The 51,099-nt window shown below is 70.0% G+C and carries 45 protein-coding genes (1 of these 45 only partly in view); 36 read left to right on the forward strand and 9 right to left on the reverse strand.

Features of this window, described 5'->3' with window-relative positions:
• From OV207_RS35460 to OV207_RS35480, 5 genes are all read left to right on the forward strand, one after another.
• Positions 1-1,190, forward strand: the 3' portion of a protein-coding gene (locus OV207_RS35460; RefSeq protein ID WP_267559586.1) for an efflux RND transporter periplasmic adaptor subunit. The gene continues 121 nt to the left of window position 1, outside the view; 1,190 of the gene's 1,311 nt are visible here — the last part of the coding sequence; its start codon lies off the left edge, out of view; its stop codon occupies positions 1,188-1,190.
• A 38-nt stretch (positions 1,191-1,228) separates the two neighbouring features.
• Complete coding sequence (locus tag OV207_RS35465; protein ID WP_193349921.1) at positions 1,229-1,975, forward strand: ABC transporter ATP-binding protein; 747 nt, start codon at positions 1,229-1,231, stop codon at positions 1,973-1,975.
• Positions 1,972-3,204 carry an ABC transporter permease gene (locus OV207_RS35470; RefSeq protein WP_193349920.1) on the forward strand — a complete coding sequence of 411 codons (1,233 nt, stop codon included), beginning with the start codon at positions 1,972-1,974 and terminating at the stop codon, positions 3,202-3,204. The genes OV207_RS35465 and OV207_RS35470 overlap by 4 nt, the downstream gene beginning before the upstream one ends.
• Entirely contained in the window at positions 3,204-4,619 is a 1,416-nt protein-coding gene (locus tag OV207_RS35475; protein ID WP_193349919.1) for a TolC family protein, read from the forward strand. The genes OV207_RS35470 and OV207_RS35475 overlap by 1 nt, the downstream gene beginning before the upstream one ends.
• Before the next feature lie 324 nt (positions 4,620-4,943).
• On the forward strand, positions 4,944-5,309 hold the full coding sequence (locus OV207_RS35480; protein WP_193349918.1) for a helix-turn-helix transcriptional regulator: 366 nt from the start codon (positions 4,944-4,946) through the stop codon (positions 5,307-5,309).
• A 57-nt stretch (positions 5,310-5,366) separates the two neighbouring features.
• Here OV207_RS35480 and OV207_RS35485 read toward each other — a convergent pair whose 3' ends face one another.
• From OV207_RS35485 to OV207_RS35500, 4 genes are read right to left on the reverse strand one after another with little or no spacing between them, the layout of a single operon-like run.
• On the reverse strand, positions 5,367-6,914 hold the full coding sequence (locus tag OV207_RS35485; RefSeq protein WP_420715288.1) for a response regulator: 1,548 nt from the start codon (positions 6,912-6,914) through the stop codon (positions 5,367-5,369).
• Positions 6,907-8,955, reverse strand: a complete 2,049-nt coding sequence (locus tag OV207_RS35490) for a hybrid sensor histidine kinase/response regulator (protein ID WP_267559541.1) — start codon at positions 8,953-8,955, stop codon at positions 6,907-6,909. The genes OV207_RS35485 and OV207_RS35490 overlap by 8 nt, the downstream gene beginning before the upstream one ends.
• A complete protein-coding gene (locus OV207_RS35495; protein ID WP_267559542.1) occupies positions 8,952-9,656 on the reverse strand; it encodes a hypothetical protein in 705 nt (234 codons plus the stop codon). The genes OV207_RS35490 and OV207_RS35495 overlap by 4 nt, the downstream gene beginning before the upstream one ends.
• A 5-nt stretch (positions 9,657-9,661) precedes the next feature.
• On the reverse strand, positions 9,662-10,321 hold the full coding sequence (locus tag OV207_RS35500; RefSeq protein WP_267559543.1) for a cobalamin B12-binding domain-containing protein: 660 nt from the start codon (positions 10,319-10,321) through the stop codon (positions 9,662-9,664).
• 403 nt (positions 10,322-10,724) lie between these two features.
• Between OV207_RS35500 and OV207_RS35505 the strand changes: the two genes are divergently transcribed.
• From OV207_RS35505 to OV207_RS35525, 5 genes are all read left to right on the forward strand, one after another.
• Positions 10,725-11,243: a hypothetical protein gene (locus tag OV207_RS35505; RefSeq protein WP_267559544.1), complete on the forward strand. Its 519-nt coding sequence runs from the start codon at positions 10,725-10,727 to the stop codon at positions 11,241-11,243.
• A gap of 9 nt (positions 11,244-11,252) precedes the next feature.
• Positions 11,253-11,861, forward strand: coding sequence for a hypothetical protein (locus tag OV207_RS35510; RefSeq protein WP_267559545.1), 609 nt, complete (start codon positions 11,253-11,255; stop codon positions 11,859-11,861).
• A 196-nt stretch (positions 11,862-12,057) separates the two neighbouring features.
• Positions 12,058-12,537 carry an RNA polymerase sigma factor gene (locus tag OV207_RS35515; protein WP_193350045.1) on the forward strand — a complete coding sequence of 160 codons (480 nt, stop codon included), beginning with the start codon at positions 12,058-12,060 and terminating at the stop codon, positions 12,535-12,537.
• Positions 12,534-13,397: an ActD-like protein gene (locus OV207_RS35520; RefSeq protein ID WP_267559547.1), complete on the forward strand. Its 864-nt coding sequence runs from the start codon at positions 12,534-12,536 to the stop codon at positions 13,395-13,397. Before OV207_RS35515 ends, OV207_RS35520 begins: the two co-directional genes overlap by 4 nt.
• A complete protein-coding gene (locus tag OV207_RS35525; protein ID WP_267559549.1) occupies positions 13,394-15,673 on the forward strand; it encodes a caspase family protein in 2,280 nt (759 codons plus the stop codon). The genes OV207_RS35520 and OV207_RS35525 overlap by 4 nt, the downstream gene beginning before the upstream one ends.
• Positions 15,674-15,752: 79 nt before the next feature.
• Here the strand turns inward: OV207_RS35525 and OV207_RS35530 are convergent, their stop codons facing one another.
• Positions 15,753-16,253, reverse strand: a complete 501-nt coding sequence (locus OV207_RS35530; RefSeq protein ID WP_267559551.1) for a hypothetical protein — start codon at positions 16,251-16,253, stop codon at positions 15,753-15,755.
• Between the two features lie 317 nt (positions 16,254-16,570).
• Here OV207_RS35530 and dnaN point away from each other — a divergent pair, with 317 nt between their 5' ends.
• From dnaN to OV207_RS37845, 14 genes are all read left to right on the forward strand, one after another.
• The gene (dnaN, locus tag OV207_RS35535; RefSeq protein ID WP_120537956.1) at positions 16,571-17,677 is read left to right on the forward strand and encodes a DNA polymerase III subunit beta; all 1,107 of its coding nucleotides are present in this window, start codon (positions 16,571-16,573) and stop codon (positions 17,675-17,677) included.
• A gap of 111 nt (positions 17,678-17,788) precedes the next feature.
• Positions 17,789-18,979, forward strand: coding sequence for a hypothetical protein (locus OV207_RS35540; protein WP_267559553.1), 1,191 nt, complete (start codon positions 17,789-17,791; stop codon positions 18,977-18,979).
• Positions 18,980-19,045: 66 nt separating this feature from the next.
• On the forward strand, positions 19,046-19,780 hold the full coding sequence (locus OV207_RS35545; protein WP_267559554.1) for a hypothetical protein: 735 nt from the start codon (positions 19,046-19,048) through the stop codon (positions 19,778-19,780).
• Positions 19,773-20,837 carry a site-2 protease family protein gene (locus OV207_RS35550; RefSeq protein WP_267559555.1) on the forward strand — a complete coding sequence of 355 codons (1,065 nt, stop codon included), beginning with the start codon at positions 19,773-19,775 and terminating at the stop codon, positions 20,835-20,837. Before OV207_RS35545 ends, OV207_RS35550 begins: the two co-directional genes overlap by 8 nt.
• 150 nt (positions 20,838-20,987) lie before the next feature.
• Complete coding sequence (locus OV207_RS35555; protein WP_267559556.1) at positions 20,988-24,419, forward strand: serine/threonine-protein kinase; 3,432 nt, start codon at positions 20,988-20,990, stop codon at positions 24,417-24,419.
• A complete protein-coding gene (locus OV207_RS35560; protein WP_267559557.1) occupies positions 24,416-25,228 on the forward strand; it encodes an RNA polymerase sigma factor in 813 nt (270 codons plus the stop codon). The genes OV207_RS35555 and OV207_RS35560 overlap by 4 nt, the downstream gene beginning before the upstream one ends.
• Positions 25,183-26,067 carry a serine/threonine-protein kinase gene (locus OV207_RS35565; RefSeq protein WP_420715289.1) on the forward strand — a complete coding sequence of 295 codons (885 nt, stop codon included), beginning with the start codon at positions 25,183-25,185 and terminating at the stop codon, positions 26,065-26,067. The genes OV207_RS35560 and OV207_RS35565 overlap by 46 nt, the downstream gene beginning before the upstream one ends.
• Positions 26,068-26,164: 97 nt before the next feature.
• Positions 26,165-27,046 (forward strand): nucleotidyltransferase, encoded by an 882-nt coding sequence (locus OV207_RS35570; RefSeq protein WP_267559560.1) that lies wholly within the window; start codon positions 26,165-26,167, stop codon positions 27,044-27,046.
• A 48-nt stretch (positions 27,047-27,094) separates the two neighbouring features.
• A complete protein-coding gene (locus OV207_RS35575) occupies positions 27,095-28,897 on the forward strand; it encodes an SAVED domain-containing protein (RefSeq protein WP_267559561.1) in 1,803 nt (600 codons plus the stop codon).
• Positions 28,898-28,908: 11 nt separating this feature from the next.
• The gene (locus tag OV207_RS35580; protein ID WP_267559563.1) at positions 28,909-30,378 is read left to right on the forward strand and encodes an SAVED domain-containing protein; all 1,470 of its coding nucleotides are present in this window, start codon (positions 28,909-28,911) and stop codon (positions 30,376-30,378) included.
• Between the two features lie 20 nt (positions 30,379-30,398).
• Entirely contained in the window at positions 30,399-30,593 is a 195-nt protein-coding gene (locus tag OV207_RS35585) for a hypothetical protein (RefSeq protein WP_267559565.1), read from the forward strand.
• Positions 30,594-30,726: 133 nt separating this feature from the next.
• The gene (locus OV207_RS35590; protein ID WP_267559566.1) at positions 30,727-31,821 is read left to right on the forward strand and encodes an SMODS domain-containing nucleotidyltransferase; all 1,095 of its coding nucleotides are present in this window, start codon (positions 30,727-30,729) and stop codon (positions 31,819-31,821) included.
• A gap of 68 nt (positions 31,822-31,889) precedes the next feature.
• Entirely contained in the window at positions 31,890-33,650 is a 1,761-nt protein-coding gene (locus tag OV207_RS35595) for a HesA/MoeB/ThiF family protein (protein ID WP_267559567.1), read from the forward strand.
• Positions 33,637-34,122 carry a Mov34/MPN/PAD-1 family protein gene (locus tag OV207_RS37845; protein ID WP_420715290.1) on the forward strand — a complete coding sequence of 162 codons (486 nt, stop codon included), beginning with the start codon at positions 33,637-33,639 and terminating at the stop codon, positions 34,120-34,122. Before OV207_RS35595 ends, OV207_RS37845 begins: the two co-directional genes overlap by 14 nt.
• Before the next feature lie 128 nt (positions 34,123-34,250).
• Here OV207_RS37845 and OV207_RS35600 read toward each other — a convergent pair whose 3' ends face one another.
• Entirely contained in the window at positions 34,251-34,694 is a 444-nt protein-coding gene (locus OV207_RS35600) for a hypothetical protein (RefSeq protein ID WP_267559568.1), read from the reverse strand.
• 22 nt (positions 34,695-34,716) lie between these two features.
• The gene (locus OV207_RS35605; protein WP_267559570.1) at positions 34,717-36,006 is read right to left on the reverse strand and encodes a hypothetical protein; all 1,290 of its coding nucleotides are present in this window, start codon (positions 36,004-36,006) and stop codon (positions 34,717-34,719) included.
• Between the two features lie 135 nt (positions 36,007-36,141).
• Here OV207_RS35605 and recF point away from each other — a divergent pair, with 135 nt between their 5' ends.
• Positions 36,142-37,269, forward strand: coding sequence for a DNA replication/repair protein RecF (gene recF / locus OV207_RS35610; protein WP_193349903.1), 1,128 nt, complete (start codon positions 36,142-36,144; stop codon positions 37,267-37,269).
• On the opposite strand, the gene OV207_RS35615 is transcribed toward recF, so the two are convergent.
• Complete coding sequence (locus OV207_RS35615; protein ID WP_267559572.1) at positions 37,266-37,649, reverse strand: hypothetical protein; 384 nt, start codon at positions 37,647-37,649, stop codon at positions 37,266-37,268. The genes recF and OV207_RS35615 overlap by 4 nt on opposite strands.
• 348 nt (positions 37,650-37,997) lie before the next feature.
• On the opposite strand from OV207_RS35615, the gene OV207_RS35620 reads away from it, so the two are divergent.
• The 11 genes from OV207_RS35620 (at position 37,998) to OV207_RS35670 (ending at position 50,156) form a co-directional block, all read left to right on the forward strand.
• Positions 37,998-38,504, forward strand: coding sequence for a hypothetical protein (locus OV207_RS35620; RefSeq protein ID WP_267559574.1), 507 nt, complete (start codon positions 37,998-38,000; stop codon positions 38,502-38,504).
• The gene (locus OV207_RS35625) at positions 38,501-39,313 is read left to right on the forward strand and encodes an MlaE family ABC transporter permease (protein ID WP_267559575.1); all 813 of its coding nucleotides are present in this window, start codon (positions 38,501-38,503) and stop codon (positions 39,311-39,313) included. The genes OV207_RS35620 and OV207_RS35625 overlap by 4 nt, the downstream gene beginning before the upstream one ends.
• A 13-nt stretch (positions 39,314-39,326) precedes the next feature.
• Positions 39,327-40,157, forward strand: a complete 831-nt coding sequence (locus tag OV207_RS35630; protein ID WP_193349899.1) for an ABC transporter ATP-binding protein — start codon at positions 39,327-39,329, stop codon at positions 40,155-40,157.
• The gene (locus OV207_RS35635; RefSeq protein WP_267559576.1) at positions 40,154-41,350 is read left to right on the forward strand and encodes an MlaD family protein; all 1,197 of its coding nucleotides are present in this window, start codon (positions 40,154-40,156) and stop codon (positions 41,348-41,350) included. Before OV207_RS35630 ends, OV207_RS35635 begins: the two co-directional genes overlap by 4 nt.
• A 238-nt stretch (positions 41,351-41,588) precedes the next feature.
• The gene (locus OV207_RS35640; protein WP_267559577.1) at positions 41,589-42,485 is read left to right on the forward strand and encodes a zinc metalloprotease; all 897 of its coding nucleotides are present in this window, start codon (positions 41,589-41,591) and stop codon (positions 42,483-42,485) included.
• A 188-nt stretch (positions 42,486-42,673) separates the two neighbouring features.
• Positions 42,674-43,834, forward strand: coding sequence for a pyridoxal-phosphate-dependent aminotransferase family protein (locus OV207_RS35645; RefSeq protein ID WP_267559578.1), 1,161 nt, complete (start codon positions 42,674-42,676; stop codon positions 43,832-43,834).
• 260 nt (positions 43,835-44,094) lie between these two features.
• Positions 44,095-44,724: a TIGR02265 family protein gene (locus OV207_RS35650; RefSeq protein WP_193349896.1), complete on the forward strand. Its 630-nt coding sequence runs from the start codon at positions 44,095-44,097 to the stop codon at positions 44,722-44,724.
• A gap of 326 nt (positions 44,725-45,050) precedes the next feature.
• The gene (locus OV207_RS35655; RefSeq protein ID WP_267559579.1) at positions 45,051-46,682 is read left to right on the forward strand and encodes a hybrid sensor histidine kinase/response regulator; all 1,632 of its coding nucleotides are present in this window, start codon (positions 45,051-45,053) and stop codon (positions 46,680-46,682) included.
• Positions 46,679-47,047, forward strand: a complete 369-nt coding sequence (locus OV207_RS35660; RefSeq protein ID WP_193349894.1) for a response regulator — start codon at positions 46,679-46,681, stop codon at positions 47,045-47,047. The genes OV207_RS35655 and OV207_RS35660 overlap by 4 nt, the downstream gene beginning before the upstream one ends.
• A 117-nt stretch (positions 47,048-47,164) precedes the next feature.
• Positions 47,165-49,333, forward strand: coding sequence for a cation:proton antiporter (locus tag OV207_RS35665; RefSeq protein WP_267559580.1), 2,169 nt, complete (start codon positions 47,165-47,167; stop codon positions 49,331-49,333).
• Positions 49,334-49,337: 4 nt separating this feature from the next.
• Complete coding sequence (locus OV207_RS35670) at positions 49,338-50,156, forward strand: helix-turn-helix domain-containing protein (RefSeq protein ID WP_267559581.1); 819 nt, start codon at positions 49,338-49,340, stop codon at positions 50,154-50,156.
• A gap of 4 nt (positions 50,157-50,160) precedes the next feature.
• On the opposite strand, the gene OV207_RS35675 is transcribed toward OV207_RS35670, so the two are convergent.
• The gene (locus OV207_RS35675; protein ID WP_267559582.1) at positions 50,161-50,931 is read right to left on the reverse strand and encodes a GNAT family N-acetyltransferase; all 771 of its coding nucleotides are present in this window, start codon (positions 50,929-50,931) and stop codon (positions 50,161-50,163) included.
• Between the last annotated feature and the right edge of the window lie 168 nt (positions 50,932-51,099).

The raw sequence follows: 51,099 nt of genomic DNA on the forward strand, positions 1-51,099 counted from the left end.
TCTGGCGCGTGCGGGCCGCGCGCCAGGCGGACGTCATCACCTATGAGACGGCGACCGCGGAGCCCCGGAAGCTCATGTCCAAGGTGACGGCCACCGGCACCGTGGCGGCGCTGGTGACGGTGCAGGTGGGCAGCCAGGTGTCCGGGCGCGTCCAGGAGCTGTTCGTCGACTACAACTCCGAGGTGAAGAAGGGGCAGGTCATCGCCCGCATCGACCCGCAGCTGGTGCAGGCCGCGCTGGACCGGGCGAAGGCGAACATGACGGCCGCGCGCGCGAACCTCCAGAAGGCGCGCGTCAACGCGGACGTGACGAAGAAGCAGGCCGCGCGCTCGAAGGAGCTGCGCGCCCAGCAGTTCATCTCCCAGTCGGAGCTGGAGACGGCCGAGTCCGCCGCCGCCAGCGGACAGGCGGAGGTGACGGCCGCGGAGGGCTCCGTGGCCCAGGCACAGGCCGCGCTCAACGAGGCGGAGGTGAACCTCAAGTACACGGCCATCGTGTCGCCCACCGACGGCATCGTCATCTCGCGCAGCGTGGACGTGGGCCAGACGGTGGCCGCGTCCCTCCAGGCCCCCGTGCTCTTCACCATCGCGGAGGACCTGCGCAAGATGCAGATCAACACCAGCGTGTCCGAAGCGGACGTGGGCAAGCTCCAGCCCGGCATGAAGGCGACCTTCAACGTGGACGCCTTCCCCGGCGAAGCCTTCCAGGGCGTCATCCGGCAGATCCGCAACGAAGCCATCACGGTGCAGAACGTCGTCACGTACCTGGCCGTGCTCGACGTGCCCAACCCGGAGCTGAAGCTCAAGCCGGGCATGACGGCCAACGTCACCATCATCACGCAACAGAAGGACCAGGCGCTCTCCGTGCCCAACACGGCGCTGCGCTACCGGCCCGCGTCCGCGCAGGGGGCCCCCGCGCAGGCCGGGCAGCCGGCGGGCGCCAAGGGCTCCCGCACCCTCTACGTGCTGCGCCGCCAGGAGGGACAGCCGCCCCAGCCCGCCGCCGTGAGCGTGCGCACCGGGATGACGGACGGCACGTACACGGAGGTGGTGAAGGGCGAGCTGAAGGACGGCGACCGCGTCATCACCGCGGAGAATGTTCCGGCCGGTACGGCGTCTCCGACTCCCGCGGGGGCGAGCCCCATGGGCGGTGGTGGCCGGGGCGGTGGCATGCGCCGCGGGCCGTTCTAGTCACTCGCAACCTGGATCCGGGGAAGGAGGAGAGGCACATGGACGCGGAGACAAGACAGCAACCCCCCGTCGTGCAGCTCCGGGGCGTGAGCAAGGTGTACCGCACGGGTGACGTGGAGGTGCGGGCCCTGCGGGGCGTGGACTTCACGGTGGAGTCGGGAGAGTTCGTCTCCATCATGGGCTCCAGCGGTTCGGGCAAGTCCACGCTGATGAACATCCTGGGGTGCCTGGACCGGCCCACGGGCGGGGAGTACCTGCTCAACGGCAGGGACGTGGCGCGGCTGGACCGGGACGGCCTGGCGCGCGTGCGCAACCGCACCCTGGGCTTCGTCTTCCAGAGCTTCAACCTGCTGGCGCGCACCACGGCGCTGGAGAACGTGGAGCTGCCCATGCTGTACGCGGGCGTGCCCTCCAAGGAGCGGCGCGCGCGGGCGAAGGAGGCGCTGGAGCGCGTGGGCCTGGGCGCGCGCCTGGACCACCACCCCAAGCAGCTCTCCGGCGGGCAGCAGCAGCGCGTGGCCATCGCGCGCGCGCTGGTGGGCCGGCCGCGCGTCATCCTGGCGGACGAGCCCACGGGCAACCTGGACTCGCGCACCACGGTGGAGGTGATGGCGCTGTTCCAGCAGCTCCAGAAGGAAGGCATGACGCTGGTGCTGGTGACGCACGAGCCGGACGTGGCCGAGTACACGCAGCGGGTGGTGGTGGTGAAGGACGGGCGCATCGTGAAGGACCAGCGCCAGTCGCCGCAGCCGGCGGTGGTCCCGGTGGAAGAGGTGGGGACATGAACCTGCTGGAGACGCTCGTCCTGGCGCTCAGGGCCCTGTTGCGCTCCAAGACGCGCTCGGTGCTCACCGCGCTGGGCATCATCATCGGCGTGGGCGCCGTCATCGCCATGGTGGCCATTGGCGACGGGGCGAAGGCCAACGTGCAGAAGGTCTTCGACTCCATGGGCACCAACATGCTCATCGTCATGTCGGGGTCGTCCCGCTCCGGCGGCGCGCGCGGCGGCTTCGGCAGCCAGCCCACGCTGACGTGGGACGACCTGGAGGCCATCCGCACGCAGCTGCCCAGCGTGCGCGGCGCCGCGCCGGAGATGCGCTCCAACGCGCAGGTGTTCTCCGAGGACCAGAACTGGAACACCAGCATCATCGGCACGACGACGGACTACTTCAGCGTGCGCAGCTGGAGCATCGCGCAGGGCGTGCGCTTCACGGACGCGGACAACGAGGCGGGCGCGAAGGTGGCGGTGCTGGGCCAGACGGTGGTGGACAACCTGTATGGCAAGGGCTTCAACCCGGTAGGGCAGGTCGTCCGCATCAACAAGACGCCCTTCACCGTGGTGGGCGTGACGAAGCCCAAGGGCCAGTCCCCGGTGGGCCAGGACTTCGACAACACGGTGTTCGTGCCGGCCACGTCGTTCCGCCGGCAGGTGCAGGCGCAGAGCCTGGGCGCGTTCATCACCGGCGCGGTGTTCGTGCAGGCGGTCTCCGCGGACATGACGTCGCGAGCGCAGGCGGAGGTGACGCAGCTGTTGCGCGACCGTCACCGGCTGGGCGAGGACGACGCGAACGACTTCGACGTGCGCAACCTGGCGGAGGTGGCCAGCGGGCAGCAGCAGAGCACGGAGACGCTGAGCCTGCTGCTGGCGGCCATCGCGGCGGTGTCGCTGGTGGTGGGCGGCATCGGCATCATGAACATCATGCTGGTGAGCGTCACCGAGCGGACGCGCGAGATTGGCGTGCGCGTGGCGGTGGGCGCCCGGCCGCGCGACATCCTGGCGCAGTTCCTCATCGAGGCGCTGACGCTGTCGGTGCTGGGAGGAATCATCGGCGCGGCGGTGGGCCTGGGCGTGGCGAAGCTGCTCGCGGCGCAGTTCGGCTGGCCCATGCTGGTGCGCCCGGACGTGGCGCTGCTGGCCATCGGGTTCAGCGGTTTGGTCGGTGTCGTCTTCGGGCTGTACCCGGCGCGCAAGGCGAGCCTGTTGGATCCCATTGATGCCCTGAGGTACGAGTGATGCGCGCGCTTCCGTTGACGCTCTCGTTGTGGGTCCTGCCCGTGGTCGCGGGGGCCCAGGCTCCGGCCCCGCAGGCTCCGGCCGCCCAGCCCGGGGCGGCGCCCACCACGCCGGCTCCGGTCCAGCAGTCCCTGTCGATGGCGGCCTCCGAGGGGCGCGTCATCTCCCTGGCGGAGGCGGAGGCCGCGGCGCGCGAGCACCAGCCGACGCTGCGCTCGGCGCAGGCGGGGACGGATGCGGCGCGGGCCCGGGTGGACCAGTCCTTCTCCAGCTTCCTGCCGCAGGTGAGCGCGAACGCCAACTACACGCTGGGCACCAGCAACCGCGCCGTCATCCAGAACGTGCCTGGCAGCGACACCGCCGTGGTGTCCAACTCCACGCGGCGCTTCAGCGGCGGCATCTCCGCCAACCAGCTCATCTACGACTTCGGCCGCACCTCCGGGCGCTACAACATCTCCAAGGAGAACGCGGGCGCGCAGGAGGAGTCGCGGCAGCAGGTGCTCCAGGACGTGCTGCGCAACGTGCGCACCGCGTACTTCAACGTCCTCACGCAGAAGGCCCTGCTGGGCGTGGCGCGGGAGACGCTCCAGAGCGAGGAGGCCCGCCTCAACCAGGTGAACGCCTCCGTGCAGGTGGGCACCCGGCCCGAAATAGACCTGCTCCAGCAGCGCACGGCGAGGGCCAACGCGCAGGTGCAGCTCATCCGCGCGCAGAACGCCTACGCCACCGCGAAGGCGCAGCTCAACCAGACCATGGGGGTGGAGAGCTCCACCGACTACACCGTGCAGGACGTGACGGTGGCGGCCATCCCGGGGGAGGACGAGCTGCTGGACGCGCTGGTGCTGCGCGCGCTGGAGTCCCGTCCGGACGTCGCCGCGCGCGAGCGGCAGGTGCGGGCGCAGGAGCTCCAGGTGAAGGTGACGAAGGGGGGCCACTGGCCCAGCCTCAGCGCCACGGGCAACGCGTCGGACGTGGGGGAGAACCCCTTCAACGGCTCCACGCTGAGCGTGTCGGGAGGGCTGTCGCTGAGCTGGGCCCTGTTCCAGGGCGGGCTCGTCAACGCGCAGACGCGCGAGGCCAACGCCAACCTGCGCGACATCCAGGCGCAGAAGGACGCGCTGCGCCAGCAGGTGCGGCTGCAGGTGGAGCAGGCCCGGCTGAACGTGGTGGCCACCCGCGAGGCGCTCACCGCCGCGGACGAGGCGCAGGTGAACGCGCGCGAGAGGCTGCGGCTGGCCGAGGGGCGCTACCGCGCGGGCGTGGGCAACATCATCGAGGTGAGCGACGCCCAGGTGGCCTTCACTAACGCCGCCGCCCAGCAGGTGCAGGCCACCTACGACCTGGCCACCTCGCGCGCGGAGCTGGCGCGCGCGCTGGGCACCGTGGAGCTGAGCACGGTGGCGTCCGCCCGGTAGCCTGGCTGAAAACACGAGCCAACCCGGAAGGGAGGCAGTGGCGGCAGGACGCCGGAACACCGTAGGAAACGCCAGCTCCAACGTGATGGGTCACCTCCATTCAAGCCCGAAAAAGCGTGTGGATGGACCCGAACCGGGGCATTCTCCGAGGGCGCCCCGTCTCAGAAGAGCCCCGGGTGTCGGGGTTGCCCGGACTCCGAAAGTCCACCTCCCGCGCAGCGACCCTATGGGTGAACAATGGGAGGCTGACCCGGCAAGTTCTGTCTGTCTGCCTCTATACGTCCTATGCCGTCGGCCAAACGTTTCGGGTCGGCAAGCAAAGGCATGGACAAGAAACTCGCAACCACCATCGGCGCATCCGCACGGGTCGCCCGGGGCCGCATGGAGCTTACGCAGGCCGACGTGGCCGAGCGGATCGACGTGGCCACGGAAGTGTATGGCCGCCTGGAACGAGGCGGCATGCTCCCCAGCGTCCAGACCCTGTTGAAGTTGTGCCACGAGCTGCATGTCTCGGCGGATGAGCTGCTCGGACTGGCAGCGCAGGGCGTCACGCCTTCGCGCGCCAGCGAGGCGCCTCCGCCCACGCCCGAGCGCCCGGAAGTGCGCCGGCTGCTGCGCAGTGTCCGGCAGCTCGATCCCGCCCAGGTGAAGCTGCTGGGCCTGGTGGCCAACGCGCTGACGCGGCGGTAGCCCGCGCCGCGCGCGTTCGCCATCCCCGCGCCCGGCGGCCGCGGGGCCCCGGCGACCTCAGGGCCCTGAGCTGCCCTGGAGATTCGACAGGATGCGCTCCAGGTCGGCCGGCCGCACCGGCTTGGTGACGTGCAGGTCGAAGCCCGCCTTCAGGGCCAGGGCGTGGGCTTCCAGCTCGCCATAGCCCGTCAGCGCCACCAGGCGGATGTTGTTGCCCACGCGCGCGCGCAGCGCCTGCGCCACCTGGTAGCCGTCCACCCCCGGCAGCCCAATGTCCACCAGCGCCACGTCCGGCGCGTGCGCGAGCGCCAGCTCCACGCCCTGCACGCCATCCGGCGCCACCGCCACCTGGTGGCCCCACAGCTCCAGCAGCTCGCGCATGGATTGGCGCGCGTCCGAGTTGTCCTCCACCAGGAGGATGCGCCGCGCCTGGCGCGCCTCCACGACGTTGGCCCCGCTCAGCACCGGGATGCGCTCCGGGGGGAGCAGGGGCAGCCTCACCACGAACTCGCTGCCCTCGCCGTAGCCGCCGCTGGTGGCCTCCACGCTGCCGCCGTGCATCCGCACCAGCGTGCGCACCAGGGTGAGGCCGATGCCCAGGCCCCCTCGGGAGCGCTCCAGGGACGTGTCCACCTGGGAGAACAGGTCGAACACGCCGGGCAGCTTCTCCGGCGGGATGCCGACGCCGGTGTCGCGCACCTTCAGCACCGCCTGCGCGGTGCCGTCCACGCCCTCCTGGAGCAGCTCCACGAACACGGTGCCCTGGTCCGTGTACTTGGCCGCGTTGTCGAGCAGGTTGGTGAAGATCTGCTCCAGCCGCGTGGCGTCGCCCTCCAGCCACAGGGGCGCCCGGGGCAGCCGGACCTCCAGCTTCAGGCCGCGCCCCTCCACCCGGGGCCGCAGGATGGAGAGCACCTGCTGGAAGCTCTCCGCCAGGTCCAGCGGCTCCTTGCGCAGCTCCACCTTGCCGCGGGTGATGCGGCTGACGTCCAGCAGGTCATCCACCAGCCGGGCCAGGTGGTGCGTCTGGCGCTGGATGATGCCGTGCATCCGCGCCTCCTTGGTGTCCACCGGGCCCTTGCGCTCCAGGATGCCGATGGCCGTCATGATGGCGGCCAGCGGGTTGCGCAGCTCGTGGCCCAGCATGGCCAGGAACTCGTCCTTGCGCCGGTCCATCTCGATGAGCTGATCCGTGCGCAGGCGGGCCTGCTGCTCCGCGTGGCGCAGGCGCAGCAGCGAGCGCACCGTGGCGATGAGCTCCGAAGGTTCGTAGGGCTGGGTGAGGTACGCGTCCGCGCCGCCCTCCAGGCCCTGCACCTTCTTGTCCGGCGTGATGAACGTCGCGGACGTGTGCATCACCGCGATGGCGGACGTGGCGGCGTTGGCGCGCAGCCGGGCGCACACCTCATAGCCGCTGATGTCCGGCAGCTTCACGTCCAGGACGATGACGTCCGGGCGGTGCTTCTCCGCCATGAGGAGCGCCGCCATGCCGGTGGCGGCCTCCAGCACATGGTAGCCGGACATCTCCAGGATGCGGTTGACGAGGTACCGGTTGGCCTCGTCGTCGTTGACGTTGAGGACCGTGGCCATTCGCTGTTCAGCCACGGGGGTTGGTCTCCCTCAGGTCCCGGGTGCCCAGGCCCGCCTTGGTCAGCGCGTCGCGGATGCGCGTGATGGCGACCTCGCGGCTCAGCGTGTGCTTGGCCAGGATGGCGGACGTCTCCCGCGACAGCCGCAGGCGCTCCGTCTCCTGCAACTGGTGGGACGTGTGCAGGATGATGGGGATGTCGCGCGTGCGCGGATCCGCCTTCAGCTCGTCCAGCACGTCGAAGGCGGTGATGTCCGGGAGGATGAAGTCCAGGAAGATGAGGTGCGGGGCCTGCTCGCGGGCCAGGCGCACGCCGTCACGGCCACCGGCGGCCTCCATGAGCTGGTAGGGCGTGTCCTTGAGCAGTTGCTTGAGCAGGTAGCGGTGCACGTCGTCGTCGTCGATGATGAGCAGCCGCTCCACCGGACCGACACGCGCCAGGGCGGACAGCTTCTTCTGCAGGCGCACCTCGTCCACCGGCTTGAGCCAGAACTCGTCGGCGCCCAGGGCGCGGGCCTTCTGTTCGCGGTCCGTCACGGTGACGACGAGGATGGGGATGTCGCGCGTCTGCTCGCCGTTCTTCATCTCCGCGAGGAAGTTCCAGCTCGTCTCGCCCTCCAGCATCACGTCCAGCACCATGGCGGCGGGGCGCACCCGCTGCATCATCTTGCGCGCGTCCTCCACCGTGCGCACCGGCAGCACCTGGAAGCCGGAGCGCGCCAGGTACTTCTCGTAGAGGAACAGCGTCTGGCGGTCGTCCTCCAGCACCAGCACCGGCGCCCGCGAGGGGTCCAGGCTCTGGCTGCGCAGCGCCAGCCCCGTCATCTCCGACACCTCCACGTGGACGCGCGGCAGGACGACGGTGAAGGTGGCGCCTTCGCCCAGCGTGCTCTTCACGCCCAGCGAGCCACCCAGCAGCTCCGTCAGCTTGCGCGCCAGCGGCAGGCCCAGGCCGGTGCCCTTCACCTGACGCTGGAGCGGGCTGTCCACCTGGATGAACTCCTCGAAGACGCGCTCGTGGTTCGCCGGCGCGATGCCGATGCCGGTGTCCTTCACGGTGATCTCCACCGTGTCGTGCGGGCCGGGGGCGACGGCCACGGTGATGGAGCCGGATTCGGTGAACTTCACCGCGTTGGAGATGAGGTTGCGCACCACCTGGCTGAGCTTGGCCTCGTCCGTCTCCATCTCCAGGCCGTCCGGCGGCGACTCGAAGTTGAGGGCCACCTGCGAGTCGGGCGGCAGCAGCGGCCGGGTCATGCCGCGCAGCGCGCTCATGAAGTCGGACACCGCGAAGTGGCTGTGGCGCAGCGTCGTCTTGCCCGACTCCACCTTGGACAGGTCGAGCAGGTCGTTGACCAGCTCGAACAGCGATTCGGCGGAGCTGCGGATGAACTGGACCTGCTTCTCCTGCTCCGGCGCGAGATTGCCGTTGAGCGGGTTGAGCAGCACCTTGGACAGTCCCAGGATGGAGTGCAGCGGCGTGCGGAACTCGTGGCTGACGTTGGCCACCACGCGGCTCTTGATTTCAGAGGCGCGCTGGAGGCTCTCCGCCTTCTCGTCCAGGGCGGCGTGCAGGCTGCGCACGCCCTTGTTGGACTCCTCCAGCTCCTTGTTGAGGCGGGACAGCTCCTCCGCGCGCAGCTTGAGTTCGTACTGCTGGCGGGCCGTCTCACGGTGCAGCGCGGTCAGCTCCCCCAGCGTGGTGCTCACCTGGGTGAGCGCGGCGCCGTAGTCCTCCGGCACCAGGCTGCCCACCAGGGCCACGCCGCCCTCGTGCGGCCGGGCGCGGAAGGCGAAGGTGGTCGGCTTCTGGTCGCGCACCAAGATGAGCTCCCAGCCATCCACCGCCTCGTCGCGCGCCTGCACGAGCAGCTTCTCCACCTTGCCCTCGCTGCCGGCGCTGGCGAGGCTGTGCAGGCTCTGCCCCGTCTTGAGGCCCAGGAGGCGCGCGGCGCGCTCGTCATGCCAGACCACCGTGCCTTGCGCGTCACAGGCCAGGGCCAGCTCGCGACTGAGGGATTCGAAGATCCCAGGGCCGCGGTCATCCAAGTGCATCATGAGGGAAGCTCCTCCCATGAAACGGGCGCACGCGCGAGCAACGTCCGCGCCTCCGCGTGCTCGGGTCCCAGGGCCGCCTTGAGGGCGCCCAGGAGGTGGGGAAAGGTCAGGGGGGCGAGCCCCCGTTGGGGCCAGAAGCCCTCGTACCACTGGAGGTGGGCTTCCCACAGGTCGGCGCGCTCCAGGGCCAGCGCGTCCGAGAGATAGGACAGGTGAAGGCGCGTCTCTTCTTCCAGGCGCGTGCGGTTTTCGGGGCCGGCTTCGCCTTTGAGCCGCTGGGCCACGGCCTCCACGACCGCGGGCGCGGCGTCCTCCAACCGGCCGGCCGCCCCCGTGGGGTGGCGCAGGGCGTCCCGGGCGGCCTGCACATAGATGCCGGGCAGGGTGTCCGGGCCAAGGCCCTCCGCCTGGAGGGCGAGCAGGAGGCCCTGGAAGTGCTGGTCCAGGTGCCGCGAACACATGCCGCGCGTGACGAGCAGGGTGCGCAGCCAGCGGGCGTAGTCCTCCAGGATGGCGGGGCGGCCGGCGTCCAGCGCCTGCACCAGGTAGCGCACGTGGAAGACGGCGTCCTCGTCGCCGAAGCGGCGGGCGCGCTGCTCACCGTAGCGGGCGCTCCAGAAGGGGTCCGCGTACAGGGGCTGGGCGGACGCGGTGGCGATGGCCTGCATCCGGGCGTCGAGGGTCTGGCTCACGGGCGGCATGGTGTTCAGACCCCCAGGGTGCGGCAGGCGGCGGAGACGAGCTCGCGGGCGCTCTTGCCGAAGAAGGCCACGCTCAGCTCTTCCTGGAGGACGGGGCCCCAGTCGAAGGCGAGTCCGCCCACGGCGATGGGCAGCCGCGGGGCGACCGTCCGCACCTTGGAGACGGCCTCGCGCACCTGGGGCATGTGGAAGGGCATGGTGACGGAGAGGGCCAGGAGGTGCGGAGGGGCTTCCCTCACCAGCCGGGCCAGGTGGTCGGCGGGCACGTTGGCGCCGATGAAGCGCACGTCGAAGCCGGCCATCTCCAGGAAGTCGCTGGCCATGCGCGCGCCCACCTCATGCAGTTCGCCCTCCACGCACGCCATCATCACGACCTTGCCGTTGGACGGGTCGCGGGGCAGGTGGCGGTACAGGTGCGCCAGGACGAACTGGGAGATGGCGGTGGCCATGTGCTCCTGGGCCACGGAGATGCGGTTCTCCTGCCAGAGCCGGCCGATCTCGTACTGGGCCCGCTGGATGACCTCCAGGTGCAGGTCCTGGAGCGGGACGCCGCACAGCAGGCCTTCATCCACCAGCAGGCGCAGCGCCTCCTGGCGGTTTCCAGAGAGCTGGGCCGCGAGGTAGCGCTCCCGCAACGAGTCGATGGCAGGGGTCTGGTGGATCACGGAATCGGCTTCCCGGGAGGACGGGGCAGGGTAGGGGGGAACCTGCTTTGCATAAACCCTGGGGCCCGCGCTCGCATCGAGAACCCGACACTTGGCGGCCATCCGAAGCAAGCGGAAGCCTTTCTGCTTGCTGTGCGAGGGAATGACGGTGTTGCGACGCTGGAGGGCGTCATGGTGGGGGCGCCAAGTGATTCACTGTTTTTCAAGGGTTTTGCGGACGATGTGCGGGGTGGGCCTGCTGGGATGCGCGCCGGCTCCCGCAGTGGAAGGGGTCTGGCGGCCAGGTCCCGGTGCGTCGCGGGACTCCATCCCTGGACCCCTGAAGAACTTCGGACCCCATGCCCTCGCCGCCGATGCGCTGACGGCCGCATGTCCGCTCATCCTTTCCAAGCCGAACGCCACGGTGGTCCATCTGCAGGAGGCGCAACCCGAGGTGGCCCTGCGCGCGGCCACGGAGTACTGCGCCTGGCTCTACGTCACGCCGGAGGGACACTACGAGATGAGCATGTTGTCGGATTCGTCCCGTCCGGGGGACGGAGTGCGTGGCATGCGCAGCTGCGCGCTGCCTGCCTTCGTGGAGGATTCCCGCTATGCGGCCGGAACCCTCAAGCAGATCTTCGCGTTGCACAACCACCCCTTCGGAACGCGGCTCTCCGCACGGGATCTTCGCTTCATCGAAGCGATGGCCAGCGTCCACGACTGGGAGATCCTGACACGAGAGGGCGCCATCCGGCTCTCCATCATCGCGTTCTTCTCGCGGTCGAAGGATGCGAATGCCCCTACGTGTGACGGCTTCCACCAGTACGTCCCTGCCACCCGGGAGATGATGTCGTGGACGCGAACCGGGGACCGCTGGAGGCAGGACTCCCATGGCATCGTCACCTGGCTCGATGAGCGCACCTATCGTCTGGATGCGCGGTAGGAGGGCTGCATGCGAGGACGGTTCGGGACGCTGAGCGCGGTCGTGCTGGTGTTGGGATTGCCGGGCTGTGCCCGGAGGCCCGAGCCCCTTTCGGCCCCCGTCCTCGACGACCGGACCGTCCACTTCCCGGTGTCCACGGGGGTCGAAGTCGTCCAGGTCGGTGCGCCCGGTGTCTCCGTCACGCTGGATGGCGAGACGCTGCGTGCGCTGATGATCGTCTCGCGAGACTTGTTTCCCATGGGGAGCGCGGCGACCTCCTGTGACAGTCGGCCCGAGTCCTTCACGTACCGGGTCCTCCGGCAGGAGGGGCTCCTCTTCGTCTACGTGGACGAGGAGCCCTCCGCGTGTGGCAGGCGGTTTCCGGCGCTCGACTCCAGTGCGAAGTACGCCCTGCGCGCGGACGGAACCATCCTCCGGCGTGTCGTTGACGGCGTGGACGCGGACGATGACTGGCGGGGCGTGTTGCTGCCGGATGGTGGGGTGGGGAGCATCCTCCTGCCTCCAACGAGGGGGGCGCTCCCGGTGGACGGCGGCCTCCCGGTCGCCCCCGGAAGCGAGGTCCCGCCAGGGGATGCAGGCAGCCTGGACCCCCGACCTCCAGCCCCGGACGGGCGCTGAGTCGAGTCCCCAGGTGGGTTGGTGTGCTCCCTCACATCAGCCCAGGGGGGCCGACCGGCCGTGCTGACCGCGCCGGCTCCTGGGGTGGGGTGGCCGGAGCGGGGGGAAACGGGGTAGGGACGCCGGTGGCTGAAAAAGCCGGTGACAGGATTTCGGGGCACCGGTGTTCCCCTGGTCCGACCGGGAGGCGTGCGCGGTGTCCGTGGATGTGGAGGCCTATTACCGACGCTATGGCCCCCAGGTGCTCCGGCGCTGCCGCTTCCTGCTGCGCGACGAGGAGCAGGCCGTGGACGCCATGCAGGACGTGTTCGTGCAACTGCTTCGCTACCAGTCCGCCTTGAAGGACGCCGCGCCTTCCAGCCTGCTGCATCAGATCGCCACCCGCGTGTGCCTCAACCGTCTTCGCGGCGCGAAGCGGCGCCCGGAGGACCGGGACGATGAGCTGGTCCTGCGCATCGCCGCCTCCGGCGACCTGGAGGCGCGCGCCTCCGCCCGGGGCCTGCTGGACCGGCTCTTCGGCCGCGTGCCCGCGTCCAGCCGGGACATCGCCGTGCTCCACCTGGTGGACGGCATGACGCTGGAGGAAACCGCCCGCGAGGTGGGCCTGTCCGTGTCCGGGGTGCGCAAGCGCCTGCGGGCCCTGTCCGCTGTCCTGCAGGAGCTGGAGGCCGCATGACGTCCCCCCACCGCACCCCGGATTGGCTGCTGGAGCGCATTGCCCTGGGCGAGCTGCCCCCGGACGAGCTCGCCTCCGCCCGCGCCCGTCTGGCCCAGGAACCCGATGGGCCCTCGCGCCTCGCCGCCCTGGAGGCCGACTCCCGCGCCACCCTCCAGGCCCTGCCCCCGGACGTCGTGGCGCGCGAGGTGAAAGCCCGCTTCGCCCGCTCCGGCCCCGGAGGCGCGCTCGTCGCCGTGCCCGCACCCCGGGCGGAGCCCCTCGCCGCGCGCCCTACGTGGCGCTTCCTGCCCCTCCTGGTGCCGGTGCTCGCGGGCGCGACCCTGTTCGTCATCGCGCGGCCCCTGTCATCCACCGACGGGCGGGAGGCGCGGGAGGCGTGGACGGAGGTGGGGGGCACCGGCGTCCTGGAGCCCACCCGCATCAAGGGCCTCCAGCCTCGGCTCGACGTGCACCGGCAGGCCGCCGCCGGCACCGAGCGCCTCACCGACGGCGCCCCCGCCCGGGCCGGTGACGTGGTGCAGCTGTCCTATACCGCCGCCGGCAAGGCCCACGGCGTCATCCTCTCCGTGGACGGCCGCGGCGCCGTCACCGTGCACCAGCCGGACAGCGGCCCCGCGTCCGCCGCGCTGGAGCGCTCCGGCACGCACCTGCTGCCCCGCGCCTACGAGCTGGATGACGCGCCCGCCTTCGAGCGCTTCTTCCTCATCACCGCCGACGCGCCCTTCGACCTGGACGGCGTGCTGTCCGCCGCGCGCGTCCTCGCCGCATCCCCCGAGGCGCGCACCGCGCCGCTGTCCCTGCCCGCGGACGTGGGCCTGGGACAGACGTCCTTCCTCCTGGAGAAGTCCTCCCGATGAGAGCGCCCCTGCTGCTCCTGCTGCTCTCGCTGTGCGCGGGCGTGAACGATGCGCGCGCCGCCGAAGCCGTCGCCGTGCGGAGGCTGGCCCTGCTGGTGGGCGTCAACGACGGCGGCCCCGAGCGCGTGAAGCTGCGCTACGCGGACACCGACGCGCGGGCCTTCTCCCAGGTGCTGTCGGAGCTGGGCGGCGTGCTGCCCCAGGACCGCGTGCTGCTGACGGACGTGGACCGCGCGGGCGTCCTGGCCGGCTTCGAGCGCATGGGCCGCATGGCGGAGGCCGCGCGCACCTCCGGCGCCCGGCGCGTGGAGGTGCTGCTGTACTACTCCGGCCACTCGGACGACGAGGGCCTGCTGCTCAAGGGCCAGCGCCTGGACTACGGCGAGCTGCGCCGCGCGCTGAAGGGCCTGCCCGCGGACGTGCGCATCGCGGTGCTGGACTCGTGCGCGTCCGGCGCGTTCGCCCGGCGCAAGGGCGGCGTGGCCCGGCCCGCGTTCCTCGTGGACTCCGGCACCCAGGTGAAGGGGCACGCCATCCTCACCTCCTCCAGCGCGGACGAGGCGTCGCAGGAGTCGGACCGGCTGGGCGGCTCGTTCTTCACCCACCACCTGGTGTCCGGCCTGCGCGGCGCCGCGGACGTCACCCACGACGGCCGCGTCACGCTCACGGAGGCGTACCAGTTCGCCTTCCACGAAACGCTCGCGCGCACGGAGCGCACGCGGGGCGGCGCGCAGCACCCCAACTACGACATCGAGCTGGCGGGCACCGGCGACCTGGTGATGACCGACCTGCGCGCCACCACCGCGGGCCTGCTCCTCACCGAGCCGCTGGAGGGCCGGCTGTACGTGCGCGACGCGGTGGGCACGCTGGTGGTGGAGGTGCAGAAGGTGTCCGGCCGCTCCACCGAGCTGGGGCTCGCCCCCGGCGCCTACCGCGCACGGCGCGAGCTGGACGGCGGCGTGTCCGAGACGGCCTTCACGCTGAAGGAAGGCGTGCGCACGCCCCTGTCCCCTGGCGACTTCATGAGCGTGGGCCGCGAGGCCACCGTGATGCGCGGCGGTGGCGGCGGCATGGCGCTGCCTTCGATGACGCCGGAGGGGCGGGTGCGGCTGCCGGTGAACGTGAGCCTCATCCCGGCGGTGAGCACCAACCAGCTCCGGGCCGGCGACGCGCAGGTGGAGAACCTCTTCGCGCTGGGCGTCATCAACGGCGGCACGGCGCTGGGGGGCGGGCTGGCGCTGAGCTTCCTGGGCAACGTGTACGACGCGGAGGTGGAGGGCGGGGCGCTGTCCCTGGGCTTCAACGTCGCGGGCGGAGAGGTCCATGGCGCGCAGCTGTCGCTGGTCACCAACGTGGCGCGGTCGGGGGTGGCCGGCCTCCAGGCGACGGTGGGGCTCAACCTCTCCAACGGGGACGTGGCCGGCGTGGGGCAGCTGTCGCTGGGGTCGAACATCGCGCGGGGCGGGATGCAGGGCATCCAGGCGACGGTGGGCCTCAACGTCGCCACCCAGGACGTCACCGGCATGCAGTTGTCGCTGGGCGTCAACCACGCGAACGGAGGGCTCGACGGCGTGCAGTTCACGCTGGGCGCCAACTCCGTGGCGGGGGACATGAAGGGCCTCCAGGGGGCGGTGGCGTTCAACCGCGCGCACTCCGTCACCGGCATGCAGCTGGGCCTCATCAACGTCGGCGGCGACGTGCAGGGCCTGCAGCTGGGGTTGATCAACGTGGCGGGCGCGGTGCGGGGCATGCAGCTGGGGCTCGTCAACGTGTCGCGGGAGGTGAGCGGCGTGCCGCTGGGCCTGCTCACCTTCGAGAAGAAGGGCCAGCTCCACCTGGAGGTGTTCGGCAGCGACCTGCAGCTCACCAACGTGGCGCTGAAGTTCGGCGGCAAGCACCTGTACACCACGCTCATCGCGGGCATCGGGCCGGACGACCGCTTCCAGCGCTTCAGCCTGGGCCTGGGCCTGGGCGGGCATATCCCGCTGGGCTCGCGCCTCTGGGTGGACGTGGACGCGGCCGGCAGCAACGTGCTGTCCACGAAGGACCCCTTCGCCGCGGACTCCAGCAGCCTGCTGACGCAGGTGCGCGCCATGGTGGGCTTCCAGGTCATGTCCCGGTTCGCCGTGTTCGGCGGCCCCACCTACAACGCCTGGTTCACCTGGGGGGAGCCGGGCTTCGCGAAGCTGTCCACGCTGCCGGTGCGCTCGCACGAAATCACCGCCACGCGGCGCGTGCAGCACTGGCCGGGCTTCCAGCTGGGCGTGCGCATCTGATCAACGGCGGGCTCCGGCCACGCACGACCGGGACCGCGGATGGCGCGGTCCCGGCGGGGCCAGGAGCCTTCGTCCTGCGTCAGTCGATGACGCGGGTGGCGCGCAGCGTGTCCAGCTTGATGTTGCGGACGGCGTTGGGGCCCTCGGTCAGCGAACCCTCCAGCTTCAGGCCTGCCGGCGTGAAGGCCCGCTTCATCAGCTCACCCTGCTTCGCGTCGTCGCCGCCGGTGACGGCGCTCAGGTCCACCTCGTGGATGGACTTGAGCTTCTCGTCCGGCTTGTCCGCGAGGAAGACGTCGTAGTGGTCGCAGGGCGGGGCGAAGCAGCGCTTGCCGTTGTCCTTGACGATGTAGGTGGCGCTCATGGTGGCATCTCCAGGGGTGGGGGTGGGGGCGGCCGTTCCCGGCTCGTTGCCGGTGGGCGAGGCGGAGGTCGGGGTGCCGTCGGTCGGCTTGAGGTCGGCGGACGCCGCCGCGCCGGACTCGTCGCCTGACGACGGGGTGGTGGAGGAGGGCGGCTTGCTGCATGCCACGGAGCCGAACACGAGCACGGCGGAGAGCAGCAGGGAGCGGACGTTCATGGCGACTCCGTTCGAGGGGGCGGCAGTGTCCTCCGCCGCCGGGCCGGGTTCCAGGACATCGGATGCGGTGACGGCCCTGGTGGGCCCTTCCGCCGCCTGTTCAACGTCCGGGACTCGCGGACGGGTCCACTCTGCCCGGCCGGGCGCCCGCCGGCCAGGGTGGCACGGGTATTTCGGTGGTATCCTACCTGGACGTCCGGGCAGGTCCCCGGGGCTGGACAAAGGGGGCGCCAAGACGGTGGAAGCCCTATGGCGTTCGTTGTACACCCGCCCCGCGCAATCGGCCTTCCGGGCCGTGACCTGTAAGGACGCCCACGATGGAATTCCGCATCGCCTCCGACGAGCTGAAGAAGGCCCTCTATCGCGCCCAGGGCATCGTGGAGCGCAAGACGACGATGCCCATCCTCGCCAACGTGCTGCTCACGGCGAACAAGGGCAGCGTCACCGTCACGGCCTTCGACCTGGACATCGGCGTGGTGTCGGAGCACTCGGCGGACGTGTCCAAGCCGGGGGCCGTCACCCTGAGCGCGAAGTACGTCTTCGACATCGTGCAGAACCTCCCGGACGCGGAGGTGACGCTCAAGAAGCTGGCGAACAACTACGTGGACATCAGCTCCGGCTCCGCGCACTTCAAGATCGTCGGCATGGCGGCGGAGGAGTACCCGAAGCTGCCCAAGGAGGAGAACGCGCCGCTGGTGCAGATCTCCGGCAACGTCCTGCTGGAGATGATCAAGAAGACCCAGTTCGCCATCTCCAGCGATGAGACGCGCTACATCCTCAACGGCGTCTTCTTCGAGCCCCAGGCCAGCGGCAAGGTGCGCATGGTGGCCACGGACGGTCACCGGCTGTCGCTCATCGAGCGGGAGATGAAGGGCGACTTCAAGCTCAAGAGCGGCGTCATCATCCCGCGCAAGGGCCTGATGGAGCTCAAGCGCCTGCTGGACGAGGCGCCGGACGCCGAGTGCCACCTGGGCTTCGCGGAGAACTCGGCGCTGTTCAAGAAGCCGGGCCTCACCATGGTGATGCGCCTCATCGACGGGCAGTTCCCGGAGTACCAGCGCGTCATCCCGAAGGAGGGCGAGAAGGTCGTCCTCGTGCCGAAGACGCGCCTGCTGGAAGGGCTCAAGCGCATCGCGCTGCTGTCGGCGGACAAGAGCAACGCGATCCGCATCGGGCTGGAGAAGGGCAAGCTGCTCATCACCGCCAGCAACCCGGACCTGGGCGAGGCGCGCGACGCGCTGGACGTGGACTACCAGGGCAACGACATCACCATCGGCTTCAACGCGCGCTACCTGATGGACGTGCTGGGCGTCACCGACACGGATGAGGTCAGCTTCGAGCTGGGCGACGAGCACAGCCCGGGCGTGCTGCACGGCCCCGGCGACCGCAGCTTCACGGCCGTGGTCATGCCCATGCGCGTTTGAGCGGGGCCGGCGTCCACCTTCCCACGTCGCTCCGGCCGCACCGTTTCACGCTCGACGCTCCGCGCCAGGGGACGGCCTGCGCCCGGCGCGGGGTCTCCTTATGATGGGGGCGTGGCGACCCGTCCGGATGACCTGAGAGCGCGGTTGGAGGACCGAGCGGACCTCCTGGAGGCCACGCGCCTGCGCTACCGCGCGCTCAAGGGCATCCTGGAGTCCTTCTTCTGGAAGGACCGGCTGCGCAACCACTTCGAGCTGCTGCGGGAAGTGGCCGCGGTCCAGCCGGAGGTGGACGCGACGCTCCACGCGGTGAAGCGCCGCGCGGAGGTGGAGGGCTGGCCGCGCGACGCCGGGCCGGTGAAGCTGCTGCTGGACGTGTTCCGCCTGCGCGAGGCGGTGGACCGCGCGGTGCGCCGGCGATTGTCGGCGCGGGACGGGGGACCTGACACGCTGGGTGAAGCGCTGCTGCTCCTGGAGAACGAGGTGCTGGACGCGGGGCCGCTGCTCGGCGGCCGGGTCTGGGCCCAGGCGGTGGAGCTGTTGCCGCGAAACCTGCCGGAGCTGCGGGCCGCGTGCGCCGCGGGCGAGGTCTTCGAGCGGGTCTTCAAGCGCCCCGTGTCGGAGGGGGCGCAGTCGTTCACCGGGGACGAGGCGCGCGAGTTGGCCCGCGCGCTGCCCCTGGGCGCCGCCGCGCTGGTGGCGCTGTGGGAGCGGCTGGAGCGCTACGACTCGCGGGGCGGCATCCGGGATTTCCTCCAGCGGAGGATGCGCCGGGCGCCCATGCGGGTGCCGCGCAGCGGGCCGGAGCTGCTGTTGCACGCGGCCTTCTGGCACGACGTGGCGCGGGTGCGGGTGCGCGCGGTGCTGGAGGCGGAGCTGACGCCGGTGGTGCCGCGCGAGTCGGAGCTGCCGGCGCTGCTGTCCTGGCGGGCCGGGCGCGCCGAGGCGCCGGAGCTGCGGCTGGAGGCGGGGGACGTCTTCACGGAGGGCCGCGCGGGGGTGCTGGAGGCGGCGGCGGCGCTGGCGGAGCTGTCGCGAGCGCGCCCGGTGGGGCCCTGGCGCGAGGAGACGGCGTGGGCGCGGCTGGAGCAGGCGGCGCACCGGGCGCGGCGCGAGGAAGGGCCGGAGGTGGAGGCCCTGCGGGATGCGCTGCGCCTCTTCGTGCTGCTGCGGGGACGCGCGAGCACGCCCGCGCGGCTGTTCTCTCCGGAGCGCGCGACGCCGGCCGCGTTGGGCGTGGGGACCGCGGGGGACCTGCTCACGTTGGTGCAGGCGGCGAGACACGCGGCCCTGCGGCAGGGCTGAAAAGACAGACATCCGCCGGGGGCGATTTGGGGGCCATGGGCGCCTGCTGTTAGGTTGGGTGTGCCCATGACCACCCCTGTCTCTCCGCCGGCCTCCACCGATGCGCCGCTGCAGTTCGACCGTGCCGAGTTCACCGAGCCGCCTCCCGCGCCCCGGTGCACCGCCTGCGAGCGCGCCATCACCCGCACCTACTTCGAGGTGAACAGCCACCTGCTGTGCCCGGAGTGTCGGGACACGGTGGAGGCGTCGATGACGGGTGGCTCGAAGTCGAAGCGCTTCCTGCAGGCGGCGGTGTTTGGGATTGGCGCGGGCATCGCCGGGGCGGCGGTGTATTACGGCGTGAGCCTGACGGGCTACAACATTGGCCTCATCGCGGTGCTGGTGGGGTGGATGGTGGGCACCGCAGTGTTCAAGGGCTCGGACGGGCGCGGAGGCGCGGGCTACCAGGTGCTCGCGATATTGCTGACGTACCTGTCGGTGGCGGGCTCGCTCGCGCCGGATGTGTACAAGGAGCTGACCGCGCAGCCCGTGGAGGCTGTGGCGGGTGAGGCTCCAATGGAAGGCGAGTCGTTGTCGCCGGAGGGCAATGTCGTCCTCGCGGGAGTCATCTCCGTGGCGGCGCCCGTGCTCGTGGGCATCAACAGCCCCCTGTCCGGCCTCATCTACTGCTTCGCGCTGTATGAGGCCTGGCGCCGCAACAAGCGCGCGGAGCTGAACATCGCCGGGCCGTTCCGGCTGGCTGAGCCGTCTTCCGCGTCGGAGGACGCGGCGCCCGAGCGGCAGGAGCAGTCCGTTGGCTGAGGCGCTCGCGTTCCCCTCCACGCAGCGCTGCGAGGGCTGCGGTTCGGAGCTGGCGCCCCGGCTGCTCACGTGTCCGTCGTGCCGGAAGCTGGTGCATGGGCAGACCCTGAAGCAGCTGGCGGCGGACGCGCAGGCGGCGGCGGACCGGAGCGCGCCGACGGAGGCGCTCTCGCTGTGGCGTCAGGCCCTGGACCTGTTGCCGGCGGGCACGTCGCAGCACGCGCAGGTGCTGGCGCGGGTCGAGGCGCTGAGCCAGCAGGTGGACGCGCTGGGCCTGAAGGTGCCGCTGGCGGAGGCGGAGCGACGTCGTTCGGGGATGCCGAAGGTGCTCGCCAGCCTGGGGGCGGTGGGGCTGCTGCTGTGGAAGTTCAAGTTCGTGCTGGTGCTGCTGCTGGGCAAGGGAAAGCTGCTGCTGCTCGGGCTGACGAAGGCGAGCACGGTGTTCTCCATGGCGCTGGCGGCGGGCGTGTACTGGACGGTGTGGGGCTGGCCGTTCGCGCTGGGGTTGGTGGCGTGCATCTACGTGCATGAGATGGGGCACGTGGCGGCGCTGCGGAACTTCGGCATGCAGGCCAGCGCGCCCATGTTCATCCCAGGGCTGGGCGCGTTCGTGCGCCTGAAGCAGTCGCCGGTGGATGGGCGCGAGGACGCGCGCGTGGGCCTGGCGGGGCCCATCTGGGGCAGCGCGGCGGCGGTGGCGGCGATGGGCGCGGCGCTCGTGACGGGATGGAAGGGATTGGGCGCCATCGCGCACGCGGCGGCGTGGCTCAACCTGTTCAACCTGCTGCCGGTGTGGCAGCTGGACGGTGGGCGCGGCTTCCGGGCGCTGGCGCGCAAGCAGCGCTGGCTGGCGGTGGGTGTGCTGGGCGCGACGTGGTTCTTCACCGGGGAGACCCTGCTCCTGCTCATCGCGGCGGCGGCGGCGTACCGGGCCTTTGCTTCGCCCGCGCCGGAGGAGGGCGATACCCGCACGCTGGTGGAGTACAGCGTCCTGGTGGCGGGTCTGGGAGCGCTGGGACATGCCGCGAAGCTGTGGACGGGGGCGGCGTTGCCGTGACGTGAGGGCGCTGGTTGCCCGAGCGGAGGCTCCGCTAGATTGGGTCCCTGGTGTCCGCGCCTTGGATGGCGGCGCCCGGGAGGGTGCGTTGCTCAGGAGCGTGGGAGTCATTGGGGCTCGGCAGGGGAAGGGGACGCCGTCGGCGCGCGCATGACCCTTCCTCCGGAATCCGATCCACCCGCCCAGGTGGGGCCCTATCGGTTGGGGCGAATGCTGGGCAGCGGTGGCATGGGCCAGGTCTTCGCGGCGAGCCACGCGGACACGGGACAGGAAGTGGCCGTCAAGCTCCTGTCACCCGAGTCCGCGGCCGACCCCCAGCTTGTCGCGCGCTTCCTGCAGGAGGCGCAGGCCCTGGCACGGCTTGACCATCCCGACGTGGTGCGCGTCCTGCACTGCGGGAGGGAGGGCACCACGGCCTTCCTCGCCATGGAACTGCTCCATGGGCAATCCCTGCGGGAGTGGATGCAGCAGGGCGTCGTCGACTTCCATGCGGCCCTGTCCCTGTGCAGGCAGGTCGCTGACGTCATGGTGGACGTCCACGGGCGAGGCATCATCCACCGCGACCTGAAACCAGAGAACGTCTTCCTCTGTCCGGACGCGGCCACGGTCCCGGGGCAGCGGGTGAAGTTGCTGGACTTCGGCATCGCCAAGCTGCCGCCGCGCTCCGCGGGTGCGCTGGATACGACGCAGGTCCACACGCACGAATCCACCTTCATCGGCACGTACGCGTACATGGCGCCGGAGCAGCTCCGCAGCGCGGCCACGGTGGAGGGCCCTGCGGATGTGTACTCGCTGGGGGTGATGCTCTTTGAACTGCTCGCGGGTCGTACGCCCTTCGACGCGACTGAACCCATCGAGGCCATCACCGCGCACGCACTCAAGGAGCCGCCTGCCTTGCGGCAATGCACGCCCACCGTGCCGGGAGCGCTCTCCGCGTTCGTGGCCACGATGCTCGCGAAGGAGCCCGGCGCCCGGCCCAGCATGGCGCGATGTCGGGACATGCTGGGTCGCTCCTGGGCGCCGGAAGGAGACGTCTGCCCGGTGCCGGGCCTCGCTTCCTTCACGGAGTCCCAATCCACGCTCTTCTTCGGGCGTGGCCCTGAAACGGACGCGCTGCTGGGGCTCCTGGAGGAGGCTCGAACGGGAGCACGGCGCTGGGTCCAGGTGGAAGGGCCCAGCGGGGTTGGCAAGTCGTCCCTGGTGCACGCCGGGCTGCTCCCACGGTTGAAGGAACTGGCACAGGACGAGGGCCCACGCTGGCTCATCGCCCCCCTGCGTCCTTCGGGCTCACCCTTGCGAGGGATGGCCCAGGCCCTCGCGGCCGTGTACGCCCCAGCGGACGACGGGACCCTGGTGGAAGCGATTCTCCGCACGTTGCGAACAGGGCCGAACGGACTGCGGGAGTGTGTGGTGGAGCGGACGCCCCCAGGCTGTCTCCTCCTGCTGGTGATCGAACCCCTGGAGGAGCTGTTCACGCTCGATGCGGAGGAACGGAGGGCCTTCGATGCGTTGCTCTCCACCGCGCTGTCGGGAGTCGCCGTACCCTTGCGGCTCCTCACGGCGGTTCGCAGTGACTTCCTCCACCGCCTGGAGCAGCAGTTGCCTGCCCTGGTCCGGAGCCTTCCCGAGGCCGTGCGCTATCCCCTCCCTCCCATGGGCGAGTCAGGCCTGGGGCAGGTCGTCCACGGCCTGTCCCGACACGCCGGCCTCCAGCTCGCCGAGGGGCTGGCCTCGCGGATGGTGAATGACGCCCGGAACGAAGAAGGGCGACTGCCCCTGCTGGGGCACGCATTGCGCGGGTTGTGGGGACTGCACGAGGCAGGTCCCCTCACGCACACGGACTATGACCGGCTGGGCGGAGTCGGAGGCGCGCTGGCCCGGCAGGCCGAAGGGTTGCTGGACGCGTTGGGTCCCGAGGGACGGGAGCGTGCGAAGTGGCTCCTGTTGGATCTGGTGCAGGTAGGGCGCGGCGTGCCGGACACCCGGCGCCCTCGTTCGCGCCAGGAAGTGCTCGAAGCCGCGGGAGGGGACCGGCTGGCGGAGGAGGTCCTGCAGCGGCTGACGGGAACGCGGCTGGGGATGGAGCCGGGGCCCCGGCTCGTGACGCTCTCGGGGGATGCTGTGTCGGGTCAGCGGGTGGACCTGGCGCATGAAGCCCTGTTGCAACAGGTGCCGTCGCTGGTGGGATGGCTGGACCGGGAGCGCGCGCTGCTGGAGCGCCATGCCGACCTGGAGGCCGCGGCGAGCGCCTGGGCGCAGGCGAAGCATCCGGAGGAAGGGCTGCCCACGGGAGCCCTTCGCCTTCATTACCAGGGGGGCACGGACGCGAGCGCGGAGCGCGGTCTCAGGGAACGACGGTTGAGCCCGCTCGTGACGCGCTTCCTGGAGGCCGCGCGCAGGTTGGAGCGACGGCGCGCGCGCGTGCGGCAGGGGTTGGTGGCTGTCGCCATCCTGGCGGTCCTCGCCATCCTCTTCTCCGCCGCACGGTCGGAGCGGGAGCGAAAGCACGCGGAAGAAAACCTCCGCAAACTGGTGGTCACCGCGGACGCTCTGGTCAGTAACGCGGATTGGAAGCTGAGCCGGTTGCCCTTCACCCTTCCAACGCGGAGGAACCTGCTGGAGGGCTCCGAACAGGCGCTGGCCGAGCTTCCAGAATCAGAACTCGCTCAACCCGAAGTGCGGCTGACCCGCATCAAGGTTCTCCACCGGCGGGGAGATCTGGCCTACTTCGACGACCGGCTCTCCGATGCGGAGGCATACCTGGGCTCCGCGCGCCGGGACATCGATGCGGGACTCGCCCGAACCCCCCATGACGGTGGGTTGTTGCTGCAACTGGGACTCAACCACTCGAAGCTCGGAAAGGTGGTCTGGGCGCGGGGCCGCTGGCAGGAGGCCCGGAAGTTCTTCCAGGATTCGCTCGTCCTGCTGAAACCCTCCGAGAATGAGAGCGATTCTGTCGATTCTCGTCGGAGTGAGGCCGTAAGCCTCGCGGAGATGGCGGAGCTGGAGCTTGCGAATCAGCAACTGGGGACGGCCGTTGAGCTGTACGGGCGTGCCATCGCATTGCACGCCAGCAACGTCGAGGCCACGAATGGCGCGAACTACAACAAGGCCATGCTCGCGTTGACGTTGGCGGCCCGTGCCGAAGGTGCCCGCAAGGGGAGGGACTTCAGCCGCTCGCAGGAAGACCTTGAACGGGCCTTGCATCTGGGCCGCGACATCATCCACGACCACGAGGGGGAGCAGTTCTACCACTGGGTCCTGGCGCGGGTGCTGGTGGAACTCGCGGCGCTTGAGGCCGCGCAGGGGCGCGTGCAGGACGCGGAGCGGCACTACGCGGAGGCGGAGAAGATGGGGCGGGTGTTACGAGAAGGGGAGATGCCCAACAAGCGCTTCGCCCTGGTTCTCGTGCAGGCGCTCATGGGACGGGAAGCCCTGGCACATGATGCAGGGCAGGCGGAACGGGAACGCGGCTTTCACGCTGCACGCTGCTCGCTGGTGAAGGAGTTTTCGTCGAGGGATCCTGACGACATCCGGTTCAAGTCCTCAGGATGTGAAGCGGCGTGGGGGATTCAGGAATGAATGAGAAGGCGCTTCCTCTGTTCGAGGCATCCATTGAGGACTTGATCCATCGCGCGCGGATGGGAGAGCCCGGCGCCCTGGAGGTCTTGCTGGAGCGGTGCCAGCCTGCCCTGGAGAAGTGGTCCTCGAAGGAGGCGGGGCCTGGCTTGCCGGGTGGTGCGCGAGCGTCGGACGTCGCCCAGGAGTCCTCGCTGCGGGCCTTCACGAAGTTCGCCACCTTCCATGGGCAGAGCGAGGGAGAGTGGACGAACTGGCTTCGCCGCATCGTCTCCAGCCGCGCCGTCCAGTTTGTCCGGGACGCTCAAGCCCAGAAGCGGGATGGAGGGGAACTGCTCTCCCTGGAAGAGGAGGTGCCCCCGACGACAGTGGCAACCGGGCAGAGCCCCAGCCAGATTTCCTCCCAGCAAGAGGAGTGGCGCAGGCTGTTGTCGAACTTCTACGCGCTCCCGGATGACCAGCGGGATGCCCTCTCCCTGTTCCACCTCAAGGAGTTGACGGTGGCGGAGGTGGCCGCGCGGATGGAGCGCAGTCCAGGTGCCATCGAGTCCTTGATGCAACGGGGACTGCGAGCGCTTCGGGCCAGGATGAAGGGTGTTGATGAACCCGATACCGCCATGCCTTCGGAGGAAGCACATGTCCGCAATGCCGTGGACGCCGCCGTGCTTCTCTACTTCCGTCGGTGCGCTGCGGGAGAACGGGTGGATCCAGCAGCCTTCGCCGCCAACCACCCCGAATGTGCCGACGAGCTGAGGGGGCTGCTCCATTGGATGGAGCAGCTGCGGGCAATCAAGCCCCGGGAGCCGGCCTGAGCCAGGGCTACACGCTCCAACGCCGGGTGGCGATGGGGGCGACGAGCGAAGTGTACGACGCCCTTCGCGAGGCGGATGGCACACGCGTGGCGGTCAAGCTCCTGCGGGCCGAGCTGTGTCTGCACGCGGAGATGGTGGCTCGCTTCCTCAACGAGGCGCGAACCCTGATGGAGCTGCGTCATCCGCACCTGGTGCGGGCCTTCGAAGTCGGCGTGCGCCCAGACGGCAGACCCTTCATGGTCCTGGAATGGCTGCCCCAGGATCTGCATGCCGTACTGCGAAGCGCCGGGGGACGGCTTCCCACCACGGACTGTGCACGATTGGTCCAGCAACTGGCGGGGGCGTTGGACCACCTGCACCGGCAGGGGTTCATCCACAGGGACCTGAAGCCCGCCAACGTGCTGATGGCATGCAGCGAGCCAGGACGGATGGATGCCCGGCTGACCGACCTGGGGCTGGCCAAGCGGTCTTCAGGGGCAGCCACGGCAGCGGCAGCACTGGCGGTGTCCACGGGAGCGCAGGCGCGGTTGGGCACATGGGATTCCATGGCGCCGGAACAATGGGTGGACTCCAAGCGGGTGGATGCGAAGGCGGATGTGTATGCGCTGGGGGTCCTGTGGTTCCAGTTGCTCACGGGACGGCTCCCTTTCGAGGCCGGGGATGAGAAGGGGCTGATGTTCCAACACCTGCTGGAGGCCCCGCCCCTGGCGTTGTTGGCTGCGTCGGCCACGCGCTCCTGGGTGGGACGCATGCTGGCGAAGAAGCCCGTGGAGAGGCCTACCCTTGGGGAGCTGCTTGGCGCGTTTCCAAACCTTCCGGATGCAGGGGGCCAGGGGTAGCTCTGGAGGTTCCTTCAGAAAAAGCACGGGTCCGCGACGGCTCCCCTCGGGTTTTCGCGTCCTTCATTTCGAAGGCGGAAAAACACGAGGAGCGAGCATGTGGACCGTGCGTAGGGCCATGGACGAGTTCATCCGGGCGCTGGAATTGTCGGAGACGCGAAAGGCCGAGGTCATCGCGAAGCACACCGAGGTGCGACAGGCCCTGGGCGGCGAGGTGTTCCTGTCCGGGTCGTACAGCCGGAAGACCGCCATCGCACCCCTCCATGACGTGGACATGTTCGCCGTCCGGGGGGAGGTCGACACATCGTCTCAGGACATCCGGGGCGCGAATGGGGCAGTCCTGACGCCCGCGGAGGTGCTCAAGCAGGTGCGCCAGCTGCTCGCGGCGAAGTGGCCGGAGAAGGAGCTGCCGCTGCTCCAGAACCACTCCGTCCACATCGCGTTCACGACGAAGGATGTCGAGTTCGACGTCGTCCCCGCCTTCCGGGTGCGCGGACGGGACGTCTTCCGCATTCCGGAGCGGGAGACGAACCGGTGGATTGATTCGAATCCCCAGAAGCACGGCGAGCAGGCGCAGGAGGCGAACCGGAGGTCCGGCCAGCAGCTCAACCCGCTCCTCAAGGCCGTGAAGCAATGGAACCGCGAGCACCACTCCACGCCGCTGCGCTCGTTCCATCTGGAGGCGATGAGCTATTCCGCCTTCCCGGTGCCTCCTCCGGAGCAGGGGCACCTGGCGCCCTTGAAGCGCCTCTTCGAGCACCTGTCGCGGCGGGTCCAGGTGCCGTGCCCGGACCCGGCGGGGCTGGGGCTGGATGTGGATGCCAACTTGAAGCCCTCCCAGCGGGAAGCCGCGCGTCAGGTCTTGAGCAGCGCCGCGGAAGAACTGGGGCGGGTGCTGGCGGAGGAGCTGACCGCGCCTGAGCAGGCCCACAGGCGCCTGAAGAAATTCTTCGGGAGCAAGTACCGGGACCACGACTGAGCGTCCTCGACGTCCCGTCCTTCCTCCCCAGCTTCGAGGTCGAACTCCATGGATGTTCCCGTCCGCACGCAGAGCCGTGCCCTGCTGCTTCGCTACGAGCACGACCGTCCCGTCATCGAGTCCGCAGCGCGGGACGCCATCACCCGCGCGGGCATGGAGGGCCATCAGTACGTCGAGAACGCGGAGGTGCATGGCCATGACCCGGATCGGGACGTGCGCAAGCTGCGGCCCCAGGATTGGGCTGGGGCGTTCGTGGAGAACGACCGGTTCGCCGAAGCGCTGACCCGCAAGGAGGCGGAGCTCGGCGTGGACCACCTCCCGGTCCACCTGTTCTCGCTGTCCCCGCTGATGCTGGTGCTGCACCTGGCCTCACGCCTGCCGCGCCGGCCCCTCTGCGTCTACCAGCAGTCCCAGGGGGGAGGCTGGTCGCTCGGGTATCAACGCAGTCAGCTTGCCTCGGAGGAGCCCTTCTTCGAAGTGGAGGGCCTGCCCACGGGCCGGCAAGGAGGACGTGGCCACGTCGCGCTCATCGTCGAGGTGACGCGGTCCATCCAAGACAAGGCGGTGGCCCAGTTCAAGGCGAGGCATCCCACCGAGTTGCTGGCCACGGTCATCCTGCGGCCCGTGCACGGCGTGTCTCCGACGGCCTTCCAGGGGCCGGCGCAGGCTTCTCGCGCGGCGGAGCAGTTCCGGCAGGTGCTGGACGCACTCCACGAGCGGTTGGAAGGTGTCGAGTCGGTGCTCCTGGCGATGGACGGCCCAGCGTCACTCGCAGCGGCGCTGGGCACCGTCGTCAACCCGGAGACCCAGCACCCCTTGCGGCTGCATCACTTCGACCCGGACACAAAGGAATATGCCTCCGTCCACCTGATGCGTCCGCGCCGCGCGGAAGAGCGTCGCGCGGTGCCCCTGACCGCAGAGCAACTGCTGGACGCGACCCGCGTGTTGACCCAGGTGCGTCAGGTCCACCAGGACCTGGTTGCATGGCTGAAGGAAGAGGCGCAGCGCCCGCTGGTGACACGCATCCACGGGAGCGCATTGCTCAAGAGCCAGATCGCGGATGCCCCCGCGACGTCAAGCGAACCCCTCTACCGTCATCTGAAAGGCCGGTGGAGCTTCCATGCGGATCTGCTGCTGGGGCTGGAGGCGTTGCGCAAGCGGCTGGGTTCTGACGATGACTGGAAGGAGTGCGTGCGGCTGCTCCTGGTCCACGAGGTCTTCCACGTCGGTCAGGGCGGACTGACCTCCTACAACTACAGCGGGAGCGGGCGCACCGGCTTCGTGTTGGAGGTGGCGGACTTCGATGCGGACGAGGTCGCCATCCAGGTGGCCCTGGAATGGCGGAAGTCGATGCAAGGTGGGACCGTGCAGAAAGCGGGAGTCACCCGGACGCTGGAGACCATCGTCTGGAACGTGGTGGAGAGTCTGCGCGTCTTCGAGCCGGATCGGCCCGTCATGGAGCTGTCCGAGCGAAGGCTGCGGCGTTACCTCATCTGGTTCTTCCATGCCTGCCGGCTCTCCGCGCTCGGAGTTGAAACGAAGGCTCATTCCGAGCTGGGTCGGGTGACGATGGAGATCGCAGGTCTGCCGACCTTTCCCGATCCCTATGAGCGGTATGCGCAGCAGCGCATCCGATTGGATCGCTTCGAACTGGGGACGCCGGTGGCGGTGGCGGTCTACTTTCAGCACCAGTTGGTGCGTGAGCAAGACCACCGTGCCTGGGTGGAGCGTCTGTTCAAGGTGCTCCGTGAATGGGATTCAATGCCGCTGGAGGATGCACGCGACGCCATGCGGAGCACCTTCGAGGAATTGTTCGACCGGCATCGTCAGCTCATTGCTCTCGCGCCATAGGAAATCTCCCCATGGGCGAACAGAGCGCATCCCGATTGGAAGGAGACCGCTACCAGCACCTGTACAGTTGGTACGTGCTGCTGCCGTTGCTGGACGACGACAGTCCGTTCTCCTCGGCGTTCGTCGAGCATCCGGAGGCAGGGGCGGCGGACGACGTCACGTTGCATCCACGGCCTGGTACCTCCGTTGCCAGCCGGTACGTGCAGGTGAAATGGCATGTGGATTACCGGGATGTCTATTCGTTGAAGGGACTGACGGAGCCGCCCGCGAAGGGGCGCTCCCTGCTCCAGAAGCTCTTCGCGAGCTGGAAGACATTGCGTGAGCAGGGACCGGTGGAAGTGTGGCTGGTGAGCAACTGGCAGGCGGACCTGGAACTGGGCCGCTACCTGCAGGGCCGGGACTGTCGCCTTACCGAAGCCTTCTTCGTGGAGGCACCGTCTGGTGCGCTGAAGGAAGCGCGAGCGCAGTGGCAGGTGCACCTGGGCGTGGAGTGGGATGTCCTGCGCGGCTTCTGTCGGGACCTGTGCATTCGGTTGGGCTTCGCGAGCCTGGCGGAGTTGGAGGGGCTTGTGGATGAGCGCATGAGCGCGCGGGGGCTGCGGCAGGGAGTTGAGCCGCGTGCCATCGCGCTGGATGGGATTCGCGAGTGGATTGAAGTTGGCGGGGAGGCGAAGCGGGTTGACCGGTTGAAGCTCCAGGCATTCATCCGCGCCAGGAACCTCACGGCGCCAAGGCTCGACACTCCGGGCCTGGGTTTGTGGGTCCACGGCTGGGTCCGACGAGAGTGGCGGCAACCTCCCGCGGTGGAACTGGACTGGACGCAGTATTTCAACCGGGAAACCCGCACGGTTCCCCACGCGACGTTCTGGCGGGAGCGGCTGTTGCCGGACCTGAGGGAGGCACGGCGACGGCTGGCGGGGAGGCCGGAGGGAACGTTGATCGACTTCCGGGGCAAGGTGCCGCTGAGCGCCGCGCTGGCGGTGGGGGCGTGCTTCCCGGAAGTGGGCGGAGACCAGTTCCGCGTGGAACAGCCGACGCGAGGGGACATCGTGTTGTGGCGCTCGGACGCGAAGCCCTCAGCGCGCGTGCTTCGGGGCCGTGAGCATGAAGGAAACCCCCGGGCCAAGGACCTGCTGGTGGTGTTCCAGCTCACGGGCGACGCGAGTCTGGACGTCGAGCGTTTCGAGTCCGAGCAGCCCGGGCGCTTTCGCGCGGTCCTCGTCCTGGAGCCGGAGGATGGGCCACACGATGGATCCGTGACCTCGGAAGGGGACGCGGTCGCCTTCGCGGTGCAGGCCCGCGAACTCATCCGCCGGGCTTGCGTGCGGTGGCGAGCAAGCACCACGCACCTCATCCTCTACGCCCCGGCGAGCTGCTGTCTCTTCCTGGGCCAGCGCCTCAACGCGATGGGCCCGGTGGTGGCTTACGAGCGCACCGTCGCGGGCGGCTACGCCCCATCCCTGACCGTGGAGACCGGGTGATGCCCGAGGAGCACGAGCCGATGACGACCCCCCATGGCCAGGATGTCGTCCTGCCCGACGACCCACCGAAGCGCAGCCGCAGGCTGCTGGATGGGCCTGAGCGGGACTTCTTCGGGGTGCGGTTGAAGACCACGGCACCCATCCTGGGTGGCGCCCCCAGGACCCGTGAGGTGGATGCCGTGGATGTCATCCGCGAAAGACCTTGCCACGCGTGAGCGTGACCTATGGGGCGGTGTGGGAAACGACGAAGGCAGCCGCTCGCGCAGCCCCGTCGAGTTCGAGAAGACCGCCTCACAGGCGCCACTGGCTGCTTAACCCACCCGTACACCAAACCCGGACAAGCTCAACATGACCCTTCCACTCCCGAGTTACTTCACCGACTTCCTCCAGAAGATCCGTCCGACCCCCGCGCAGCGTGCCGACATGATCCGTGGTCACTCCCTGCTCCGGGAGCGCCTGCAGGCCGACGCGGCGCTCGTCCCCGGGTTCGTCGGCATGTTCTTGCAGGGCAGCTACAAGCGGCGCACCGCAGTGCGTCCCAAGGACGGGACTTGCGCGGATGTCGACCTCGTTGTGGTCACCCGGATGAAGGAATCCGAATTTACCCCCGAGCGGGCGATGAAGTGCTTTGAACCGTTCCTGCGACGACACTACGCAGGGAAGTACCGCCAGCAGGGCCGCTCTTTCGGAATCGAGATGTCCACCGTCGAGATGGACCTTGTCGTCACCGCTGCTCCGACCGAAGCAGAGGCCGGCATCTACAGCGACCTCGTGAAGCGCGAAAGGCAACCGCGCTTCGATGAGGACCTGTCGGATGAGCCCTTGCTCAAATCAGACGAGGAGGAGGAAATCTGGAGGATGCATCCGCTGCGCATTCCCGACAGTGATGCGGGCGCGTGGCAAAGCACCCATCCGCTGGCACAGTTGCGCTGGACGAACCAGAAGAACGCTCGGACCTCCGGTCACTTCGTCAACGTGGTCAAGGCGCTCAAGTGGTGGCGACTCGTCCATCTGGAGGAGTTGCCTGGGCGACCCAAGAGCTACCCCCTGGAGCATCTGCTGGGGGACTGCTGCCCGGATGACGTCACGTCCGTGGCGGAGGGCGTGGTCCGCACCCTGGAAGTCTTCCAGCAGCGCTATGCCGCGCATGTCGCTGCTGACCAGGTGCCGTACTCTCCGGACCGTGGCGTGGACCAGAACGTCATGGCACGCATCTCCGGTGAGGACTTCACGAAGTTCCACGCGCGAGTGAGCGCCGCCGCGAAGCTCGCGCGCAGGGCGTTCGAATCACAGGATACCCAGGCCGCCGTTCCCGTATGGCGAGAACTCTTTGGGGAGAAGTTTCCGAACACGCCGGAGGGGGGCGGCGGTTCGTCCCCTTCGGGCGGATTCACCCGCCACCAGGGAGGTGGCGGGAGCGTCGGTCCTGGCAGGTTCGCGTGAGGCCAGTTCCGGAGCTGACGGATGCACTGCGTCTGGGTCGGCGTGCCCTCGATGGACGCGCTGGCGTCATGCTGCTCAATGACCTGACCTGGGATTCAGGGGAGGCGTGCTGGGTGCTCCCCCTTCGCGTGAGAGCGGAGACGCAGGGCAGTGCCATCCCTGAATGGACGGACTGGTATGTCCTCATCGACTCGAACTACCCCCTGGGCCGCATCGACGTCCACCCGGCGAAGGGCGGTGGCATTGAGGACACGTATCCGCACCAGAAGCTGAACAGTGCTGGTCCTGTCAACCGACACTGGCGCGACGGTCGGCTGTGTCTCCAGACGGGGCGGGCTTCCCTGGGATTCAGGGTGCGGGACGAGGAGGCTCGCGATGCCGCAGGCCGCCTCGCCTGGTACGTCGAAGGACTTCGGGAATGGCTCGAAACCGGCGCACGAGGTCAGCTCCTCGCGCCAGGACACGCCTTCGAGCTTCCGGAACTCCCGCTCCGGGAGCGCATGCGGGTGGTTTTCAGCGAAGGGTCCGAAACCTTCACCCGCTGGAATGCGCTTCCCCAGTCACGGGGGTGGGCGGAGCTGGTGCCGCTGCGCGGAAATCCCCGGGTCCTCGCCGTGCGCGCCTTCTATTCGTTCGAGGGCCGCTGGCTGTTCTCACCGGAATGGGGAGACCTGCTGAGCAACGTGCCACGTAAGCGACGCATCCGGATTCCGTGGATGCGCTGCGCAGGACTTCCCATCCTGCCGCCGCACGCAGCGCCCACCACTTGGCCAGAACTGGAACGCGTCGCCAATGCCCTGCAATGGAACTTGAGAGGGGACCTGCTGGCGTTCGCCTCGCAACTCCGGGACGGCGCGAGACACCTCTGTCTCATGGGCTTCCCGCTGCCAGAGCGGGTTGGTGCTCCCAACGTGCGGATGCACTGGTGGGCGGCGCGGCTGCCGGTCTTCTCGCATGGGGACGTGGCGATGCGAGGCTACGCTCGCACCACGCGGAATAGGGAGATGCATGACTTGCTGAGCCTGTTCGCACGGCCGCTCCCGGTGGATTGGCTCCAAACCGATGACTGGACCCCGGCAGAGCTTCGCAGTCGCGGGGCATTGCCAGCGGAGCTCCAGCGCTCGTGGGTGTTGCTCCTCGGCGCAGGATCGTTGGGGTCCGCCGTGGCCGAGTTGCTCGTGCGCGGGGGGGTGACCCGCATGGTCATCGTGGATCCCGATGTTGTCGAGGCGGGCAATCTCGTGAGGCACACCCTGAACCTGACGGACGTCGGGGCTCCCAAGGCCCAGGCGCTTGCCGAACGGTTGCGCTCCATCAGTCCGGACGTCCAGGTCCATGCCCTCCATCAATCGTTGGAGCTACCACCCGCGCAGAGCCACTGGCTCGTCTCCCGGTGCGACATGGTCATTGACTGCACGGCCTCAAACGAGGTCATCGAGTCCCTGGGACAAATGACCTGGGATGGGCCACGGTTCTTCTTCTCCGCGTCCTTTGGCGTGGGGGCCCGGCGGCTGTTGTGCTTTAGCGCCACGGGGACGTCGTTTCCCGCGACAGACTTCTGGGAACAGAGCGCACCCTGGCGCCAACAGGACTACGAGGAGCTGCTTCGAACGGAGCTTCCCAGGGAAGGGATTGGATGTTGGCACCCAGTCTTCCCCGCTCGGGCCGATGACGTGATGTTGGCCGCGGCCATCACAGTGAAGACGCTGGCACGGTCCGTGAGTCTGCGCCCCGTCACCCGCCTGGATACCTATTCTTGTGATGGCGTGGACGGTGATTTCCAGGGGGTGACCCATGTGTTCGGGACGGACGCACATGCGGGCCCTTGAGTTCCGTTCAGAGGACTCCCGCTTCCGGGCGCGTCTGTCCAGCGCCACCGTTCGAAGGCTGCTCAAGTTGTGCCAGTCCTCCGTGAAGCACGAAACCGGCGGCATCCTGCTAGGTCACTACTCCGAAGCGCTCGACTGTGCCTGGGTTCGCAAGGTGTCCGACCCTCCGCCGGACTCGGAGCGGGGGCTGACATGGTTCAAGCGCGGAACAAAGGGATTGCAGGCGTTGCTCGACCACTGCTGGGACTCGGGCGGAAACCACTACTTGGGGGAGTGGCACTTCCACCCCTTCGTGGCTCCGACGCCCAGCGTGACGGATCTCGGGCAGCTTACGGCCATTGCGCATGAGCCCGGATATGGTTGCCCGGAGCCGCTGCTACTCATCGTTGGCGGGGATCCTTCAGAGGCGTGGTCCATCAGCGTCCATGTCGTTCCCCGGGGACATAGGGCGATTCCCCTCCTGCGGATCTGACGCCACTTCATGTGAGATATCATCCGACGGGCAGGCATCGCGCTCGCAGAGATATCGAAAGGCGTTGTTGCAGGCTGGCTGAACAGCGCGGTCAAACCCGCGCATACCGTTGCATGTCTCTTGGGCAGTTACGTCAGGGCGCCCAGTTCGCGAAGCTTCCCTTGAGCAATCTCATTTCGTGGGTCCTTGTGGAGAATACGACGGTAGATCCGGGCCTTCTCCGCAGGATCGGCCGACAAGGCCGCTTCCAGGGTGAGTACCTGGAGATGCTCCGGGTCGAGCGCTCGAGCCTCCTCTAGCTGCCGGGCTGCAATCTCATCATCTCCCATGAGGAAGTACACGAAGCCAAACTGCACACGCGCGACCACGTCCTCGGGACAGATGGCCAGCAGTCGTTCAAAGGTCGGAACGGAGATCTCTGGCTCCGCGTAGAAGCGTTCCGAGAGGGCTCGAAGTTGTGCCGCGTCGGTGACCTGGGCGAGTGCTGCCCGCAGTGCCTGCTCCGCTCCGGGCTCGTTTGTTTCCATCCGCCTTCGCGCGAGGACCTCAAGCTGACTGATGGCTTCGCTCATGTGAATGTTTCCGAAGGTCGCTTCATGGCGCGATGAACGCCGTGTTGAGGGTGATGGTCCCGTCCAGATATCTGAACCACCGAAGGGTCAGGTTGACCGGCATCCCCAACGCATCCTTCACCTGGAGGGTACCTTCAAAAACGGCCCCCGAAGCATTGGTGGACAGGGGGCTGACCTTTCCGTCGAGCTGTCGGACCGCCTCGATGAGCACCTGCCGCTGCTCCGCCCATGTCGGGGCCAGCCGGTCGAGATGGTGCTTGGGCAGGTCAACGTGCATGTCCTTGACCGAGATGCCGCCATCCCGACTCCCGGGTCCCCGCGCCACCATGGCGACGGCGTTGGGGGCAAGCCCCACGGCCATGACTCCCTCAGCGATGGAGATGGAACGGACGCCGCCCACCATCGCCGCGGACAACTGGAAGCCCGCGTTGGTTTCAGCCGCGAGCGCCGCCTGGGCGAAGCCCGGAAGCATGGGGCCCTTCGTGGCCAGGTTCGCCGTGCCTCCGCCCAGCGCGGCCGTCAGGGCCAGGATGAGGATTCGCGCACCGTTTTGACCCATCACCTTCCCGAAGGCCCGCCCCGCGTCCTCCAACTCATCGAAGGCAACAGCCCGCTCCGAGTCCTGGGAGAGCCGCTGCCACCCCTTGATGAGGTTGGCGAAGGAATCCAGTCCGATGTACGCGATGACGTAGGTCGTCAGCGCAATGGCCACCAGCTTCGTCACCGGCTCCGGCGCGACGACCAGGAGCATGTACGCGGCCATCGCGGAGGTGATCATCGCCTTGAGGGCCAGTGGGTTGATGATCTCGCTCACGGCACCCTGCACGCCCTCCCATACGCCGTCCCAGGCGAAGGACAGGGCCATCTGTCGCCGCGCCCTGGCATCCAGAAAGGTGAAGCCGTCCTCCAGCAGGGAAAGGCATTCTTCCGGTTGGTCCTGCCGCGAGCACCATGCTCCAGAGTCGTTTCTACGGCCGCGAGACTCCGGTTCCCAAGATGCGAGCCGGGCGCGCATCCGCGTTTCTTCCTCGGGCCGAAGCGAGAAGCGCATGTCCAAAACCAGCCGGGTCATCACCTGCTGGAACGCAGCGGCGTCGACCTCGACGGTGTCCACGCTCCTCGGTGGGCTGTAGACGATGGGCTTGCCCTGACCCGTGTCGAGGTACACCACCCGGGAGGTCGCGCAACCCGCCAGCAGGGTTCCCAGCAGCAGCACTCCTGCCCAACGCAACCGCATGTCGGACCCCCACGTCGCGGGCTTCACGGAGTTGGACATCTCATGCGTGCCCTTCAGCCCGGTCGATGCGGCCACGGTGCCGGTGTCGTGCGACGGACAGGGCTCAGCAGCCCGCCTCCACCCGCGCCCACCAGCCAGCGGGGCACACCGCATCACGGCGCTGGCCGGCCGCCGCATCTGTAGTACGAAGGGCCCCTCCCCGGTGACGCTGTGCGCCTCCTCTCACTCCAGGTCCAGGACTTCCGCAACCTCCCGTTGGTGCAGCTCGCGCCCAGCATTCACGCGACCATCGCCGTGGGGCAGAACGGGCAGGGGAAGACCAACCTCCTGGAGGCGCTCTACTTCCTCGCCACCCTCAAGCCCCTGCGCGCCGGCCGGCTCTCCGAGCTCGTCCGCTGGGGCTCCCAGGCCGCCCGCGTCACCGGCCGCTTCCTCCTCAAGGGCGCCGAGCGCGAAATCTCCGTCGAGGTCGGCGGCGGCACCCGCCAGGCCCTCGTGGACGGCAAGAAGGCCTCCAGCCTGGAGGACTACTTCGGCGGGGTCTCCGTCGTCGCCTTCACCCCCGACGACCTGGAGGTCATCAAGGGCGGCCCCGACTCACGCCGCGCCTTCCTCGACCGCGCCGTGTTCAACCGCTACCCCGCCTTCCTCCGGGAGAGCCGCGAGTACGCCCGCGCCCTCAAGAACCGCAACCGCCTGCTCCGCGACGGCGCCACCGTCGACGCCGCGTACCTGGACGCCTACGACGAAACGCTCGCCCGCGCCGGTGCCCGCCTCTACGCCCGCCGCCGCTCGCTGATGGCGGAGCTGGCGCCTCGCGCCCAGGCGACCTTCGCCTCCATCGGCCGCACGGCCGACCCCGCCGTCTACGGCTACCACCCCGCCCATATCGGCACCGACTTCGCCCAGGCCGACGAGGCCGCCCTCGCGACCGCCCTGCGCGAAGCCCTGGCCGCCCGCCTGCGCCGGGACCTGGACCGCGGCTTCACCTCCGTGGGCCCGCATGTGGACGACGTGTCCGTGACGCTCGGCGGTCGCAGCGCCCGCGCCTATGCCAGCCAGGGCCAGCAGCGCGCCCTGGTGCTCGGCTGGAAGATCGCTGAAATCGAGAACCTGGAGGCCGCCATGGGCTTCCTCCCCCTGCTCCTGCTGGATGACGTCTCCAGCGAGCTGGACCCGGAGCGCAATGCCTACCTCATGGGCTACCTGGCCCAGAGCGGCGCGCAGGTCTTCCTCACCACCACCGACGCGGGGCTCGTCCGGGCCGCCGCCGCCAGTGACTCCCTCTGGCTCACCGTCCACGCAGGCCAGGTGAACACAGACACGCCCGCTCCCTAGCGCACGTGCCGCCGGTTCCAGGGCCAGTGGATGGGCCCGCGCTTCGCCTGATGGGGGACCTGCTCCCGCGTGACGTTCCCGAAGTACTCGTAGCGGAACTCCGCCCACAGCAGCCCGAACGCCGCCGTGAACAGGAACACCGCCAGCGTCAGCCACCACGGCGTGCCCACCACCAGCGCGATGATGCCCAGCACGCCCAGCACCACGGCCACGCCCAGGGGCAAGGTGTCGCGCTTCTTGGACTCGCTGAAGGCCATGCCCATGGCCACCATCGACACCACCAGCAGCGGCCACGCCAACCAGTACGACGTGCGCGCGAACAGGTTGGCAATCGATAACAGGAACAGCCCGAATCCAAATACCGCCAGTCCGCCGTCCATCGAATCCTCCTCGTGAGAATCCCCTGGGGACTCCCGGCTGAACATGCGTCCTGGCCCCGTCCCCGGACACTCCTCTGGCGCGCGTCACCGCCGCGTCCGACCGGGGACACGGCGGGAGAGCGTCACCCTCCGCGCCTCCGGAATACGCAGCCACACCCCGCGTGTCTGCTTCGTGCTCCCACCTTCCGCGCGCCCCCGCCTGGAGTCCTTCCGGGGCGCCGGGCGCCCGCTGTCGGCGCGAGCGTTGTAGTCGACGTTTGCTCCGACGAAGTTCTTGCGGACGTTCCAGCCCTGCACCATGACGGGCGCCGTCCCACCGGGAGCCCTCGGGACGCATGAAATGGTGCCATGTCGCGGATGCTGCTGACGCTCGGGATGTCTGCCCTGCTCGCGGGGTGCCACCGCACGACGTTCGAGGACTCGGTGCTCCAGAAGAAGGACGTGAAGTACCGCGTCGGCCCCCTGTCCAACGACGTCTGGCAGCGCGCCTCGTTCGACGACAACGACCTGGCCTTCGTGGAGCGCGGTGACACCGGCCGCGTCATCGCCACCAACGCCACCTGCAAGGACCACGACGACCCGGCCCTCAACGTCCTCACGAAGCACCTGCTCATGGGCTTCACCGAGCGCCAGGACCTGGGCCAGCGCACCTTCACCCTGGACGGCCGCGAGGCCCTCCGCAGCCGCTACGTCGCGAAGCTCGACGGCGTCCCCGTGTCGCTGGAGCTGGTCGTCCTCAAGAAGGACAACTGCGTCTTCGACTTCAGCTACGTGTCCCCCGTGGGCCACGCCGACGCGCGCATGGCCGACTTCGAAGGCCTCGTCTCCGGCTTCCACGCGGAGCGCCTGCGATGAGGGCCGAAGCCCAGGCCGCCACCGCGGCGGCCCAGCACCCCGCGCGCCCCACCCTCAAGGAGCGCCTCCGCGAGCGCATGGAGTCGCTGGGCGCCCTGTCCGTGATGACCGGCCAGGTGTTCAGCCGCGCCGTGCGCCCGCCCTATGACTGGGCCGGCCTCGTCTTCCACACCGAGTCCCTGGGCGTGCGCTCGCTGCCCATCGCGCTGCTCACCGCGACGTTCGCCGGGCTCGTCATCTCCCTCCAGTTCGGCTACTTCCTCGCCCGCTTCGGCGTGCAGTACACCGTGGGCCGCGTCGTCATCCTCACGCTGTTCCGCGAGCTGGCCCCCGTGCTCACCGCCCTCACCGTGGGCGCGCGCATCGGCTCCGGCATCGCCGCGGAGCTGGGCTCCATGACCGTGACGGAGCAGGTGGACGCCATCCGCGCGCTCGGCGCGGACCCCTTGCGCAAGCTCGTGGTGCCGCGCGTGTTCGCGTGCCTCATCGTCATGCCGGTGCTCACCGTGTTCTCGGACGTGGTGGGCCTGGTCGGCGGGGCGCTGGTGGTGCGCTCGCAGTACGGCATCTCCCTGGACCAGTTCTTCCAGGGCGCGCTGGACGCCGTGATGATGGGGGACTTCGTCTCCGGCGTCATCAAGGGCGCGGTGTTCGGGCTCGTCATCGGGCTGGTCGGTTGTTTCAAGGGGCTCGCGGTGGAGGGCGGCACCGAAGGCGTGGGCCGCGCCACCACGCAGACCGTGGCCATCACCTCCGTGTCCGTGTGCCTCGCGGACTTCTTCATCACGAAGATCACGCTCTACTTCTGAAGCGCCCCGGACCATGCGCAAGGCCCGCTCCCACCACGTCGACCCGCCCGCCCCGTTCGAGTTCCGCAAGCCCACGCCGGGCGAGGAGCTCATCCGCTACGAGGGGCTCGTGAAGCAGTTCGGCGCCAAGCGCATCTACGACGGCGTGGACCTGGACGTGCGCGCCGGGGAGACCCTGGTCGTCCTGGGCGGCTCCGGCGTGGGCAAGAGCGTGCTGCTCAAGTGCCTCATCGGCCTCCTGCATCCGGACGGCGGCCGCATCCTCTTCGAAGGCTACGACGTCGCGAAGTTCTCCGAGGAGCAGTTCCTGGCGGTGCGCAAGCACGTGGCCATGGTGTTCCAGGGCGCGGCCCTGTTCGACTCGCTCTCCGTCGCGGAGAACGTGGCCTATCCGCTGCGCGAGCACTTCCCCACGATGTCCCGCGAGGAGATCCGCAAGCGCGTGGCGGAGAAGCTGGAGCTGGTGGACCTGCCGAACACGGAGCGGCTGATGCCGTCGGACCTGTCCGGCGGCATGCGCAAGCGCGTGGGCCTGGCGCGCGCCATCGCCACGGACCCGGAGGTCATCCTCTGGGACGAGCCGACGACGGGCCTGGACCCCGTCACCACGCAGACCATCAACGAATTGATTGAGTCGATGAAACAGCGCCTGGGCGCCACGTCCATCGTCGTCACGCACGACATGGTGAGCGCCTTCGTGCTGGCGGACCGGATGGCCATGCTGGCCAACCGCAAGATCGTCCAGGTGGGCACCCCCGAAGAGATGCGCCGCTCCACGGTGCCGGAGGTGCGGGCCTTCCTGGACGCACGCCGCCTGGAGCTGAACCCCGAAAGAACACCATGAGTCTCTTCACCTCGACCTCGAAGGAAAAGCGCCTGGCCGTGCGCGCGGGCGCCTTCGTCGCCCTCGGCCTCGCCGTGGCCGGCGTCGTCGTCTTCTTCATCGGCCGCGAGTCGAACCTCTTCCAGCGCCAGGTCGTCTTCCGCGCCTATTTCGACAGCGTGGACGGCCTGAGCGACCAGTCCCCCGTGTGGATTGGCGGCCTGAAGGTGGGCCGGGTCAACGGCGTGGCCTTCTCCCAGGACTTGAAGGACAGCCGCCTGGAGGTGCAGTTCCAGGTCGCCAGCGCCTACACGGAGCGCATCCGCGCGGACTCCGTCGCGAAGCTCACCAGCATGGGCGTCCTGGGCGACAAGGCGGTGGACATCTCCCTGGGCAGCGCGGACCAGCCGCCCGTGGAGCCCGGCGGCATCGTCAAGTCCAGCAGCGGCGGGGACCTGTCCAAGCTCATGAGCAGCGCCAGCCAGGTGATGGAGAACTCCGTCGCCATCAGCGCGTCGCTCAAGGACGCCATCAAGGTCTACGCCAACCCGGAGCTGTCGCGCGACCTGGCCCGGAGCGTCGCCTCGCTGAGCGCCATCATGCAGGAGATTGAGAAGGGGGATGGCGCGCTGCACGCGCTCATCTACGACAAGCGCACGGGCCAGGAGGTGAACACCCTGCTCGCCAGCGCGTCCGGGGCGGCCCGGCGCATGGACGGCGCGCTGGCCCACGTGGAGGCCATCCTGGGCGAGGTCCGCCGGGGTGACGGCACCGCGCACGCGCTCATCTATGGCCAGGACGGCGCGGTGGCCCTCAAGGAGCTGGGCGAGGCCGCGGGCCAACTGGGAGGCCTCATCGAGGACGCGAAGAAGAGCCCCAACGGCGCCGTGCACCAGCTGGTCTACGGCGACGCGAAGGGCATGTTCGCCGACCTGGGCAGCGCCGCCGCGGACATCAAGCAGATCACCGCCACCGTGGCCAAGGGCGACGGAACCCTGGGCGCGCTCGTCTCCGACCCCACCGTCTACGACGACCTGCGCGAGGTGCTGGGCAACGTGAAGCGCAACCGCATCCTCCGCGCGCTGGTGCGCTTCTCCGTCAGCAACGGCGAAGCCCTGGAGCAGGTGGGAAAGCCCCAGTCGGTGCCCACGCCCCTGACGCCCTCGGACACCACCGCCGCGCCCGCCGCGCCCGCGCCCACCCCCGCGCCCTGAGCGCCGGGCGCAAGGGGCCCCGCGGTCTCATGCGAAGCGCCACCACCGGCGTCCGCGACCGTGGGTGTCCGGGTGTTTCAAGACACCCGGGCGAAACACACACATGAGGTGTTTCGCTGAAACACAGGCCGTGGGTCCACCTCAGGATTTGCCAGGATTTCAATTTTCCAGCCCCTGTTGACTTCACACGTTTGAAACATGTATTTCCACCTCCCCACTTTTCCGAGGAGTTGGGAAAATGCTTCGCAACGTCACGCAGCGCGGTAGCCGTGTCGCGGTGGTCCTTGGCACGCTGATGTCCCTGGCGGGTTGCAGCAGCAGCGCCCCGGCGCCGGAGGAGATGCCGGCGGAGGAGACGGCCACGACGCAGGAGGCGCTCCCGCACCGCGGCTGCGCCACCATCGAGCCGTCCGCTGACGAGAAGCTGGAAATCGAAGCCGCGCTCGCGAACCGCGTGATGGCGAAGCGCGCGGTGGGCTCGGTGAACGTCCCTGTCTACTTCCACGTCATCCGCAAGGGCACGGGCATCGCCAACGGCGACATCCCGGACTCGCAGATCACCGCGCAGATGAACGTGCTGAACGCGGCGTACTCCAACACCCCGTTCAAGTTCACGCTGGCGGGCACGGACCGCACGACGAACAGCACCTGGTTCGCGCTGGGTTCGGGCACGTCCGCGGAGAAGAAGATGAAGGCCGCGCTGCGCAAGGGCGGCGCGGGGGCGCTGAACGTCTACACGGCCAACCTCAAGGGCGGCCTGCTGGGCTGGGCGACCTTCCCCTCCAGCTACACCAGCCAGCCGTCGATGGACGGCGTGGTGCTGCTCTACTCCAGCCTCCCCGGCGGCACGGCGGTCCCCTACAACGAGGGCGACACGGCCACGCACGAAGTCGGCCACTGGGTGGGCCTGTACCACACGTTCCAGGGCGGCTGTAACAACCCGGGCGACTCCGTCAGCGACACGCCTCCGGAGGCCTCGCCCGCGTACGGCTGCCCCACGGGCCGTGACTCCTGCGCCGGCGGCGGTCTGGACCCCATCCTGAACTTCATGGACTACACCGACGACAGCTGCATGAACCAGTTCAGCGCCGGCCAGGTGGCCCGCGCGGACAGCCTGACCGCGACGTACCGCTAGTCAGCCGCCTCCCAGCACCCGTCGTCCCCGGCGCCGGAGTCTCCCCAGTCCACATGGGGGGCTCCGGTGTCGTCCGTTGCGGGGGCCCGCGCCCGCTCCTCGCGAACGTGGACAAGCCGTGCCCGGGTTGTCCACAGTGGGGGACCGCCCTCCGGAAGGCCCGGCGGGCGCCCAAGGAGCGTGGCGCCGTGAGAGACCTGTTGATGATTCCCGGGCCGGTGGATGTGGACGCGGAGGTGTTGCAGGCGCTGTCCGCGCCGGTGCTCGGGCACCTGGACGCGGGCTTCATCGCCACCTTCGGCCGGGCCCTGAAGCGCCTGCGGGAGGTGTCGCTCGCGCCGTCCGCGCAGCCCTTCGTCGTCTCCGGCAGCGGCACCCTGGCCATGGAGCTGGCGGTGGCCAACCTCGTGGAGCCGGGGGACCGCGCGCTGGTGGTGAACACCGGCTACTTCAGCGACCGCATGGCCCACATCCTGGAGCGCCACGGCGCGCAGGTGACGCACGTGCGCGCGCCCCCGGGCGGCGCCCCGGACGCGGCGCAGGTGGAGGCGGAGCTGCGAAAGGGCGGCTTCAAGCTGATGACCGTCACCCACGTGGACACGTCCACCGCGGTGCTGGCCCCCGTGGAGGAGCTGCTGAAGGTCGCGCGCCACCACGGCGTGCTCAGCGTGGTGGACGGCGTGTGCGCCACCGCCGGCGAGTCCTTCCAGCAGGACGCGTGGGGCGCGGACGTGTACCTCACCGCCAGCCAGAAGGCGGTGGGCGTGCCGCCGGGCCTGGCGCTGCTGACGGTGAGCCCGCGCGCGCTGGACGCGTGGCGCAAGCGCAAGGCGCCGGTGGCCAGCGTGTACGCGGACTGGGCGGAGTGGCTGCCGGTGATGGAGGCGTACGAGGCCGGCAAGCCCTCCTACTTCGCCACCCCGCCCACGTCGCTCGTCTGCGCGCTGGACGTGAGCCTGGGGCACATCCTCGCGGAGGGGATGGAGGCCCGCTTCGAGCGCCACCGCCGCATGGCCCGCGCCTTCCGCGCCGCCTGGAGCGCGCTGGGCCTGCGCCTGCTGCCCACGTCGGACGCCGTGGCCGCCAACACCCTGAGCGCGCTGTACTACCCGGAGGGCGTGGACGCCTCGCTCGTCGGCCGCGTGAAGGCCCAGGGCGTGGCCATCGCCGGGGGGCTCCACCCGGAGCTGAAGACGCGCTACTTCCGCGTGGGCCACATGAACCGCGTCACCGCCGCGGACGTCCTCTCCACGGTGGGCGCCATCGAGCGCGCCCTCCACGCGGGTGGCCACCGCGCCAGCGCCGCCGGGACGGGCGTCGCCGCCGCCCAGGCCAGCCTCTCCGCCTGAACGCCCATCCTCCCATTTTCTCGCGCGGCGAGAAAACTCATCGGTCCTCCCATTAGATTCATGTAAGCTACTGGATAATATCCGGTACTTCCGGGCTTACTGGGATTTCTTGCCGGTGCGGTAGAAATGTGTGATTGGGCTGCACGGTGTGGGCGGGGCGTGGGCCCCGGCACCAGTGAGGGGGAAGGGCAGCGCCGGGGGAGGGACCTTGAAGTCGGGGGGGGCCCGTTCCTGGCGCCAGCAGAGGATGGGAGGTCGGTATGCAGCTTGGACCGTTCGAGGGTTCAACAGGGGTGGCGGGTGGGGTGGATGAGGGCGCGGAGTGGCAGCTGGCGGAGCGATGCCGGGCGGCCACCCCCGCGGACGGCGCCCGGGGGATGTTCTTCCAGGGCGTGGTGGGGGTGGTGGGCTTCCTCCAGGGGGAGGCCGCGGGTGCCCGGTGCCTGGAGGCGGCGGGCCTGCGCGAGCTGAACCCCGCGGAGCTGTACCCGGTGACGCGCTTCCTGGCGATGACGTCCCAGGCGACGCGGCTCTTGCGCCCGCAGCTGGGCACCTGGGCGCAGTCGCTGCACTACATCGGGACGCAGGCCACGGTGGACTTCCTGGCCTCCATGTTCGGCCGGGAGCTGATGCAGGCGGCGCGGCGTGATCCCCGCATGCTCCTGCAGCACCTGGCGGACGGCTACAGCGCGGCGGTGAGCTACGGCGAGCGCACCGTGCTGTGGACCGGGGACCGGAGCGCGCGCTTCGTGATGCGCCGGGACTTCATGCCCGCGCCCTACCACGAGGGCGTCCTGCTGGGCGCGCTGGAGGCGGTGGGCGCCCAGGACGTGCGCGTGCACGGGCGTCAGGTGTCCCTGCTCGACACCGAATACGACGTTTCCTGGTAGTCCCGGCCCGTCCCGTTTGGGACGGGGAAACGGGGACTCCGGAGGCGGGACGTTCACCAGCCAGCGGTCGGGGGGGAGCGTCCACCATTTCTCCCGATGGGGTGACGGGGAGGGCCACTAGCATGCGTGCGAAAGGCCCGTTGCCGGAAGAAGGCGGTTTTCCGGCCACACCCGGGAGGAGTCACGCGAATGGATGCAGCACCAGGCTCCCGGCCGGCACGGCGGTGGGCCCCCGGGTGGAGCGCACGGCTCCGCGTGCCCGGCCGTGTCCAGACAGCGCCTGGAGTGGGACCGCCCCGGGTGGCGGTGACGGCCGGGGCCCGGGCATGACGCCCTTCCGGCTGTTGCTGGTGGAGGACAGCGCCAACGACGCGGCGCTGGTGACGGCGGAGCTGGTGCAGGCGGGCTACCAGCCCACGACCCGCCGCGTGGAGTCGCTGGAGTCGCTGCGCGAGGCGCTGGCCTCCGACGCGTGGGACCTGGTGCTGTGCGACTACCGGCTGCCGCGCTTCAGCGCGCTGGACGTGCTGGCGGTGCTCCAGGAGGTGGGGCGGGACGTGCCGCTCATCGTCCTGTCCAGCCTGCTCAGCGAGGAGCAGGCCGTCACGCTGATGAAGGCGGGGGCGCGCGACTGCTTCTCCAAGGACCGGCTGGCGCGGCTGGGCCCTGCGGTGGCGCGCGAACTGGAGGAGACGCGCGTGCGGCGCGAGCGCGCGCGCGCGGAGGTGGACCGGGAGATCCTCGCCCGCGCCAGCGAGATGCTCACCGCGTCGCTGGAGCAGGAGGCGCGGTTGGATCAACTGGTCCAGCTGCTGGTGCCGAAGGTGGCGGACTGGAGCGCCTTCTTCGTGCAGGACCTGGAGCGGGGCGGGCTGCGGATGGCGGCGCTGGCGCACCCGGACCCGGCCCGGCGCACGCTGGCGATGCAGCTGAACCAGCGCCACCCGTTGGATCCCCAGGCCGCCGGGGGGCCCGTGAGCGTGCTGCGCACGGGCCTGCCGGAGCTGGTGCCGGACGTGCGCCAGCGCCCCCACGCCCCCGTCGCGGACGCGGCGGCGTACCTGCGCGGGGTGGAGGCGCTGGGCCTGCGCTCGGTGGTGAACGCGCCCCTGCCCGGCCGCGAGGGCGCGCTGGGCGTGCTGTCGCTGGGCACGCTGGGTGAGCGCACGCTGGGGCCGGTGGACCTGGCGCTGGCCCAGGAGCTGGCGCGGCGCGCGGGGCTCGCGATGGAGAACGCGCGGCTGTTCCAGGAGGCGCGCGAAGCGGTGCGGCTGCGCGACGAGTTCCTCACCGTGGCCGCGCACGAGCTGCGCACGCCCCTCACCACCCTGCGGCTCCAGCTGGGCACGCTCCTGCAGCGCTCGGAGTCGCACCACCTGGAGCCGGAGGTGGTGACGCGGCTGGAGCGCAGCGTGCGGCAGGTGCGCCGGCTGGGCACGCTGGTGGAGGGGCTGCTGGACGTGTCGCAGCTGTCCAGCGGGGAGCTGTCGCTGATGCCGGAGCGCTTCGACCTGGAGGAGCTGGTGGCGGAGGTGCTGGAGCGCTACCAGGCGGAGGCGCGAGCGGCGGGGTGCGAACTGCGCCAGTCCGCGCGCCAGGGCCTGTGGGGGACGTGGGACCGGCTCCGGGTGGACCAGGCGGTGGCGGCGTTGATCTCCAACGCGCTCAAGTTCGGTCCGGGGCGGCCGGTGGAGGTGGACGTGGGGCGCGCGGGGGGCTTCGCGCGGATCCAGGTGCGGGACCGTGGAATCGGCGTGCCCGTGGACCAGGTCGAGCGTATCTTCGAGCGCTTCGGGCGGGCCGTCAGCTCGCACTCGTATGGAGGCCTGGGCCTGGGCCTGTACCTCACGCGCCGCGCGGCGGAAGCGCACGGCGGCAGGGCCTGGGCGGAGCCCGGCCAGGCGGAGGGCGCCCGGTTCACGTTGGAGTTGCCGCTGGAGAAGGAGACGCGAGATTGAGCCGGCCGCTGTTGGTGGTGGACGACGACACGGACCTGCGGGAGGCGCTGGAGGAGGTCCTGCGCGACGCGGGCTACACCGTGCTGGGAGCGGGCAACGGCTTGCAAGCGCTGGAGGTGCTGCGCAAGGAGCAGAGCCTCCCCGCGCTGGTGCTGCTGGACATGATGATGCCCGTGATGGACGGCGCGACGTTCGGTCGTCAGATGCGCCAGGTGGAGGCGTGGCGCGACATCCCGGTGCTCGTCTTCTCCGCCTCCGCGAACGCCGCCCAGGTGGCCGAGGAGATGGGCGCCTGCGGCTACCTGCGCAAGCCCGTGGACGTGGAGACCCTCCTGCGCGCGGTGGCGTCCAACAAGGTTTCCTGAGGGTCCCCGGGGCCTGACGTCTGCTCGCCAACGGGCAGGCGTCCCGCGCGTGCGTTGACGCTGCGCGCGACGGACTGGTAAGTGCCTCCTTAACACCCGTTTCGCGAGGCCCATCCCATGAACACCCACATGCTCGCCCAGCTCCTGGTGCAGCTCATCGTCATCATCGGCCTGTCGCGGCTGATAGGGCGTGGGGCGCGGTGGATTGGCCAGCCCCTGGTCATCGCGGAGGTGGTGGCGGGCATCGCGCTGGGGCCGTCGCTGCTGGGGCTGATTTCGCCGGGGGCGCTGCAGTGGCTGTTCCCCGCGGAGTCGATGCCGTTCCTGAAGATGCTGGCCGAGGTGGGGCTGGTGCTCTTCATGTTCCTCATCGGCCTGGAGCTGGACCCCCGGATGCTCAAGGGGCGGGGGCACACGTCGGTGGCCATCAGCCACTCGAGCATCGTCGTCCCCTTCGCGCTGGGCGCGGTGGCGGGGGCGCTGTGGCTGTACAAGTCGCTGTCGGACCCGTCGGTGCCGTTCTCGTCGTTCGTGCTGTTCATGGGCGTGTCCATGAGCATCACGGCCTTCCCGGTGCTGGCGCGCATCCTCACCGAGCGCGGGCTGATGCAGTCGAAGCTGGGCGCCATCGCCATCGCGTGCGCGGCGGTGGACGACGTGACGGCGTGGTGCCTGCTGGCGTTCGTGGTGTCGCTGGTGCGCGCGACCAGCCTGGCGGAGGCGGGGCTGACCACGCTGTTCGCGGTGCTCTACATCGGCTTCATGTTGCTGCTGGTGCGGCCGTTCCTGGCCCGGCTGGGGGCGCGCGTGGCCAGCCGCGAGGGCCTGACGCAGAACGTGGTGGCGGGCACGCTGCTGCTGCTGCTGGCGTCCGCGTGGGCCACGGAGCGCATTGGCATCCACGCCCTCTTCGGCGCGTTCCTGTTCGGCGCGGTGATTCCCAAGGAGGGGGGGCTGGCCTCGGCGCTGGCGGAGAAGCTGGAGGACGTGACGGTGGTGCTGCTGCTGCCCGTGTTCTTCGCCTTCAGCGGCCTGCGCACGCAGATTGGCCTGCTGGACACCGTGGAGTCCTGGGTGACGTGCGGGGTCATCATCCTGCTGGCGTGCCTGGGCAAGTTCGGTGGCAGCGCGGTGGCCGCCCGCCTCACGGGGCTGCGGTGGCGCGAGGCGGGGGCCATTGGCGTCCTGATGAACACGCGCGGGCTGATGGAGCTCATCGTGCTCAACCTGGGCCTGGACCTGGGCGTCATCTCCCCCACGCTCTTCACCATGATGGTCATCATGGCGCTGGTGACCACGTTCATGACGTCGCCGCTGCTCAAGTGGATGTATCCGCCGGAGCAGCAGGCGCGCGACCAGCTCTCGCGCGAGACGCCGGGCGCGGCGCTGGCCCCGTCCGCGTACACGGTGCTGCTGTGCGTGTCCCACGGGCAGGCGGGGCCGGGCATGGCGGTGCTGTCGCGCGCGCTGTCGGGCGAGCGCAACGAGGCGAACCTGTACGCGCTGCACCTGCTGTCGCCGGACCGGGCGCTCAAGGCGCGCGCGGAGGAGGCCCTGGATGCGACGGGCGCGTCGGGCAGCGCGCTGACGCCGCTCATGGGCCGGGCGGAGAAGCTGGGCCTGACGGTGCGCACGCTGTCGTTCGTGTCGTCGGAGCCGGCGCGGGACATCTGCCGCACGGCGCAGGCCAAGCGCGCGGACCTGGTGCTGCTGGGCTGGCACAAGCCGCTCTTCAGCCAGACGGTGCTGGGCGGCACGGTGCATGAGGTGATGCAGGAGTCCACCGGCACGGTGGCGGTGCTGGTGGACCGGGGCCTGTCGCAGGTGCGGCGGGTGCTGGTGCCCTTCGTGGGCAGCCGGCACGACCGCGCGGCGCTGGGGCTGGCGCGGCGGCTGTTCAAGCAGGCCGGCGCGGAGGTGACGGTGCTGCACGTGACGTCACCGGAGGGGCCGGGGTCGGGCCGGGCGCAGGTGGAGGAGCTGTTCCCCGCGGACGAGGGCGCGGCGGTGAAGCTCAAGGTGGTGCGCCACGCGTCGCCGGAGGAGGCGGCGCTGGAGGAGGTGCGGGCGGGCTACGACCTGGTGGTGGTGGGCCTGGGCGCCGAGTGGGGCCTGGAGGACCGGCTCTTCGGCGTGCAGCGCGAGCGCATCGTGCGGGACGCGCCCGCCTCACTGCTGCTCGTCCGCCACCCGGAAGGGGCCCCCGTGCGGGTCCAGGGCGAAGGCCTGGCCCCGGGTGGGGACGCCACGCCGGGCGGCGCGCAGGCGGCCGGGACGAGGAGCTGACGCCATGCACCTGGGGGCCACGCTGCGGCTGTTGCGGGTGGACGCGGGGCTGTCGCTGCGCGACCTGGCGCGGCGCATTGGCGTCTCCAGCGCGTACCTGAGCCGCGTGGAGCACGGCGTGGACGCGCCGCCCACGCAGGAGCGGCTGACCGCCATCGCTCGGGAGCTGGACGTGCCCCCGGCGCTGCTGATGGACGTGGCCAACCGGGTGAGCCCCTACGTCGCGGGCTACCTGGAGGACGTGCCCGCGGCGGGGACGCTGCTGCTGGACATCGCGCGGCGCAAGCTCACCGGCGCGCAGCTGGCGCGCGTGCGGGCCTTCCTGGACGCGGAGTTCCCCTTGCGCGAAGCGCGCGGCGACGAGCCCGTCCCCGCCCTGGGGCTGCTCCTGAACCCGGAGCGCGTGGTGGTGCAGCTGAGCTGCGGGGACTACGAGGACGCGCTCGACGTGGCGGCGGGGCGGCTGGCCTCCGCGCTGCCCGGCCTGGACGCGGCGGCGCTGGCGCAGGGGCTGCGCCAGCGCGAGGGGGAGACGCCCTCCCAGGTGGGCAGCGGCGTGGCGGTGCCGCACGCCTTCGTGTCAGGCGCGGCCCCGGTGGCGGCGCTGGTGACGCTGGCCCGGCCGCTGAAGACGGACGCGCCGGACGGCCAGCCCCTGCGGCTGGTGGTGGCGCTGGTGGACGGACACCGGGGGCGCGCCCGGCTGATGCGGCTGGCGCACGTGGCCCGGCTCGCGGGCCGGGGGCTGGCGGACCGGCTCCAGGGCGCCGAGGACGCCCGGCAGGTGCTGGAGACGCTGGAGGAGCTGGAAGCGCTGCGCTGAAGCCTCACCCCGGAGCGCGGCCCTGGCCCGGTGGCGGCACCCAGTGCTCCCACTCGCCCAGGTCCCGGAAGCCCAGGTGCCGGTAGATGCGCAGGCCCGCGGCGGTGGACTGGAGCACCGTCGCGGTGCACCCGCGCGCCCGCGCCCCGGCGATGAGCCCGCGCATCACCGCCGTGGCCATGCCCAGGCCCCGGGCCTCCGGGTGGGTGGCCACCAGGTACACGCCCGCGGTGTCCGCCACGTCCACCGCCAGCCCGCAGGACAGGGGGCGGCCCGCGTCGCGCGCCACCACCGTGTGCACCGACGGCGGGGGAGGGCGCCGCCAGGTGGCCAGGATGTCCCGCCACTCGGGGCCGTAGGCGCTCACGTTGAGCTCCACCAGGTCCGTCAGGTCCCCCATGGACTCCACCGGCACCCCGGGCGCCGCGTCCGGCAGGTCCTTCAGCCAGGCGCCCATCGCGGGGATGGTGAAGTCGAACCGGTAGCCCTGCTCGGCCAGCACGGCCTTCGCGTCCCGCTGCCAGGGCGTCAGGGTGACGCGCCAGCGCGACAGGCCCAGGCCCCGGTAGAAGTCCCGGACGGCGGGCAGCGCCCGGGCCAGCGCGTCCGCGTGGGTGAAGAGCACCTGCTGGAAGTGCGCGTCCTGGTAGGCCGGCAGGGCGAACGCCTCCACCCCGGGGAGGCTCAGGTGGCGCAGTGAGCCGCGCTCCGCCTGGAGGCGCTTGAAGGCGATGAGGTTGGTGTGCAGTCGCGAAGTGAGTTCGGCATCCGTCATGCGGGCGGCGAGCCTAGACACGGGGGCGACCGCCAAAGAACAGCCGTGGAGGAAAGGACGCGCACACCGTGCGCCCGGGGATTAGGTTCCAACCCCACGTCCGCCATGAGCCAGCGCTTCTTTCCCTTTGATCCCCGCCCTACCCGGATTGCCCTCTTCCTGGGTGCG

It is taken from the genome of Corallococcus sp. BB11-1 (assembly GCF_026626625.1).
Lineage (GTDB): Bacteria > Myxococcota > Myxococcia > Myxococcales > Myxococcaceae > Corallococcus > Corallococcus soli.

Bases quoted from the DNA above. Each gene is read 5' to 3' on its own strand.
- OV207_RS35640 (WP_267559577.1), top strand. From the start codon at position 41,589: ATGCTTCGCAACGTCACGCAGCGCGGTAGCCGTGTCGCGGTGGTCCTT.
- OV207_RS35530 (WP_267559551.1), bottom strand. From the start codon at position 16,253: ATGAACGTCCGCTCCCTGCTGCTCTCCGCCGTGCTCGTGTTCGGCTCC.
- OV207_RS35580 (WP_267559563.1), top strand. From the start codon at position 28,909: ATGGGCGAACAGAGCGCATCCCGATTGGAAGGAGACCGCTACCAGCAC.
- OV207_RS35560 (WP_267559557.1), top strand. From the start codon at position 24,416: ATGAATGAGAAGGCGCTTCCTCTGTTCGAGGCATCCATTGAGGACTTG.
- OV207_RS35655 (WP_267559579.1), top strand. From the start codon at position 45,051: ATGACGCCCTTCCGGCTGTTGCTGGTGGAGGACAGCGCCAACGACGCG.
- OV207_RS35595 (WP_267559567.1), top strand. From the start codon at position 31,890: ATGCTGCTCAATGACCTGACCTGGGATTCAGGGGAGGCGTGCTGGGTG.
- OV207_RS35575 (WP_267559561.1), top strand. From the start codon at position 27,095: ATGGATGTTCCCGTCCGCACGCAGAGCCGTGCCCTGCTGCTTCGCTAC.
- OV207_RS35650 (WP_193349896.1), top strand. From the start codon at position 44,095: ATGCAGCTTGGACCGTTCGAGGGTTCAACAGGGGTGGCGGGTGGGGTG.
- OV207_RS35625 (WP_267559575.1), top strand. From the start codon at position 38,501: ATGAGGGCCGAAGCCCAGGCCGCCACCGCGGCGGCCCAGCACCCCGCG.
- OV207_RS35585 (WP_267559565.1), top strand. From the start codon at position 30,399: ATGACGACCCCCCATGGCCAGGATGTCGTCCTGCCCGACGACCCACCG.
- OV207_RS35630 (WP_193349899.1), top strand. From the start codon at position 39,327: ATGCGCAAGGCCCGCTCCCACCACGTCGACCCGCCCGCCCCGTTCGAG.
- OV207_RS35600 (WP_267559568.1), bottom strand. From the start codon at position 34,694: ATGAGCGAAGCCATCAGTCAGCTTGAGGTCCTCGCGCGAAGGCGGATG.
- OV207_RS35570 (WP_267559560.1), top strand. From the start codon at position 26,165: ATGTGGACCGTGCGTAGGGCCATGGACGAGTTCATCCGGGCGCTGGAA.
- OV207_RS35545 (WP_267559554.1), top strand. From the start codon at position 19,046: ATGACCACCCCTGTCTCTCCGCCGGCCTCCACCGATGCGCCGCTGCAG.
- OV207_RS35510 (WP_267559545.1), top strand. From the start codon at position 11,253: ATGCGAGGACGGTTCGGGACGCTGAGCGCGGTCGTGCTGGTGTTGGGA.
- OV207_RS35465 (WP_193349921.1), top strand. From the start codon at position 1,229: ATGGACGCGGAGACAAGACAGCAACCCCCCGTCGTGCAGCTCCGGGGC.
- OV207_RS35495 (WP_267559542.1), bottom strand. From the start codon at position 9,656: ATGCCGCCCGTGAGCCAGACCCTCGACGCCCGGATGCAGGCCATCGCC.
- OV207_RS35470 (WP_193349920.1), top strand. From the start codon at position 1,972: ATGAACCTGCTGGAGACGCTCGTCCTGGCGCTCAGGGCCCTGTTGCGC.
- OV207_RS35665 (WP_267559580.1), top strand. From the start codon at position 47,165: ATGAACACCCACATGCTCGCCCAGCTCCTGGTGCAGCTCATCGTCATC.
- OV207_RS35525 (WP_267559549.1), top strand. From the start codon at position 13,394: ATGAGAGCGCCCCTGCTGCTCCTGCTGCTCTCGCTGTGCGCGGGCGTG.
- OV207_RS35675 (WP_267559582.1), bottom strand. From the start codon at position 50,931: ATGACGGATGCCGAACTCACTTCGCGACTGCACACCAACCTCATCGCC.
- OV207_RS35615 (WP_267559572.1), bottom strand. From the start codon at position 37,649: ATGGACGGCGGACTGGCGGTATTTGGATTCGGGCTGTTCCTGTTATCG.
- OV207_RS35635 (WP_267559576.1), top strand. From the start codon at position 40,154: ATGAGTCTCTTCACCTCGACCTCGAAGGAAAAGCGCCTGGCCGTGCGC.
- OV207_RS35475 (WP_193349919.1), top strand. From the start codon at position 3,204: ATGCGCGCGCTTCCGTTGACGCTCTCGTTGTGGGTCCTGCCCGTGGTC.
- OV207_RS35620 (WP_267559574.1), top strand. From the start codon at position 37,998: ATGTCGCGGATGCTGCTGACGCTCGGGATGTCTGCCCTGCTCGCGGGG.
- OV207_RS35670 (WP_267559581.1), top strand. From the start codon at position 49,338: ATGCACCTGGGGGCCACGCTGCGGCTGTTGCGGGTGGACGCGGGGCTG.
- OV207_RS37845 (WP_420715290.1), top strand. From the start codon at position 33,637: ATGCGGGCCCTTGAGTTCCGTTCAGAGGACTCCCGCTTCCGGGCGCGT.
- OV207_RS35590 (WP_267559566.1), top strand. From the start codon at position 30,727: ATGACCCTTCCACTCCCGAGTTACTTCACCGACTTCCTCCAGAAGATC.
- OV207_RS35490 (WP_267559541.1), bottom strand. From the start codon at position 8,955: ATGATGCACTTGGATGACCGCGGCCCTGGGATCTTCGAATCCCTCAGT.
- dnaN (WP_120537956.1), top strand. From the start codon at position 16,571: ATGGAATTCCGCATCGCCTCCGACGAGCTGAAGAAGGCCCTCTATCGC.
- OV207_RS35480 (WP_193349918.1), top strand. From the start codon at position 4,944: ATGGACAAGAAACTCGCAACCACCATCGGCGCATCCGCACGGGTCGCC.
- OV207_RS35555 (WP_267559556.1), top strand. From the start codon at position 20,988: ATGACCCTTCCTCCGGAATCCGATCCACCCGCCCAGGTGGGGCCCTAT.
- OV207_RS35520 (WP_267559547.1), top strand. From the start codon at position 12,534: ATGACGTCCCCCCACCGCACCCCGGATTGGCTGCTGGAGCGCATTGCC.